The 56,145-nt window shown below is 73.8% G+C and carries 57 protein-coding genes (2 of these 57 cut by a window edge); 31 read left to right on the forward strand and 26 right to left on the reverse strand.

The genetic code is table 11. The features are described 5' to 3' along the window. Positions 1–3,667: the 3' portion of an ATP-dependent RNA helicase HrpA gene (gene hrpA, locus WCD58_RS18485; protein WP_337704519.1), read on the forward strand. 359 nt of this gene lie to the left of the window's left edge; only the last 3,667 of its 4,026 coding nucleotides appear in the window; its start codon lies beyond the left edge, outside the window; it ends in the stop codon at positions 3,665–3,667. 32 nt (positions 3,668–3,699) lie between these two features. Here hrpA and WCD58_RS18490 read toward each other — a convergent pair whose 3' ends face one another. Next, positions 3,700–3,987, reverse strand: coding sequence for a DUF3040 domain-containing protein (locus WCD58_RS18490; RefSeq protein WP_337704520.1), 288 nt, complete (start codon positions 3,985–3,987; stop codon positions 3,700–3,702). Positions 3,988–4,094: 107 nt separating this feature from the next. Here WCD58_RS18490 and glsA (WCD58_RS18495) point away from each other — a divergent pair, with 107 nt between their 5' ends. Genes glsA (WCD58_RS18495) through WCD58_RS18505 form a run of 3 tightly spaced genes read left to right on the forward strand, consistent with a single transcriptional unit; the run spans position 4,095 to position 6,294 of the window. Continuing rightward, on the forward strand, positions 4,095–5,093 hold the full coding sequence (gene glsA, locus WCD58_RS18495; RefSeq protein ID WP_337704521.1) for a glutaminase A: 999 nt from the start codon (positions 4,095–4,097) through the stop codon (positions 5,091–5,093). A gap of 18 nt (positions 5,094–5,111) precedes the next feature. Next, on the forward strand, positions 5,112–6,104 hold the full coding sequence (gene glsA / locus WCD58_RS18500; protein WP_337704522.1) for a glutaminase A: 993 nt from the start codon (positions 5,112–5,114) through the stop codon (positions 6,102–6,104). Positions 6,105–6,111: 7 nt separating this feature from the next. Continuing rightward, positions 6,112–6,294 (forward strand): DUF1707 SHOCT-like domain-containing protein, encoded by a 183-nt coding sequence (locus WCD58_RS18505; protein WP_337704523.1) that lies wholly within the window; start codon positions 6,112–6,114, stop codon positions 6,292–6,294. Here the strand turns inward: WCD58_RS18505 and WCD58_RS18510 are convergent. Together WCD58_RS18510 and WCD58_RS18515 are read right to left on the reverse strand one after the other, a co-directional pair. Further along, positions 6,263–7,174, reverse strand: a complete 912-nt coding sequence (locus tag WCD58_RS18510) for a slipin family protein (RefSeq protein WP_337704524.1) — start codon at positions 7,172–7,174, stop codon at positions 6,263–6,265. The genes WCD58_RS18505 and WCD58_RS18510 overlap by 32 nt on opposite strands. An 82-nt stretch (positions 7,175–7,256) precedes the next feature. Next, entirely contained in the window at positions 7,257–7,436 is a 180-nt protein-coding gene (locus tag WCD58_RS18515) for a PspC domain-containing protein (protein ID WP_337704525.1), read from the reverse strand. Positions 7,437–7,668: 232 nt separating this feature from the next. Here WCD58_RS18515 and WCD58_RS18520 point away from each other — a divergent pair, with 232 nt between their 5' ends. The 7 genes from WCD58_RS18520 to WCD58_RS18550 all read left to right on the forward strand — a co-directional run bounded on the left by WCD58_RS18520 (position 7,669) and on the right by WCD58_RS18550 (position 15,173). After that, positions 7,669–8,853, forward strand: coding sequence for an inositol-3-phosphate synthase (locus tag WCD58_RS18520; RefSeq protein ID WP_337704526.1), 1,185 nt, complete (start codon positions 7,669–7,671; stop codon positions 8,851–8,853). Then, entirely contained in the window at positions 8,850–9,770 is a 921-nt protein-coding gene (locus WCD58_RS18525) for an HD domain-containing protein (RefSeq protein WP_337704527.1), read from the forward strand. The genes WCD58_RS18520 and WCD58_RS18525 overlap by 4 nt, the downstream gene beginning before the upstream one ends. After that, the gene (locus tag WCD58_RS18530) at positions 9,767–10,879 is read left to right on the forward strand and encodes a class I SAM-dependent methyltransferase (protein WP_337704528.1); all 1,113 of its coding nucleotides are present in this window, start codon (positions 9,767–9,769) and stop codon (positions 10,877–10,879) included. Before WCD58_RS18525 ends, WCD58_RS18530 begins: the two co-directional genes overlap by 4 nt. Further along, the gene (locus WCD58_RS18535) at positions 10,876–11,850 is read left to right on the forward strand and encodes a Gfo/Idh/MocA family protein (RefSeq protein WP_337704529.1); all 975 of its coding nucleotides are present in this window, start codon (positions 10,876–10,878) and stop codon (positions 11,848–11,850) included. Before WCD58_RS18530 ends, WCD58_RS18535 begins: the two co-directional genes overlap by 4 nt. After that, positions 11,841–12,671, forward strand: coding sequence for an MBL fold metallo-hydrolase (locus WCD58_RS18540; RefSeq protein ID WP_337704530.1), 831 nt, complete (start codon positions 11,841–11,843; stop codon positions 12,669–12,671). The genes WCD58_RS18535 and WCD58_RS18540 overlap by 10 nt, the downstream gene beginning before the upstream one ends. Next, complete coding sequence (locus WCD58_RS18545; RefSeq protein ID WP_337704531.1) at positions 12,668–14,152, forward strand: YcaO-like family protein; 1,485 nt, start codon at positions 12,668–12,670, stop codon at positions 14,150–14,152. The genes WCD58_RS18540 and WCD58_RS18545 overlap by 4 nt, the downstream gene beginning before the upstream one ends. Before the next feature lie 112 nt (positions 14,153–14,264). After that, complete coding sequence (locus WCD58_RS18550; protein ID WP_337704532.1) at positions 14,265–15,173, forward strand: IclR family transcriptional regulator; 909 nt, start codon at positions 14,265–14,267, stop codon at positions 15,171–15,173. Here WCD58_RS18550 and WCD58_RS18555 read toward each other — a convergent pair. The 14 genes from WCD58_RS18555 to WCD58_RS18620 all read right to left on the reverse strand — a co-directional run bounded on the left by WCD58_RS18555 (position 15,154) and on the right by WCD58_RS18620 (position 29,135). Beyond that, positions 15,154–17,016 carry a sigma-54-dependent Fis family transcriptional regulator gene (locus WCD58_RS18555; protein ID WP_337704533.1) on the reverse strand — a complete coding sequence of 621 codons (1,863 nt, stop codon included), beginning with the start codon at positions 17,014–17,016 and terminating at the stop codon, positions 15,154–15,156. The genes WCD58_RS18550 and WCD58_RS18555 overlap by 20 nt on opposite strands. Before the next feature lie 170 nt (positions 17,017–17,186). Beyond that, positions 17,187–17,723 (reverse strand): bifunctional nuclease family protein, encoded by a 537-nt coding sequence (locus tag WCD58_RS18560; protein ID WP_337704534.1) that lies wholly within the window; start codon positions 17,721–17,723, stop codon positions 17,187–17,189. 11 nt (positions 17,724–17,734) lie between these two features. Further along, positions 17,735–17,989, reverse strand: a complete 255-nt coding sequence (locus tag WCD58_RS18565) for a hypothetical protein (RefSeq protein ID WP_337704535.1) — start codon at positions 17,987–17,989, stop codon at positions 17,735–17,737. Next, positions 17,986–18,591 (reverse strand): hypothetical protein, encoded by a 606-nt coding sequence (locus tag WCD58_RS18570; RefSeq protein ID WP_337704536.1) that lies wholly within the window; start codon positions 18,589–18,591, stop codon positions 17,986–17,988. The genes WCD58_RS18565 and WCD58_RS18570 overlap by 4 nt, the downstream gene beginning before the upstream one ends. Further along, positions 18,588–19,226, reverse strand: coding sequence for a hypothetical protein (locus WCD58_RS18575; protein ID WP_337704537.1), 639 nt, complete (start codon positions 19,224–19,226; stop codon positions 18,588–18,590). Before WCD58_RS18575 ends, WCD58_RS18570 begins: the two co-directional genes overlap by 4 nt. A 30-nt stretch (positions 19,227–19,256) precedes the next feature. Then, complete coding sequence (locus WCD58_RS18580; RefSeq protein ID WP_337704602.1) at positions 19,257–19,934, reverse strand: iron-sulfur cluster assembly protein; 678 nt, start codon at positions 19,932–19,934, stop codon at positions 19,257–19,259. Between the two features lie 65 nt (positions 19,935–19,999). Next, entirely contained in the window at positions 20,000–21,067 is a 1,068-nt protein-coding gene (locus tag WCD58_RS18585) for an amidohydrolase family protein (protein ID WP_337704538.1), read from the reverse strand. Between the two features lie 29 nt (positions 21,068–21,096). After that, on the reverse strand, positions 21,097–22,125 hold the full coding sequence (locus tag WCD58_RS18590; RefSeq protein WP_337704539.1) for an NAD(P)-dependent alcohol dehydrogenase: 1,029 nt from the start codon (positions 22,123–22,125) through the stop codon (positions 21,097–21,099). Positions 22,126–22,162: 37 nt separating this feature from the next. Further along, the gene (gene groL / locus WCD58_RS18595; RefSeq protein WP_337704540.1) at positions 22,163–23,851 is read right to left on the reverse strand and encodes a chaperonin GroEL; all 1,689 of its coding nucleotides are present in this window, start codon (positions 23,849–23,851) and stop codon (positions 22,163–22,165) included. A 123-nt stretch (positions 23,852–23,974) separates the two neighbouring features. Continuing rightward, the gene (gene mimD / locus WCD58_RS18600) at positions 23,975–24,358 is read right to left on the reverse strand and encodes a propane 2-monooxygenase effector subunit MimD (RefSeq protein ID WP_373696243.1); all 384 of its coding nucleotides are present in this window, start codon (positions 24,356–24,358) and stop codon (positions 23,975–23,977) included. Further along, the gene (locus tag WCD58_RS18605) at positions 24,355–25,545 is read right to left on the reverse strand and encodes a ferritin family protein (RefSeq protein ID WP_337704541.1); all 1,191 of its coding nucleotides are present in this window, start codon (positions 25,543–25,545) and stop codon (positions 24,355–24,357) included. The genes mimD and WCD58_RS18605 overlap by 4 nt, the downstream gene beginning before the upstream one ends. A 3-nt stretch (positions 25,546–25,548) precedes the next feature. After that, positions 25,549–26,601 (reverse strand): NADH:ubiquinone reductase (Na(+)-transporting) subunit F, encoded by a 1,053-nt coding sequence (locus WCD58_RS18610; RefSeq protein ID WP_337704542.1) that lies wholly within the window; start codon positions 26,599–26,601, stop codon positions 25,549–25,551. A 151-nt stretch (positions 26,602–26,752) separates the two neighbouring features. Further along, the gene (locus WCD58_RS18615; RefSeq protein ID WP_337704543.1) at positions 26,753–28,405 is read right to left on the reverse strand and encodes a ferritin family protein; all 1,653 of its coding nucleotides are present in this window, start codon (positions 28,403–28,405) and stop codon (positions 26,753–26,755) included. 118 nt (positions 28,406–28,523) lie between these two features. Further along, positions 28,524–29,135, reverse strand: coding sequence for an IclR family transcriptional regulator domain-containing protein (locus WCD58_RS18620; RefSeq protein WP_337704544.1), 612 nt, complete (start codon positions 29,133–29,135; stop codon positions 28,524–28,526). A 315-nt stretch (positions 29,136–29,450) separates the two neighbouring features. Here WCD58_RS18620 and WCD58_RS18625 point away from each other — a divergent pair, with 315 nt between their 5' ends. The 8 genes from WCD58_RS18625 (at position 29,451) to WCD58_RS18660 (ending at position 36,609) form a co-directional block, all read left to right on the forward strand. Further along, complete coding sequence (locus tag WCD58_RS18625; protein ID WP_337704545.1) at positions 29,451–30,317, forward strand: sugar phosphate isomerase/epimerase family protein; 867 nt, start codon at positions 29,451–29,453, stop codon at positions 30,315–30,317. Continuing rightward, on the forward strand, positions 30,314–31,558 hold the full coding sequence (locus WCD58_RS18630; RefSeq protein ID WP_337704546.1) for a glycosyltransferase family 4 protein: 1,245 nt from the start codon (positions 30,314–30,316) through the stop codon (positions 31,556–31,558). The genes WCD58_RS18625 and WCD58_RS18630 overlap by 4 nt, the downstream gene beginning before the upstream one ends. A gap of 67 nt (positions 31,559–31,625) precedes the next feature. Continuing rightward, positions 31,626–32,381, forward strand: coding sequence for a PIG-L deacetylase family protein (locus tag WCD58_RS18635; RefSeq protein ID WP_337704547.1), 756 nt, complete (start codon positions 31,626–31,628; stop codon positions 32,379–32,381). Between the two features lie 271 nt (positions 32,382–32,652). Beyond that, on the forward strand, positions 32,653–33,432 hold the full coding sequence (locus tag WCD58_RS18640) for a spore photoproduct lyase family protein (RefSeq protein WP_337704548.1): 780 nt from the start codon (positions 32,653–32,655) through the stop codon (positions 33,430–33,432). Between the two features lie 33 nt (positions 33,433–33,465). Beyond that, positions 33,466–33,975: a DUF2505 domain-containing protein gene (locus WCD58_RS18645; protein WP_337704549.1), complete on the forward strand. Its 510-nt coding sequence runs from the start codon at positions 33,466–33,468 to the stop codon at positions 33,973–33,975. After that, positions 33,975–34,871, forward strand: a complete 897-nt coding sequence (locus WCD58_RS18650; RefSeq protein WP_337704550.1) for a nuclease-related domain-containing protein — start codon at positions 33,975–33,977, stop codon at positions 34,869–34,871. The genes WCD58_RS18645 and WCD58_RS18650 overlap by 1 nt, the downstream gene beginning before the upstream one ends. After that, a complete protein-coding gene (locus WCD58_RS18655) occupies positions 34,868–36,070 on the forward strand; it encodes an MFS transporter (protein ID WP_337704551.1) in 1,203 nt (400 codons plus the stop codon). Before WCD58_RS18650 ends, WCD58_RS18655 begins: the two co-directional genes overlap by 4 nt. Then, on the forward strand, positions 36,067–36,609 hold the full coding sequence (locus tag WCD58_RS18660; RefSeq protein ID WP_337704552.1) for a hypothetical protein: 543 nt from the start codon (positions 36,067–36,069) through the stop codon (positions 36,607–36,609). The genes WCD58_RS18655 and WCD58_RS18660 overlap by 4 nt, the downstream gene beginning before the upstream one ends. 35 nt (positions 36,610–36,644) lie before the next feature. Here the strand turns inward: WCD58_RS18660 and WCD58_RS18665 are convergent, their stop codons facing one another. Genes WCD58_RS18665 through WCD58_RS18685 form a run of 5 tightly spaced genes read right to left on the reverse strand, consistent with a single transcriptional unit; the run spans position 36,645 to position 41,448 of the window. Continuing rightward, positions 36,645–36,980, reverse strand: coding sequence for a TraR/DksA family transcriptional regulator (locus WCD58_RS18665; RefSeq protein ID WP_337704554.1), 336 nt, complete (start codon positions 36,978–36,980; stop codon positions 36,645–36,647). Then, on the reverse strand, positions 36,977–37,885 hold the full coding sequence (locus WCD58_RS18670) for a diacylglycerol/lipid kinase family protein (RefSeq protein WP_337704555.1): 909 nt from the start codon (positions 37,883–37,885) through the stop codon (positions 36,977–36,979). Before WCD58_RS18670 ends, WCD58_RS18665 begins: the two co-directional genes overlap by 4 nt. A gap of 9 nt (positions 37,886–37,894) precedes the next feature. Further along, entirely contained in the window at positions 37,895–38,575 is a 681-nt protein-coding gene (locus WCD58_RS18675) for an HAD family hydrolase (RefSeq protein WP_337704556.1), read from the reverse strand. Positions 38,576–38,581: 6 nt separating this feature from the next. Beyond that, positions 38,582–39,052, reverse strand: a complete 471-nt coding sequence (locus WCD58_RS18680; protein WP_337704557.1) for a CinA family protein — start codon at positions 39,050–39,052, stop codon at positions 38,582–38,584. 38 nt (positions 39,053–39,090) lie between these two features. Further along, entirely contained in the window at positions 39,091–41,448 is a 2,358-nt protein-coding gene (locus WCD58_RS18685) for a heavy metal translocating P-type ATPase (RefSeq protein WP_337704558.1), read from the reverse strand. 273 nt (positions 41,449–41,721) lie between these two features. On the opposite strand from WCD58_RS18685, the gene WCD58_RS18690 reads away from it, so the two are divergent. The 7 genes from WCD58_RS18690 to WCD58_RS18720 all read left to right on the forward strand — a co-directional run bounded on the left by WCD58_RS18690 (position 41,722) and on the right by WCD58_RS18720 (position 47,200). After that, positions 41,722–41,931 carry a CsbD family protein gene (locus WCD58_RS18690; protein ID WP_337704559.1) on the forward strand — a complete coding sequence of 70 codons (210 nt, stop codon included), beginning with the start codon at positions 41,722–41,724 and terminating at the stop codon, positions 41,929–41,931. 138 nt (positions 41,932–42,069) lie between these two features. Then, a complete protein-coding gene (locus tag WCD58_RS18695; RefSeq protein ID WP_337704560.1) occupies positions 42,070–42,324 on the forward strand; it encodes a hypothetical protein in 255 nt (84 codons plus the stop codon). Between the two features lie 143 nt (positions 42,325–42,467). Then, positions 42,468–42,689: a hypothetical protein gene (locus WCD58_RS18700; RefSeq protein ID WP_337704561.1), complete on the forward strand. Its 222-nt coding sequence runs from the start codon at positions 42,468–42,470 to the stop codon at positions 42,687–42,689. Continuing rightward, the gene (locus WCD58_RS18705) at positions 42,686–42,997 is read left to right on the forward strand and encodes a hypothetical protein (protein WP_337704562.1); all 312 of its coding nucleotides are present in this window, start codon (positions 42,686–42,688) and stop codon (positions 42,995–42,997) included. Before WCD58_RS18700 ends, WCD58_RS18705 begins: the two co-directional genes overlap by 4 nt. Positions 42,998–43,007: 10 nt before the next feature. Beyond that, a complete protein-coding gene (locus WCD58_RS18710; RefSeq protein ID WP_337704563.1) occupies positions 43,008–43,769 on the forward strand; it encodes an ANTAR domain-containing protein in 762 nt (253 codons plus the stop codon). A gap of 155 nt (positions 43,770–43,924) precedes the next feature. Next, complete coding sequence (locus WCD58_RS18715; RefSeq protein WP_337704564.1) at positions 43,925–45,145, forward strand: NAD(P)/FAD-dependent oxidoreductase; 1,221 nt, start codon at positions 43,925–43,927, stop codon at positions 45,143–45,145. Between the two features lie 111 nt (positions 45,146–45,256). Then, a complete protein-coding gene (locus WCD58_RS18720; RefSeq protein WP_337704565.1) occupies positions 45,257–47,200 on the forward strand; it encodes an acetoacetate--CoA ligase in 1,944 nt (647 codons plus the stop codon). Positions 47,201–47,479: 279 nt separating this feature from the next. Here the strand turns inward: WCD58_RS18720 and WCD58_RS18725 are convergent, their stop codons facing one another. Next, positions 47,480–49,099 (reverse strand): hypothetical protein, encoded by a 1,620-nt coding sequence (locus WCD58_RS18725; protein ID WP_337704566.1) that lies wholly within the window; start codon positions 49,097–49,099, stop codon positions 47,480–47,482. A 215-nt stretch (positions 49,100–49,314) separates the two neighbouring features. Here WCD58_RS18725 and WCD58_RS18730 point away from each other — a divergent pair, with 215 nt between their 5' ends. From WCD58_RS18730 to WCD58_RS18745, 4 genes are all read left to right on the forward strand, one after another. Then, positions 49,315–49,722 (forward strand): RidA family protein, encoded by a 408-nt coding sequence (locus tag WCD58_RS18730; protein ID WP_337704568.1) that lies wholly within the window; start codon positions 49,315–49,317, stop codon positions 49,720–49,722. 53 nt (positions 49,723–49,775) lie between these two features. Then, complete coding sequence (locus WCD58_RS18735; protein WP_337704569.1) at positions 49,776–50,309, forward strand: hypothetical protein; 534 nt, start codon at positions 49,776–49,778, stop codon at positions 50,307–50,309. A 33-nt stretch (positions 50,310–50,342) separates the two neighbouring features. Continuing rightward, positions 50,343–51,032, forward strand: coding sequence for a helix-turn-helix domain-containing protein (locus tag WCD58_RS18740; protein WP_337704570.1), 690 nt, complete (start codon positions 50,343–50,345; stop codon positions 51,030–51,032). 68 nt (positions 51,033–51,100) lie between these two features. Beyond that, on the forward strand, positions 51,101–51,643 hold the full coding sequence (locus WCD58_RS18745; protein WP_337704571.1) for a dihydrofolate reductase family protein: 543 nt from the start codon (positions 51,101–51,103) through the stop codon (positions 51,641–51,643). Positions 51,644–52,479: 836 nt separating this feature from the next. Here WCD58_RS18745 and WCD58_RS18750 read toward each other — a convergent pair. The 3 genes from WCD58_RS18750 to WCD58_RS18760 form a co-directional block, all read right to left on the reverse strand. Continuing rightward, entirely contained in the window at positions 52,480–53,079 is a 600-nt protein-coding gene (locus WCD58_RS18750; RefSeq protein WP_337704572.1) for an RNA polymerase sigma factor, read from the reverse strand. A gap of 640 nt (positions 53,080–53,719) precedes the next feature. Next, the gene (locus WCD58_RS18755) at positions 53,720–54,388 is read right to left on the reverse strand and encodes a sortase domain-containing protein (RefSeq protein ID WP_337704573.1); all 669 of its coding nucleotides are present in this window, start codon (positions 54,386–54,388) and stop codon (positions 53,720–53,722) included. Next, positions 54,385–55,287: a hypothetical protein gene (locus WCD58_RS18760; RefSeq protein ID WP_337704574.1), complete on the reverse strand. Its 903-nt coding sequence runs from the start codon at positions 55,285–55,287 to the stop codon at positions 54,385–54,387. Before WCD58_RS18760 ends, WCD58_RS18755 begins: the two co-directional genes overlap by 4 nt. A gap of 686 nt (positions 55,288–55,973) precedes the next feature. On the opposite strand from WCD58_RS18760, the gene WCD58_RS18765 reads away from it, so the two are divergent. Beyond that, on the forward strand, positions 55,974–56,145 hold the 5' end (the start) of the coding sequence (locus tag WCD58_RS18765) for a hypothetical protein (RefSeq protein ID WP_337704575.1). It continues 641 nt past the right edge of the window; the window shows 172 of its 813 coding nt (coding positions 1–172); it begins with the start codon at positions 55,974–55,976; its stop codon lies off the right edge, out of view.

The raw sequence follows: 56,145 nt of genomic DNA on the forward strand, positions 1-56,145 counted from the left end.
GGGCCGCGGCGTCCTCGGCACGATCGGGCACACCCAGCCCCGGCGCATCGCCGCGCGCACGGTCGGCGAGCGCGTCGCCGAGGAGCTGGGCACGACGGGCACCGACACCGTCGGGTACCAGGTGCGGTTCACCAGCCGGGCCAGCGAGGACACGCTGGTCAAGCTGATGACCGACGGCATCCTGCTCGCCGAGATCCAGCAGGACCGGCTCCTGCGCCGCTACGACACCCTGATCATCGACGAGGCGCACGAGCGCAGCCTCAACATCGACTTCCTGCTGGGCTACCTCGCCCAGCTCCTGCCGCGCCGCCCGGACCTCAAGGTCATCATCACCTCGGCGACGATCGACCCGGAGCGCTTCTCGGCCCATTTCGGCGACGCCCCGATCATCGAGGTGTCCGGCCGCACCTACCCCGTCGAGGTCCGCTACCGACCGCTGGTCGACGAGGAAGGTGACCAGCGCGACCAGGTCGACGGCATCCTCGACGCCGTCGACGAGCTGCGCGGCGAAGGCCCCGACGGCGATGTGCTCGTCTTCCTGTCCGGCGAGCGGGAGATCCGTGACGCGGCCGACGCCCTGCGCGACCACGCCGACGACCTCGACGTCCTGCCCCTCTACGCGCGCCTGTCCGCCGCCGAGCAGCACCGCGTCTTCGAGCCGTCGAAGGGTGGCCGGCGCCGAGTGGTGCTCGCGACGAACGTCGCCGAGACCTCGCTGACCGTGCCGGGCATCCGCTACGTCGTCGACCCGGGCCTCGCCCGCATCTCCCGCTACTCGCGGCGCACCAAGGTCCAGCGCCTGCCCATCGAGCCGATCTCGCAGGCCTCGGCCACCCAGCGGGCGGGACGCTGCGGTCGCGTCGCCGACGGCATCTGCATCCGGCTCTACGCCGAGGACGACTTCGACGCGCGCCCCGAGTTCACCGACCCCGAGATCCAGCGCACCAACCTCGCCTCGGTGATCCTGCAGATGGCGGGCGCCAAGCTCGGGCCCGTCGAGGAGTTCCCGTTCGTCGACCCGCCCGACCGGCTCGCCGTGCGCGACGGGGTCCGCCTGCTCACCGAGCTCGGGGCGCTCGTGGACGGCGACGCCACCCGGCTCTCGGACATCGGACGCCGCCTCGCGCGCCTGCCCGTCGACCCCCGCATCGCGCGCATGGTGCTCGCGGCCGACGAGCTGGGCTGCCTGCACGAGGTCACCGTCATCGCCGCGGGCCTGTCCGCGCAGGACCCGCGCGAACGGCCCGCGGACAAGACCGACGAGGCCGACGCCGCGCACGCGCGGTTCACCGACCCGCGCTCGGACTTCCTGTCCTGGGTGCACCTGTGGGAGCACGTCCGCACGGGACGCCGCGAGCTGTCGTCGAACCAGTTCCGCAAGCGCAGCCAGGCCGAGTTCCTCAACTACCTGCGCATCCGCGAGTGGCAGGACCTGGCCGCACAGCTGCGCCAGCTCGGCGACGAGCTGGGGCTCACACGCAACGAGCCGGCCCCGGAGATGACCAAGGAGCACGCCCAGCGCATCCACCAGGCGCTGCTCACCGGGCTGCTCTCCCAGATCGGCCTGGCCCAGGAGCCGCCGAAGGACCCGAAGACGGGCAAGCCGCGCAAGCGCGCGCTGATCGAGTACGAGGGCTCACGGGGCGCCCGCTTCGCGATCTGGCCCGGCTCGACGCTCGCCAGGCGGCCGCCGACGATGGTCATGGCCGCCGAGCTCGTCGAGACCTCGCGGCTGTGGGCCCGGACGGTCGCGGGCGTCGACCCGGCGTGGGTCGAGGAGGCGGCGGGCGACCTCGTCACCCGCACCCACTCCGAGCCGCGCTGGTCCAAGCGGCGCGGCACGGCCGTCGCCACCGAGCGGGTGTCGCTGTTCGGGGTGCCGCTGACGATGGACCGCACCGTCGACTACGCCCGCATCGACCGCGAGACCGCGCGTGACCTCTTCGTCCGGCACGCGCTGGTGCTCGGCGAGTGGAACACCCGCCACGCGTTCGTCACCCGCAACCGCGAGCGGCTCGAGCAGGTCGCCGAGATGGAGCGCCGGGCGCGCCGCGAGCTGGTCGTCGACGAGGAGACGATCGTCGCGTTCTACGACGCGCGCGTGCCCGCCGACGTCGTGTCGGTGCGCGGCTTCGACCGCTGGTGGCAGAAGGCGTCGCGGCGCGACCCGCACCTGCTCGACCTGGACCTCGACGCGCTGCTCGCCGGCGAGGCCCCGACCGCCGAGCAGTACCCCGACACCTGGACCTCGGGCGGGCTGACGCTCCCGCTGTCGTACGCCTTCGAGCCCGGCGCGGAGAGCGACGGTGTGACGGTCAGCGTGCCGCTCGCGGTGCTCGGGCAGGTGCGCGCCGAGGACCTCGCCTGGCAGGTGCCCGGGCTGCGCGAGGAGATGCTCACCGCCCTGGTGCGCTCGCTGCCGAAGAACCTGCGGCGCTCGCTGGTGCCCGCCCCCGACTCGGCGCGGGCGCTGCTCGCGCGCCTGGCCCACGACGGGAAGCCGGCACCCGACCAGCCGCTGCTCCCGGCCCTGTCGGAGGCGGTCCGCCGGCTCTCCGGGCTCGACGTGCCCGTCGACGCCTGGAACGTCGCGGGGCTCCCGTCGCACCTGCGGCTGACCTTCCGGGTGACCGACGACTCGGGCGGCAGCGACGCGGAGCGCAGCGGAGCCGGCGCCGAGCGGGTGGTCGCCGAGGGCCCGGACCTGGGCGCGCTGCGGCGCCGGCACGCCGCGGCGACGCGGGCGGCCGTGGCGGCGGTCGCCGACGGGGCCGAGCGGCGCGGGCTGACGTCGTTCGCCGAGATCGGGGAGCTGCCGCGCACCCGTGAGCAGCAGCGCTCCGGCGGCACGGTGACCGCGCACCTCGGCCTCGTCGACACCGGGCGCGCCGTCGACGTCCGCGTCTTCGACTCCGCCTTCGAGGCGCGCGACGCGATGCGCGCGGGCACGCGGCGGCTGCTGCGGCTCGCGGTCGCCTCCCCCGCGCGGTCGCTGGTGCGCTCGCTCGACAACCGGGCGGTGCTGCGCCTGCGGGGGGCGATGACGGCCGGCGGCTATGCCGACGTCGACGCGCTCGCCGAGGACTGCGTGGACGCCGCGATCGACGCCCTCGTCGCGACCGGCGGCGGTCCGGCGTGGGACCCGGCGGCGTTCGAGAAGCTGCGCGCCCACGTCGCCGCGCGCCTGCCCGCCGCGGCGGCCGAGGTGCTCTCCCGCGCCGAGACGGTGCTGGGCGAGGCCGGGCAGGTGGAGTTGGCGATCCACGATCTCGCGCGGCGTCCCGGCGGCCTGCTCACCGACGCCCTCGACGACGTGCGCGGGCAGCTGCGCACCCTGGTCGGCGACCGCTTCGTCGCCCGCACCCCGGTGGCGCGCCTTCCCGACGTGACGCGCTACCTGCGGGCGGCGCGCAAGCGCCTGGAGAAGCTGCCGACCGCGCCGGCGCGCGACGCCGAGGGAATGGCGGCCGCGCACCAGGTCGAGGCGGCGTACCGCGCGCAGCGCACCCGCGCCGGCGCCGAGCCGCGCCACTTCGACCGCGACGCCTACGACGCGGTGGCGTGGATGCTGCAGGAGCTGCGCGTGAGCCTGTTCGCCCAGGAGATCGGCACCCCGGGCCCCGTGTCCGAGCAGCGCATCACGAAGGCCCTCGCCAAGCTCTCGTGAGTGCTTTCCCGCCCTATAGGGCGGGAAAGCACTCACATATGGGGTGGCGGGCCGCCCTGGCGCATCGCCCAGGCGATGAGGACGATCGGGACGACGAGGAGCACGGCGGTGGCGACCGCCGCCAGCACGAACACGCCGGGCACGACCAGCAGCGCCACCCCGAGGACGGCGAGCACGCCGGCCAGGACCCACGGCGCCTTGCCCGCCTTGCGTTCCGCCTCGCCCCGCAGCCGCCGCGCGAACGCCGGGTCGGCGCCCGCCTCGTGCGCCGCGAGCCGGGCGAGCAGCTCCTGTTCCCGGCCGGTGAGGGGGCGTTCCATGGCAGACCTCGGGGGTGCGCGCCGGCCTCGTCGCCGGACGCCGATCAGCATGCCGCGGATCCCCGCGCGGCGCACCCACCGAGCGGGAGAGAGGATGCGCGCTCGTGGTGAGCGATGCCGAGGAGGCGCTGGTCCAGGAGCAGCTCGAGGCGCTGCACGATCACCATGCCGACGAGCACGAGGAAGACATCGTCTCCATCGCCCTGCCGGCCGCGGAGGGCGAGGAGGACGTCTTCGGGCTGGCCGGGACGTCGGTCGACGGGACCCAGTGGACGGTCGGCGACTGCGAGTTCCGCTTCCCGCTGCAGTCGATCTCCAAGGTCGTCACCTACGCCCTCGCGCTCGAGGACAACGGCCGGGAGACGACGCTGCGCCACGTCGGCGTCGAGCCCTCCGGCGACCCCTTCAACTCGATCACCTTCGACGACGAGCACCAGCGCCCGCACAACCCGATGGTCAACGCGGGCGCCCTCGTCGCCGCCTACCTCGTCCACGGCGAGACCGCCGACGAGAAGATCGAGCGGATCCTGGCGCGGATGCGGACGTTCAGCGGCGTCCCGGACCTCGAGGTCGACCAGGAGCTGCTCGCCGACCAGCTCGCCGCCGCCGACCGGAACCTCGCGATCAGCTACCTCATGCGCTCGCTGGGCATGCTGACCGGCGACATCGAGGAGAACCTGCGCGTCTACCTGTCGATGTGCTCGGTCCGGGTCACCACCTGCGAGCTCTCGGCGCTCGGCGCGACGCTCGCCAACGGCGGCCTGAACCCGCTGACCGGCCAGCAGGCGCTGAGCCAGGGCCACGTCCGCGACGTGGTCAGCGTGATGATGACCTGCGGGATGTACGACGCCGTCGGCGAGTGGGCCACCGACGTCGGCATCCCCGCGAAGAGCGGGGTGTCCGGCGGGATCGTCGCCGCGATGCCCGGCCGTCTCGGGCTCGCGACGTTCTCGCCCGGGCTCGACGAGCACGGCAACTCGGTGCGCGGCCAGGCGGTGTTCCGCGAGCTGTCGCTGCGCTACGGGCTGCACATGTTCGCCTCGCCCGACCAGACCCGCTTCGGGCGGCTGCGCCGGACCGGAGGACCTCGCCTGACCCGCGCCTGAATTGGCAGGATGTCGATCGTGGTCGCCGTCGGAGAAGCCGAGCTCGTCCGCAAGCAACTGGACGAGCTCCACGCGAAGTACACGACGTTCGGTGCCGAGGACGTCGTCAGCTACTACCCCGAGGACGCCCCCGAGGAGCAACGGCACCTCTTCGGGCTCGCGGGCACCAACGTCGACGGGACGCAGTGGCACGCGGGCGACTGCTCGGTGCCCTTCCCGCTGCACTCGGTGTCCAAGGTCTTCACCTACGGCCTCGCCCTCGAGGACAACGGCTCCGAGGCGACGCTCGCGCGCATCGGCGTCGAGCCGTCCGGCGACCCGTTCAACTCGATCACCTTCGACGAGGTCCACCACCGCCCCTACAACCCGATGATCAACACGGGCGCGCTGGTGGCGGCGAGCCTCGTGAAGGGCCGCGACGTCGACGAGAAGGTCGACCGGATCCTCGAGCGCTACCGCGCCTACTCCGGCAACCCCGGGCTCGCCGTCGACCAGCGCATCCTGCGCCAGCAGCTGCGCAGCAACGACCGCAACCTCGGGCTCTGCTACGTCATGCGCTCCCTGGGCATGATCACCGGTGACGTCGACGAGGTCGTCGAGACCTACCTGTCGGCCTGTTCGATCACCGTGACCGCGTCCGACCTCAGCGTCATGGGCGCCACGCTGGCCAAGGGCGGGGTCAACCCGATCACCGGGGAGCGGGCGATCGGGCGCGAGCACGTCCGCGACCTCGTCAGCGTGATGATGACCTGCGGGATGTACGACGCGGCGGGCCAGTGGGCCAACGAGGTCGGCATCCCGGCCAAGAGCGGGGTCTCCGGCGACATCGTCTGCGTCCTGCCCCGCTACTTCGGGTTCGGCGTCTACTCCCCCGGCCTCGACGCGCACGGCAACTCGGTGCGCGGGGTCGGGCTGTGCCGCGAGCTGTCCGAGACGTTCGGCCTGCACGTGTTCGCCGACCCGGCCGACTCGCGGTTCGGGCGCGTGGCACAGCCGACCGTGGAGGGATGATGGTCCCGTGCGTGACGTCCGGGCCTCCGACGCCGAACGCGAGCTCGTGGTCCAGCGGCTCCAGCGCGCCGTGGGCAACGGCCGGCTGACCGTGGAGGAGTTCGAGGAGCGGGCGGCGGCGGCCTACGCCGCCACCACCCGCGGCGAGCTCGCCGAGCTCACGAAGGACCTGCCCGGCCATCTCTGGTGACCGGCTCGTCGACCGGGTCGTCGTCGACCGGCTCGTCGGCTGGGACGTCGGTCCGCTCGTGCTCGCCCGGCGGGAGCAGCGGCGCCGCCGCCGCGTCGACGGCCCGCCGCACGGCCTCGGGATCGGGGCCCGCGTTCTCGAAGAATCGCAGCAGCTCGATCGGCAGCGGCATGACCAGCGTCGAGTTCTTGTCCGAGGCGACGTCGGTGACGGTCTGCAACAGGCGCAGCTGCAGCGCCCCCGGCGCGGCGCTCATGCGCTCCGAGGCCTGCGTGAGCTTCTCGGACGCCTCGAGCTCGGCCTGCGCGGCGATGACGCGGGCGCGGCGGTCACGCTCGGCCTCGGCCTGCCGCGACATCGACCGGCGCATGCCCTCGGGCAGCGCGATGTCCTTGATCTCGACGCGGTCGATGCTCACGCCCCAGTCCTCGGTGGGCGCGTCGATGACCGCCTTGAGCTCGGAGTTGATCGCGTCGCGGTCCGAGAGCAGCGTGTCGAGGTCGGCGCGGCCGATCACCGAGCGCATCGAGGTCTGGGCGACCTGGGAGGTGGCCCGCAGGTAGTCGTCGACGTTGATCACCGCGCGGACCGGGTCGGCGACACGGAAGTAGACGACCGCGTCGACGCCGATGGTGACGTTGTCGCGGGTGATCGCGTTCTGCGACGGCACGTCGAGCACCGTCGTCTGCACCGGGACCTTCCGCATGCGGTCGACGAACGGGACGATCACCCGCAGGCCCGGCTCGCGCACGGCCGGCAGCAGCCGCCCGAAGCGCAGCACGACGCCGCGCTGGTACTGCTGCACGGCCTGCACGGCCGCACCCCCGGTGATCAGGGCAAGCAGGACGACCACGATGAGCACCACCACGAGCGCGTCCATGGCGCGCCTCCTCCCGACGGGGCACGCCAGCGTCCCCGCCTCGGCTGAAGATCGCCTGGCGGGGCGCTGAGCGGCGCCTGAGTCACCGCTTCGGCATGATCACCCACAGCGCGATGTAGATGATGAACTGCGGCCCGGGCAGCAGGCACGAGAGCACGAACAGCAGGCGGACGACGCCGGCGGACAGCCCGAAGCGGTCCGCGAGCCCGGCGCACACCCCCGCGATGACCTTGTTGGACTGCGGCCTGGTCAGCGTGGCCATGGTGATGCCTCCGTCTCGTCGGTGGTTCGCTTCCGACTCTCCGTCAACGTCCACCGCCCGACGTGGGTGCCCGACCCCGGAGTTTTCCGGGGCCGTCACCAGGGCTGCGTGACGCCGCTCACCGAGGTTCCCCGACCGTTCGGCGCGAATCCACGGTTTCGAGCCCGAGAAGCGGGTGGTACGTCCGCCGGGGTCCACACCGGGCCGGGAGTTCCAGGTCGAGGAGGACCACGTGGCGGAGAACGCTCGCACGGGAGTGGCGATCGTCGGGCTCGGTGGGGCGGTCGCCACCACCGCGGTCGCCGGCGTCGAACTGATGAAGCTCGGCGCGGTCGGCACGGACGGGCTCCCGCTCGCCGACACCGCGGGCCTCGTGCCCTACACCTCGCTGGTGTTCGCGGGGTGGGACGTCGACGGCGACGACCTCGCCAAGGCCGCGCACGGGCACCGGGTGCTCGACGACCGGCAGATCGAGGCCGCGGGCCCCGCGCTCGCCGACATCGAGCCGTGGCCCGCCGTCGCGGACCCCGAGTACTGCCGCAACGCCCGCGGCACCAACCTCGTCGCCGTCCCCGCCCTGCGCGACCGGGTCGCGCACATCGCCGGGGACCTGCGGCGCTTCCGCGAGGAGCAGGGTCTCGACGCCCTCGTGGTGGTCAACCTCGCCTCCACCGAGCGCTGGCCCGACCTCACGCTGCCCGCGCTGGCGAGCGCCGACGGCTTCGAGAAGGCGCTCGACGTCGACGACGCGGCCATCACCCCGGGCATGCTCTACGCCTACGCGGCGATCACCGAGGGCTGCCCGTACGTCAACTTCACCCCGAGCGCCGCCGCCGACGTGCCCGGGCTGCTCGAGCTGGCCGAGCACCGCGGCGTGCCCGTCGCCGGCAAGGACGGCAAGACCGGCCAGACGATGATGAAGACGGTGCTGGCGCCCGCGTTCCGCTCGCGCGCCCTGACCGTCGACGGCTGGTACTCGACGAACATCCTCGGCAACCGCGACGGCGAGATCCTCGACGACCCGGACTCGCTGTCGAGCAAGGTGCAGACCAAGGGCTCGGTGCTCGACGACATCCTCGGCTACGAGGTCGGCGACCACGTCGTACGCATCGACTACTACCGCCCGCGCGGCGACGAGAAGGAGGCCTGGGACAACATCGACCTGTCCGGCTTCCTGGGCCAGCGGATGCAGATCAAGGTCGATTTCATGGCCCGCGACTCGGTGCTCGCGGCGCCGCTGGTGCTGGAGCTCGTGCGGCTCGTCGTCGAGGCCCAGCGCCGCGGCGAGGGCGGCGCGCAGGAGCAGCTCGGCTACTTCTTCAAGGCGCCCACCACCCGCGACGGCCGCCGTCCCGAGCACGCCCTGCACGTCCAGGAGCAGGTGCTGCGCGACTGGATCGGCGCGGGCGCCGCGTGACGACGGCCCTCGCCGCCCCGACCGCCCGCTACGCCGCGGTCCCGGGACTGCTGCGGGAGGTCGGCGACCTCAAGCGTGTGCGCACCGCGGACGCCGACGGCTCGATGGCCTCGCGGGCGTTCGTGCGGGCGTGGTCGGCGCTGTTCGCGGGCGCGGACCCGGCGGAGGTCGCGGGCGCGGAGACCGCGGCGGCCGTCGCCGGGGCGCGCCTGGCGGGGATCGACGCCGCGGTGCTCGCCGACGCCGGCCTGACGCCGGAGGACGTCGACACGGTGCGGCGGCGCGCGATCGACGAGATCGCGGACGGCGTGGTGCACCCGGCGACGCTCGCGTGGCTGCGCGCGGCCCCGGCGCCCGCCGAGTTCGCGGTCGCGCTCCCGCCGTTCGTCGGTGCGCTGTGCCGCCAGCCCCGGGCGGGTGCGACGGCCCCGGGGCGGGCGCGGCTGATCGCGGAGCCGCCCGAGGACCACGGCGAGCACTGCTGGGCCGTCGCCGTGTACGGCGCCCTGCTCGCCGAGGACCACGGCGCCGACCGGGGCGACGCCTTCCTGCTCGGGCTCGCCCACCACCTGCACAACGCCGCCCTGCCCGACGCGGGGTTCGCCGGCGAGACGCTGCTGGGCGAGCACCTCGACGGCGTCGTCGACCGGCTCACCCAGCGCGCCCTCGCGACGCTGCCCGACGACCTCGCCGCGCGCGTCCGCGCCCTGCTCGCCGCCCGCGCCGACGCGGACACCCCGCTCGGCGCGACGTTCCACGCCGCCGACGTCCTCGACCGCGTGCTGCAGGTGCACCACCACGCCCGGGCCGCGGCGTTCACCGTGCGCGCGGCGCTCGACGACCTCGAGCTCGTGCACGCCTCGCCGGTGCAGGAGCACCAGAACGCGGTGCTCGCCGCGGCGGGCCTGCTGCCGTGAGGGTCTCGACCGCGTCGGCGCTGGTCAGCCCCGAGAACGGCGCCGACCTGCACGCCGACTCCCCGCACAGCCTCGCCGACGGGGCGACGCGGTGGCCGGTGCTCGAGGGCATCCCGTACCTGCGCGCCGGGCGCGACGAGGTGCGCGAGGCCGCGCTCGCCGCCCTCGACGACGGCCGCCCCGACGACGCCGCGGCCGTGCTGCTCGCCGACAACGACGACTGGTGGGACCAGCCCCCGCCGCCGGCGGAGCAGCTGCGGGCGACGCTGCGGAGCACCACCCTGCGCGAGGCGGTGGCGGGCCTCGGGCTGGGGCGCGTCGGCGACTACTTCCTGCACCGCGACCACGACCCGTCCGGGCTCGCGGTCCTCGCGCTCACCGCGGCCCACCCGCCGGCCGGGCGCCCGGTGCTCGACCTCGCCTGCGGGGCCGGTCACCTGCTGCGCCGGCTCGCGCAGCACGGCGAGCGGGAGCTGGTCGGCGTCGACGTGGTGTTCGCCAAGCTCTGGCTCGCCCGCCGCTTCGTCGTCCCGGCGCACGTCGACCTCGTCTGCGCCGACCTCGCCCACCCCTGGCCGGTGCCGGCCACCGAGGGCACGTACGTCGCCGCGCACGACGTCCTCTACTTCCTCGACGACCCGGCCGCCGTGCTCGCGACCGCCGCCGGGCATGCCGGCCCCGGGGGCGCCGTGGTCGCCGCCCACTGCCACACCCCCGGTCAGCCCGGGCACCCGCGCCCGCCGGAGTCCTGGGCCGCCCTCCTGCCCGGGGCATCCTGCTACGGCGAGGAGGAGCTGACCGCCGCCACCCTCGAGCGCCGCCTGCCCCGCTCCGCGCCCGCCGAGGAGCTCGCCGACACCGAGGCCGTCGCGCTGGCGCGGGACCTCGCCGGCGCCGGGGGCGACAGTGCCCTGCTCGACCCCGCCCCGGGCGCCGAGCTGCGCCCGAACCCCCTCTACGCCGACGGCGTGCGCCGGTGGCCCAACCCGGTGTGGGGCGGGGAGTACGGGCCGCGCGCCGCGACGTACCTCCCGGAGCGCCGGCCCGACCCGCCGCCCGACGACGCCGTCGCCCGCCGCCTGCTCGTCGACCTCCCGGAGCGCTGGTGACGGGCTGGGGCGTGGTCGGCGCCGGCTGGGTGGCGCGCGACTTCGTCCTGCCCGCGATCGACGCCGACCCGGCCGCGCACCTCGTCGGTGTCCACGACCGCGACCCGGCGGCACTCGACGGACTGTCGCCGGGCTACGCCGACCTCGACGACCTCCTCGCCGCGCCCGGCCTCGACGCCGTCTACGTCGCCACCCCCAACCACGCGCACGCGCCGGTCGTCGCCGCGGTAGCGGACGCGGGCGTCCCGGTCCTCTGCGAGAAGCCGCTGGCCCACGACGTGCCGGCGGCGAAGGAGATCGTCGCCGCGACCGGGGGCCTGCTCGCGGGCACCGCCTTCGACCAGCGCTTCCACCCCGCGCACGAGGCGATCGCCGGGATGGTCGCCGCCGGCGACCTCGGTGTCGTCACCACCGTGCGCATCGTCTACGGGTGCTGGTTGCCCGCCGACTGGAGAACACCGGTCGGCGGGAGCGACAACTGGCGCGTGGACCCGGCGCGGGCCGGGGGCGGCGCGATGATCGACCTCGCCCCGCACGGTCTCGACCTCACCGGGCGCCTGCTCGGCGAGGACGTCGTCGACCTCGTGGCCCTCACCGCGACGCGGGTCCACGACTACGCCACCGACGACACCGCCGTCCTCGCCGGACGCACCGCGAGCGGCACGTTGCTGTCACAGCATGTCAGCTTCTCGACCGCCGACCCGCTGCCTCGCCGACGGCTCGAGGTCGTCGGCACCCGGGCGCAGCTCGTCGCCGAGAACACGCTCGGCCAGGACGCCGGCGGCACGCTGACCCGCATCGACGCTTCGACCGGCGCGGCGGAGCCCGTCGTGTTCGACGCGGACGCCGGCCCGTTCGCCCGGCAGCTCGCCGCGTTCGGCGCCGCCGTCCGCGGCGAGGCGACCTGGCCGTACCCGCTGCAGCGCGACCTCGCCCTGCACACCCTGCTGATGGAGGCGGCATGCCCCTGAGCCCCTGGACCTGCACCAACTGCGGGCACTGGCAACGCTGGTTCGCCGTGCCGCCGCAGTGCCCGGTGTGCGTCGACGTCCGCAACGCCCTGCCCGAGGACGGCTGGGAGTTCCGGTCGTTCGCCGACCTCGCCGCGGGCCGCGAGGCCCGCTGGGAGGAGGTCACCCCCGGGGTCACCGCCTTCTGGTGCGAGCCGCAGGTCGGGCTGGGCACGTGCGGTTGGGTGATCGAGACCGATCAGGGCCTCGTCGGCTGGGAGGCCGCCGGCTTCTACCCGGACGCGGCGATCGCCGAGCTGCGCCGCCGCGGCGGGCTCGCGGCGCTGGGCGCGAGCCACGTGCACGGCTACGGCGCGCTGTTCCAGCTCCAGGACGAGCTCGACCCGCCCGTGCTCGGGATCGGGGTCCGCGACCTGGAGTGGACGAAGACCTTCCGCGTCACGTGGCCGCTCGACGACCGGCACGCGTTCGCGCCCGGCCTCGTCGCCCACCGCACCGGCGGGCACTTCGACGGCCACAACGTCCTGCACGACGAGCGCCGCGGCATCCTGTTCTGCGGCGACATGCTCAAGCCGAGCTTCGACGCCGACGGCGCCACGGTCGGGCTGTCCGCGCACAAGGCGTACCACGCCCAGATCCCGCTGTCCCACCAGGAGATCCGGGACGCGTACGCGGTCATCGAGCAGCTCGACTTCGAGGCCGTGGCCACGCCGTTCGAGTACGCGCCGCACATCACCACGAAGACCGTCCTCGCGCTCTACGACCGGCTGCTCGCGGCGCAGCCGGTGGCCGGGCCGATCCCGCTGGACGAGCTGCGGTGACCACCTCTCTCGACGCCGTCACCGCGGCCCTCGACGCCGCGCTGCCCCCGGGCGAGGTGGGCGACACCGAGCTCTCCGCCGCCGACCGCACCGGCGTCGCGGTGGTCTCGGCCGACCACGCCGACCCCGACGGGCGGTGGCCGCGCAGCGGCGCGTTCGGCTACGGCCTCTCCGCGGACCGCGCGCGGGTCGCGGCCCACGCCGAGCTCGCCGAGGAGATGCTGCTGTCGCGGCACCTGCGCGGGCTCACCCCGGTCCGCGACTCGTACACCGCGCTGCGGGCGGTGCGCGGCGAGGCGCGCGTCGTCGACCCGGTGGCGCTCGTCCTGCCCGCGGGCACCGCGTACGACCCCGAGCGGCCCCGCTGGTGGCTGCCGACCACCCGCTGGCGCACCGGTGAGGAGGTGCTCGTGCCCGCGGAGTTCGCGGCGGCCTACCCCGTCGACCTCGACTGGCAGCTCGCCGACGAGCGCCTGGTCACCGTCATCACCAACGGGTGCGGCGCCGGCGACACCGTGGAGCGGGCGGTCGGGCACGCCCTGGGCGAGCTGCTGCAGCGCGACGGGAACGCGACCGCCTTCCGGGCGCTCGACCGCGGCGTCGTCATCGACACCGACGGCGTCACCGACCCGGACACCCGCCGCCTGCTCGACCACCTCGCCGACGTCGGCATCACCGTCGTCCCCAAGCTCGCGTCGACGGCGTTCGGCGTCACCGACCTGCACGTCGTCGGCCACGACACCGACCCCGCCGACGCCCCGCACCCGATCTCGGTCACCGCGTGCGGCGAGGCCGCGCACCCCGACCGCGAGGTCGCGCTGCAGAAGGCGCTGCTCGAGTTCTGCTCCGCCCGCGTGCGCAAGCTCGTCGCCCACGCCGGGTTGGACACGGTGCGCCCGCTGTTCGACGCCCGGTACTGGGAGCGCGAGCTGGCCCACCCGGTGCCCCCGCAGGAGCGGCGGGCGGTGGAGGCGATGGCGGACTGGATCGCGCGCGGGCCGGCCGAGCTGCGCGAGCTGCTGGCACCGACCGTGCTCGCCCGCCGCAGGAGCGTGGCGTTCACCGACCTCCCGCACACCCCCGGGCTCGACACCCCGGGCGCCCTGCTCGACGACCTGCTCGGGCGCCTCGACGGCTTCGACGTCCTGACCGTCGTCGCCGACGCCGGCTCGGCGGTGACCGCCAAGGTCATCGTGCCGGGGCTCGAGGTCGAGACGATGTCCTACGGGCGGATCGGGGCCCGCGGCGTCGAGCGCCTGCTCGCCCGGGGGAGCGACCTGGTCGGGCTCGGCGACCCCCCGCACGCCGGCGCGCAGCCGGTCGCCCTGACGGTCGAGGGCCGTGCCCGCCTCGGCGGGCCGGCCTGGCTCGACCGCGCCGCGGTGGACCGCACGGTGGGCGACCTCTACCCCCTCTACCGCGAGCCCACCCGCCACGCGCTGGCGCGCGCGGAGGCCGGCGAGCGCCTCGACCTGCGATGATGCATCCATCAGGGAGCCCGGCGGCCCCCGAAGATCCTGTCCGGGGGCCCGGTCGTCGCGCCGTCCCACATTGAGACAGGCGTCACGCCGGGATGGTCCTACCGTCGGTGACGTGGACGACGACGTGGTGCCCGTGGGCGGAGGGTCGCGGTCGCTGAAGACCGCGGCGACGGTCCTGCGCGCGTTGCGCCTGCTCGGCGACCACCCCGAGGGCCTGTCCGCGAGCGACCTCGCCGAGGAGCTCGGCAAGAGCGCCGCGACCGCCCGGTACATGATCAACACGCTGTGCGAGGCCGGCTATGCCGAGCGCGCCACCTCGGGCCGCTGCCGGCTCTCCGACGCGCCGCCCTGGGGGCACTGGGGCACGACGGCCGAGCCCTCGAGCCCGGTGCCCGGCGACCCCGACCCGGGCGCGGTGCTGGCCGAGGCCACCACGGAGCTCTACCGGCGCACGCGCCAGCGCTCGTACCTCGTGCGCCGCACCGGCACCGTCGTCGCGACGGTCACCGACTCGCGCGGCCACCAGGGGCTCGCCAAGCACCCCGGGCTCGGCACCCACGTGCCGCCGGCCCACGCGCACGCCCTCGCTCTCACGAAGGTCCTGCTCGCGACCTCGGCGGAGTACCGCGAGGCCGTGGAGGAGGAGGGCGAGCCGCTGGCCGACCTGACCCCCGCGACGCTCACCGACCTGGCCGCGCTGCGGGCCGAGCTCGAGGACGTGCGCCGCGAGGGCGTCGCGCTCGACCGCGAGGAGTTCGCGGGCGGGTTCGCCACCGTCGCCGCCCCGGTGGTCTCGCCGTCGGGCGCCGCCACCGTCGCCCTCGGGCTGTCCTGCTCGGCGCGGCGCCTCGCGCTCGACGAGGAGGAGCTCGTCGAGACCGTCCGCGCCGTGGCCGCCCGGGCGAGCGCGCAGTGGGCCGGGGAGATCGGCGCGCGCCACGTCGGCATGCCGCCCGCGCGTCCGAACGAGACGGTGGAGATCGAGCCGTTCGTCGGCGGGCTCAGCGGCCCACGTCGGTGATGCCGAAGGCCCGCAGGCGCCGGTAGAGCGTCGCGCGACCGATCCCGAGGGCGCTCGCGGCCTGCGAGCGGTTGCCGTTCGCCTCGACCAGCGCGGACACGATGAGGTCGCGCTCGGCGGTCTCGAGCTTGGTGAGACGCCGGCGGGTGCCGCTGACCGCGAACTCGGCGGGCAGGTCGGCGGGCTCGACGTCGCCGGCGGGGCGCGCGGCGAGCGCGCGGCGCAGCACCCCGGCGAGCTGGGTGACGTTGCCGGGCCAGCGGCCGCCCGCGAGCAGCGCCGCGGTCTCCGGGGTACATCGCGCCCGGCGCGAGGGCGCGAGGCGGGCGATCAGGGCCGCGGCGATGAGCGGGATGTCGTCGGGGCGGCGGCGCAGCGGCTCGACCAGCACGGACGTGGCGAAGCCCGCGAGCACCCCGCTGATCGGACCCTCCTCCGGCGTGCGCTCCGCGGTGATCAGGCCGACGACCCACCACGACGGCGGGACCTGCCCGAGCAGGGCGGTGAGCGCCCCGGCCCCGGCCTCGTCGAGCGCCTCGGTGTGCCGGACGACGACGGTGGCCGCACCCACGCCGGCGGTGGTGGCCTCCGCGGCGTAGCCCGCGAGCGTCACGGCCGCCTCCGGGTCGGCGCCGTCGACGGTGACCCAGCGGGCCTCGGGACGCACCTCGCCGTGCGCGGCGCGGACGGCGGCGGCCTTGCCGGTGCCCGGCTCACCGAGCACCACGGTGCTGCGGGCCGCGCCGGCGGCGGCGCGCAGCGCCCCGGCGACCGTGCGCCACGGCCGCGAGTCGCCGGCGAGCCCGGGCAGCGGCCGCTCGACCGACGACGGGGACGGCGGGAACCACGCCGACGACGACCCGGCGCCCTGCGGCGGCGCGGGCAGCTCGCCGGTGCGCGCGGAGGCGCGGCCCGCGTCGTCGCCGCCCGCGAGCCGCAGGCTGCTGCGGCTCGGCACCACCTCCACGACCACGCCGACGGGACGCTCGGCGGGCACCGGCGTGATCATCAGGCGGGCGGGCCCCGCGGTGAGCAGCACACGGTCCTGGTGCGGGCGCCCGCCCACACCCAGCTCCATCGCGCGCATCGTGACCCGCTCCTGGTCGAGCGAGGAGAGCTCGCGGGCCGAGCGGTTGACCATGACGAGGTCGTCGGTGAGGGCGAGCACCGGCCCGCGGGTGCGCGCGCACGTCGCGCGGAACGCCGCCATCACGCGGCGGACACCGACGCCGCCGCGCTCGCGCAGGACGTCCTCGATGTCGGTGGCGGCCTGCTGGGCCAGGAAGCGCATGAGGTCGTTGGCCTCGGAGCGCAGGCAGGTGACGTCGAGGATGCCGGCGAGGGCGCCGTCGGGGCCGCGGACCGGCGCGCCCGCGCACGCGAACGCCTGCAGGCGCTCGCTGAAGTGCTCGGCGCCGACCACCAGCGCCGGGATCGCGCCCTCGAGCGAGGTGCCGACGCCGTTGGTGCCGGCGAACTCCTCGGCGTAGCTGAAGCCGGGCGCGAGGGAGATGGCGTCCAGGCGGCGCTGGAGCTCGCCCTCGCCGACCCGGCGCTCGAGCACGCGGCCGTCGGCGTCGGTGAGCACCACGGCCACCGACATGCCCGAGAGGCGCTCGGCGAGGTCGTCGAGCACGGGACGCGCACAGTTGGTGAGGCTGCCGTCGAAGTCGAGATCGGGCTCGTAGGGGAGATCGAGGTGGGTGGCGTCGACGCCGGCGGCCCGGGACCGCTCCCAGGAGTCGACGATCTCTGGCCGGACGATGCCGGAGGCGCTCACGGAGCCCCGGTCCACGAACCACTCACGCGCGCGACCGAGGGCGCTCTGGGCGCGTCCGTCCATGGGCCACCTCGCCATCCGCCGTCACCACCGAGTGACGGCTAACACGCGATGGTACGGCCCCGACGGGCCCTTGAGGGACCCTCGATTGTCTCGGATCGAGACGTTCGGGACGGCGACTGCGCAGGTCAGGACCGGGTGGACGGATCTGCGGCGGTCCCCGGGAACCGTCCTCAGCCGGGCTCGGCGCCGGGCGTCCGGCCCTCACCGGCGTCCGGCGGGCGGGCGAAGTCCTGCGGCGTCGCCTGCTCGAGGAACGCGCGCATCTCCTCCACCTGCTCGGCGGCCTCGCGCGCGGGCTCCTGCCGGTCACCCCCCAGCTCGCTGTAGGACTGGCCCACCGCGTCCACCACGGAGTCCGCGACCTCGAGGGGCAGGGCCTCACGCACGGTCACCGCGAGCACGTCGCTCGGACGTCCCGGCAGGCGCGTGCCGTCGTCGAGCACCAGCTCCGCGCGGAAGCGGTCGTCGACGAGGTCGACGATCTCGCCGCGCGCCAGGCGGCGCCCGAGCCGCACGGCGAGCTCGCCGATGAGGTCCTGGGTGAGGCGGTCGTCGTCGTCCGGCTCGGCCGCGCGCGGGCCCCGGTCGATGACCTCCGCCTGCGGTCCGCGCACGGAGACGACCACGCACCGGTCGGCGTTCTCCTCGACGAGCAGCGCGAGCGGTTCGCGGGTCATCCGGTGCACCACGAGCCGCGCGAAGCGCATGGCGACCACGGTCAGTCCCGGGAGGAGTCGGTCGAGTCGACCGGGTCGAACGCCGCCCGCAGCGCCGCGAGGTCCTCGCGCACGCGCTCGGCGTCCTGGCCCTCGCCCCACGACGGGTCGCCGGGGGTGATGCCCAGCGAGGTCAGCAGCTCCGCGGCCGCCGCCGAGGGGTCGCCGTTCTCCCCGAGGACCGGGTGCAGGCCCTGGTCCGCGAGGTGCTCGAACACGAGGTTGACGACGGTCCACGGGTTGTACTTCTCGATCACTCGTCTCCCTCCGGGGTGTCGGTGAGCTCGACCTCGTCGAGGGTCTCGAGCTCGGACGGGCTCAGGGCGCGGGCGCCCTCGAGCACCGTCCCCTGGTGCTCCGCGATGCGCTGGTCGACGCGCTGGCTGAGCTGGTAGGCGATCGCGCCGGTCTGGTGCACCGAGACCGTGTCCGGCAGTGCCTGGCGCGTGGACGTGATCGCCACGCCCTGGGGCACGCCGTCCGCGACGGCCACGCCGACCTCGAACGTCTCGCGCGGGTTGGTCCCGGGGTCGGCGTAGTGCTTCTTGAGCTGGCGCAGCATCTTGTGCCAGCCGAGCACCTCGCCCTCGAGCTCGAGGGCCGTGACGTCGTCCTCGGTGAGGTTCATGCCGCGCTCGCCGGGCGCGAAGCAGCGCGAGTACGACAGCAGCGCGGTGGTCCACAGCGACTCGACCACCACCGGGTCGGGCTCCGGGATGTTGAGCGCCGTGACGAGGCGCTCGCAGCACAGCAGCACCGTCTGCAGGTCGTCGAAGATCGCGGCGAGGTCGGCGAGCGCCACCGCGGCCGGCGATCCGATGCGCCGGACGGTGCGCGGGGTCTCGCTGGGGGCGCTCATGCGACGAGCTCCTTCATGACGATGGTGGTGTCGGGGGCGGTCGCCCCCGACGGCGCGGGCACGGCAGGCTCGGCGGGCACGTCGTCGAGCACGCAGTCGAGGACGCTGTCGAGCAGGGCGACGAGCGCGATGTCGCGTTCCGCCGAGCCGGGCGGCCCGGCCACGGCGATCAGCCCGTGGACGGCGGCGACGAGCTCGTCGAGGGCGGCGAGACCGCAGCTCACGAGGGCCCAGCGCGGGAGACGGCGCGCGAGCGGGCCCGGCAGCGCCGTGCTCCACAGCCGCCGGGAGCGGCGGGCCCGGGCGAGCCGCCGGGACGCGCCCCGGTCGTACGGGCGGCTCAGGAGCGTGGCCTCGGCGGTGAGCGCCACGAGCCGCCAGGTCAGCGCCGGGTCGTCGCTGTCGGCGCGCGCGAGCGCCTCGGCGCGGCCCAGCAGCGCCGCCCGCCCCTGCGGCGAGCACCGGTCGTTGACCTGGGTGGCCAGCGCGGCGACGGCGGGGTGCGTGCACCGGGGCCAGGCCCGGAACGGTTCCCCCGCCAGCACCGAGACGTGCTCCATGAGACAGCGGCCGGCCCCGGGGTCGTCGTGGTTGCCGGGGTCGAGCTGCACCGGGTCGCTGTCCGGAAGCGGCATGGCGGGAGCTCTCCTCTCGAGCGGCCCGCTCTACAGCCCGTAACGGGCCGCGAGCTGACCACGGCAGATGCTGGTGTTCGCGTCGACGCCCACCTGGTACGAGCGCGCCTTGCGCAGGTGCAGCGGCAGGGCCTCGAGCCCCACCGTCCGCCCCACGGGGTCGACGACCAGGGGCGCGTCGTCGTCGGCGGGGATGCCGAGCTCGCGGCGGCGGGCCCGCAGGCGACGCAGGTCGTCGGAGTCCGGGGCGTCGGCGAGGGTCATCTCGGCGACCTGCTCCGGCGTCGCACCCGCGCGCATCAGCGGGCGGACGACGAGGTCGGTACCGGCCATCATCGCCCGCTCGGTGAACGAGCGACGCAGGTCGTGCAGCTCCTCCACCGCCTCGCCGACCTCGCTGCCGGCCATCGAGCTGACGAAGCCGGCCCGCGCCGCGACGCCGGCGTTGATGGCGTCGGAGGCGAAGTGGTCGATGAGGGCCACGTCGACGTCGGCGAGCCCCTCCACCTGCGACACCGCGTCCCAGGCGTCGGCGACCATGAGGAACGCGAAGTTGGGGGCGCAGAAGTACGTGGGCAGGCGCAGGCGCACGTGCGCGATCGCGTCCTCGGTGACCGAGCACTCGGCCACGAAGTCCAGGCTGACGACGTCGTTGTCGAGCTCCGGGTCGCGCACCGTGCGCAGCGCCTCCCACACCCCGCCGGCCATGGTGGCCGGCGGGGTGTCGGAGACGTGGGACACGGAGCGCAGCGGAGCTGGACCCGTGTCCAGCGTCATGCCTGGGCCACCGACCGGTCCTCGACCAGCTCGGCGTCGTCCGGCGAGGCCGGCGCGGAGCTGTCCCCGGTGATCTGGCACTCGGCCGGCACCTCGATGCCGTAGAGCTTCGCCGCGTTCAGACCGAGGATCTTCTTCTTGCCGTTCGTGTCCAGGCGCGGGTAGTCCGCGAACTGGTCGTCGTCGGGCATCGTCCAGTCGACGAGGCCCTCGATCTGCCACTTCGGTTCCCAGATGTTGTAGTCCGAGCCGAAGGTCATCTTGTCCTCGCCGACCCAGAACAGCAGCTCGCCCATCACCTTGGCGAAGAACTTCGGGCGGGCGTGCATCAGGCCGCCGATGACCACGGAGAGCCCGGCGTACACGTTGGGCTCCTGCGTCGCCATGAAGCAGAAGTCCTCGATGCGCGGCAGGCCCACGTGCTCGACGATGAAGTTCAGGTTCTGGAAGTCGGTGGCGGCGTGGTCGACGTCGGAGACGTCGAACGCGTCCTTGTCCAGCGGCCAGATCGTCGGGCCCTTGTGGACGTGGATGTTCTTGACCCCGAGCTCCTCGGCCCGCTGCAGGAAGCGGTAGGCCTCCGGGTCGGTGAGCTTGTAGCCGCGGGAGTCACCGTTCCACTCGGCGGTGTAGAGCTTCGCGCCGATGGCGTTGAACTTCCTGGTGTTCTCCTCGAACTCGCGCATGCCGGCGTCGCCGTCGCGCGGGTCGAAGCGGGTGTTCACGATGAACTTGTCCGGGTACTTCTGCGCGAGGTACCCGTTCCGCTCGGTCGTGTTGAAACCGTCCTTGTACCACTCCTTGAGGTACGTCGACTGGAAGATCGCGACGTCGACGTGCCCCTCCTCGAACTCCTCGCGCATCAGCTGCTCTTCGGAGACCTTCTGGAACTCCTCGAGCGGCTGGTGGGTGTCCGCGGGGCCGAGGCCCTGATAGGCGTGGAAGCACTCGATCCACCCCTTGGCGTACTGCTCGGCGCCCTGGACCCAGTTCTCCGGGGAGGCGTCCCAGAAGTGCATGTGGGAGTCGACGATGAAGTACTTCTCGCCGTCCTTCTCGTACATGTGGTGGTGTCCTTCCTGTACTCCGCCGTCTACGGGACGAGGATCGCCCGGCCGCGGACCTTCCCCGCGTCCAGGTCGTGCAGGGCGTCCAGCGCCTGGTCGAGCCGGTACTGCACGGTGTGCAGCGTGACCTTGCCCGCCTGGGCAAGGACCATGAGCTCGGCGAGGTCGTTGTAGGTGCCGACGATGTTCCCGATGACGTTCTTCTCGCCGGCGACGAAATCGAGCGTCGGCGCCTGGAACTGTCCGCCGTATCCGAGGACGAACTGGTAACCGGCCGGGCCGGTCATCTGCCACGCCTCGAGCTCGACGCCCTGCTCGGCGACGAAGTCGAAGACGACGGTGGCGCCGCCCCCGGTCAGGTCCTGCACCGCCGCGACGTGGTTGCCGTCGGCCACGACGGTCTCGTCCGCGCCGATCTGCTTGGCGAGCTCGAGCGCGGCGGGGTTCTTGTCGACCACGATGATCTTCGTGGCGGTCAGGGCGGCGAGGGCCTGGATGCCGATGTGGCCCAGACCGCCCGCGCCGATCACGACCGCGCTCGTCCCCGGGTACAGGTACGGCACGGCCTTGCGCACCGCGTGGTACGCGGTGATGCCGGCGTCGGCGAGCGCCGCGACGTCGGCCGGGTTGGTGGACGGGTCGAGCTTCACGCAGGCCCGGGCGGTGGTCCGCAGGTACTCGGCCATCCCGCCGTCGTTGTTCGACAGCCCGGGGAAGAACGCGTCCCCGGTGCACTGCATGTCCCGGCCCGCCCGGCACGCCAGGCACAGGCCGCAGGACGGCTGCGGGTGCAGGATCACCGTGTCGCCGACGCGGACGTTGGTGACGGCGTCACCGATCTCGTGCACCCAGCCCGCGTTCTCGTGCCCGATGACGTAGGGCAGGTCCGGGTTCTGGATGTCGGCCCAGTCGCCGTCGACGATGTGCAGATCCGTCCGGCAGACGCCCGCGCCACCGATCTTGACGATGACGTCGAGCGGACCCTGGAGCTTGGGCTCCGGGATGTCGTCGATGCTCGGATCCTGCTTGTACCCGTGGACACGGACGGCCTTCACGACGAGCTCCTCACAGTGGTCACAGTGGTCACAGCGGTCACCCCATCGACGGGCCGAGGCCCATCGACTGCGGCGTGCTCGAGTCGGGCGCCGGCTGCGGCAGCCCCTCGTCGAGCTGGCCGAACTCTGTCATGAGGGACTTGTTCCAGGGGGTCTGTTCCTCGGCGACCAGCGAGTTCGTCGTGAGGATCAGGCCGGCCACCGAGGCGCCGTTCTGGAGGGCGGAGCGCACGACCCGCAGCGGGTCGATGATGCCGAGCTCGACCATGTTGCCGAAGCGTCCCTCGAGGGCGTCGAAGCCCTCGTCGACGCCCAGGTCGCGGGTCTGCTTGACGACGTCGCCGCCCTCGTAGCCCGCGTTCGACGCGATGAGGTTGGCCGGCTCCGACAGCGCCGCGCGCACGATCTCGGCGCCGATGCGGCCGTCGCCGGTCAGGCCGTCGAGGTCGGCGAGCGCCGCCTCGGCGTGCAGCAGCGCCGCGCCGCCGCCGGCGACGATGCCCTCGGCCATGGCCGCCCGGGTCGCCTGCAGCGAGTCGTCGACGCGGTGGCGGACCTCCTTGAGCTCCGCGTTGGTCGGCGCGCCGACCTGCAGGATCGCGGCCTTGCCCGACAGCCGCGCGATGCGCTCGGAGAACCAGTCCTCGTCGGTGCCGATCGTGGCCCGGTCGAGCTCGGCGCGCAGCTGCTGGACCCGGGTCTCGCGGGCCGTCGGGTCGCCGAGGCCGCCGATGATCGCGGTCTGCTCGCTGGTGGCGCGGACCTGGGTCGCGCGGCCGAGGTGCTCGGCGCCCATCTGCTCGAGCGCGAACGCCGAGGCCTTCGAGTACACCTTGCCGCCGCACAGGGCGGCCATGTCCTCGAGGAGGTGGACGCGCTTCTCGCCGAAGCCCGGGGCCTGGATCGCGGTGACCTTGAGGTGCCCGTTCACGTGGTTGTGCACGAGCATCTGGAGCGCGGAGCCCTCGACCTTCTCCGCGACGATCACGAGCGGCCGCGGGTCACGCATGATCCGCTCGAGCACCGGCATGAGGGAGCGCACGTCGGTGATCTTCTCGGCGGAGAAGAGGATGTACGGGTCGTCGAGGACGGCCAGCATCGAGCCGGGGTCGGTGACCAGGTACGGCGACACGTAGCCGTTGTCGAACTCGAAGTCCTCGACGAAGTTCACGTGCAGGCCCAGCATCGGGCCGTCGTCGACGGTGATGACGCCGTCGTCGCCGACGGTGTGCAGGGTCTCGGCCACGACGCGGCCGATGGAGTCGTCGTCGTTCGCGGAGATCGCGGCGACGCGGGCGAGCGCCTCGACGTCGTCCACCGGGTGCGCCACCGTCGCGAGGTGGTTGACGATGCGCGCCACCGCGGCGTCGATCCCGCGCTTGACGAGCACCGGGTTGCCGCCCTGGCCGATGGCCTTGAGGCCCTCGCGGACGATCGCCTGGGCGAGCACGGTCGACGTGGTGGTGCCGTCACCGACCACGTCGTTGGTCTTGACGGCGGCCTCCTTGAGGACCTGCGCGCCCATGTTCTCGAACTGGTCGCGCAGGTAGATCTCCCGCGCGATCGTCACGCCGTCGTTCGTGACCTCCGGCGTGCCGGTGATCTTCTCGAGGATGACGTTGCGTCCCTTGGGCCCGAGCGTCGATTTCACCGCTTCGGCGAGCTGGTCGACTCCAGCCTGGAGAGCCCTGCGCGCGTCGGCGCCGAATCGCAGTTCCTTGGCCATGTCCTCACTTCTCCGGTGCTCTGGGGCGCGAACGGGGAGTCAACGGTTCTCTCGTGCAACGGCCTCGGGTCGTCGCACACCCACCCCGCGCGCGGGAGTGCGACGACCCGAGGAACCGGCGTGCTACTTGTTCACCACCGGAGGCAGCATGTCGCCGATGAACTCGGCGGCCTCCTCGAGATTGCCGAACATGATCGTCCGGTCGTCCATGTGGATCATCTTCCCGTAGTGGGTCGACATGTTCTCCTCGAACTCGGCGGCGTTGTAGAAGTCGGGCTCCTCGCCGAGCGCCTCGGAGATGTCCGCGTAGACGAAGTCCATGCGGCCCTGACAGTCCACGCGGATCATCGAGGGGAGGTGCTGGACCGTGACGTTCGGCTGACGGTCCATCACCTCGGCCACCACGACGCCGACCTGGTTGTTCATCAGCGTCACGCCGGCCATGCCGGACTCGGTGTTGTCCTGCTTGAAGGGGCTCTCGGCCGTCTTGAAGGACTTGGTCGTCACTGGTTCAGCTCCTTCGGGGTCTCGAGCCCGAGATCGGTGAGGATCCCGGCGAAACGGCTCTTGGCGCGGTCGAGGCTGTCCTCGAAGCGCGGGGGCTTGGCGTCGGGCTGCGACCACAGCGGCTGCATCGTGCGGGCCGCCTCGAGGCACTGGGGGACCCACTTGGCCAGCCAGCCGTTGAAGAGGTCCTTGTTGTGCTGCGCGAACTCACGGTCCTGGGTGAGCGGGGCGAAGGCCGCCACGGTCCAGCGCAGGTCGCGCTGGGCGTAGTCGTACTCGCCGGCACCCACGACGGTCGGCGTGACGTAGTCGCCGTTGCCGGCCGCCGACTGCATGACCAGGCCCGACCGGAAGAGCTCGCCGAGCAGGGGCTCGAAGACGATGTTGGTGGCGAAGATCATCTCGCCCCAGTCGTCCTCGATCGCCGTGATCGCCTCGGCGACCTTGCGGACGCCCTGCCACTCCGCGTCGTTGTTCCACGCGTCGAGGTGCGCGGCGCCGTCGAAGCCCTCGATCTCCTCGGTGAGGGTGAGGTTGTAGAGCGCCAGGTCCTGCGCGAAGCGAATCTTGTGCTCGCTGTTCACCGCCATCGCGGTGTTGTGCATGTTCGTCGGGCCCGACCGGTTGCAGCCGGCGAAGACGTAGAGCCCGAAGATGTGCTCGATGTGCATCCAGGCGCCGACGTTGCGCTCCACGAAGCGCACCCAGTTCGGGGTCCACTGGTCGAACGCCTTCGCGTTGCGGGCGTTCTCGACGTTCTGGTTGATCTGCCGGACAACGTTGGCGTTGTACCGGTACATCGTGAGTTCCCACTCTTCGTTGGGATCACGGAACTCGTGCCAGCCGTGGGCGGGCCAGTTCTCGACCGGCTTGCCGCCGGAGCCGGGACCGCGCTCGGGCTCGGGGTCGTCGACGCCCCACGCCTTGAGCTTGGTCCAGGTCAGCGGGTAGCCGCGGGAACCGTCGGCGAAGCCGTAGATCCACCCCTGGGAGAGGTAGTGGCGGGGGTCCGGCTGGACCTCGACCGTCACGTCCTCGTAGTGGGTCTGCTTGCGCTTCGCCGGCTTGAAGTAGTTGTAGCGCCGGGCGCCGGGCCCGGAGTCGGGGAACTCCTTGGCGCCCGCCTCCGCGTCGGTGAAGACGGGCTTCGGAACGCTCCGCTCTGGACGTTCTTCGGTGCTTGTCATGTGTTAGCCCTCGTCCTCCGGCTCTCCAGTGGTGGTGAACTTGTCGTAGTAGATGTGCTGCTCGTCCATTCCGCGCTGGGTCAGCAGGGCGATTGCCGCATCCACCATCGGCGGCGGCCCGCACACATACGCATCCATCCCTTCCAGCGCCGGCTCGTTCGCCCGGACGACCTCGGTGATGAGGCCGGTCTCGCCGTCCCAGTCGTCGCCGCCGTGCTCGGAGAGGGCGGGGACGTAGCGGAATCCGGGGATCTTCTCCTCGAGGGCGTGGAGCTCGTCCTCGAAGCACAGGTCCGCCTTCGTGCGGGCGCCGTAGTAGAGGCGTGCCTTGCGCTCGCCGTCCTTCTCCGCGAGTGCGCGCAGGAGGCCGAGCAGCGGGGCCATGCCCGCGCCGCCGCCGATGAAGACGATGTCCGACGTCCGGTTCTCACGCAGGGTGCAGGTGCCGAACGGCGCCTCCACCTCGATGCGGTCACCGACCGCCACCTTGTTCTCCAGGAACTGCGAGAACGCGCCGTCGGGATAGATCTTGATGACGAACTCGAACACGCCCTCGCGGTTCGGGAGGTTCGCCATCGAGAACGACCGGACCTCGCCGGTGTCGGGCACCGTGAGATCCATGTACTGGCCGGGGAAGAACTTGATGTCCTCGCCCGCGATCTGCTTCACCACGAGGTGGCGCATGTCCTTGGTGACGGGCTCGTTGGAGAGCACCTCGACGGTGCCCTTCCGCAGCGGGAGCCCACTCCGGATGATCTCCTCGTCGTAGTTGAGGAGCTCGATCACCAGGTCGTCGTAGGCGTGGGCGCGACAGAGGAGTGTCTGCCCCTCCTCGCGCTCCATGTCGGGAAGGGCGAAGGTCGAGTACCGGTCCAGCTCGATCTCGTCCATGTCGCCCTCGAGGACGAACGACTTGCAGGCGGCGCACTGGCCTTCCTTGCAGCCGTGCATCAGCTGGATGCCCTGCTCCGATGCAGCTCGCAGGATCGTCTGGTCCTCGTCGACCTCGATCTCGATGCCCACCGGTTCGAATCGAACCCGGTGCTTCTCACCCATCGATGGCTTCTCCGTTCGGGAGGAAAGGTGCCGAAATCCGGACGAATCGGTCAGACTCGGCCGGACGAGGGCGTGAGGGATCGAGGGAGGGCCGGGTGACCCCGGCCCTCCCTCTCACCTCACCGTGCTGGCCTCGACCAGCTCTCGGTTGCTAGCTGGTCGCGTCGGCCGGACGGCCGGCGGGGCCCTGCTGGTTGTAGTCCGCCACGAACGCCTCGCGGTCGGCGTCGCTCATCTCGTTGAGGATGACGTTGGGGCTGGCCACGTGCGGCATGCGCCGCAGGTGGTCGAGCGTCCACATCTTCTTCGGGTCGAGATCGAGGTGCGGCTGCGCCGTCATGGTCTTGCCGTCGTCGCGGACGAAGCCCATGTCCGACACCACGTCGGCCCAGTTCCAGCCGTGGTACAGCGTCTCCCACTCGCGGTGACCCACGAGCTTGCCCATGTTCGGGGTCTCGCGACCCTGGTACGTGGGCCGGAAGGCCTCGGCGTCGGTCCAGCGGCAGGCCTCGTGGCAGTACGTCCGCCACTGGCCGTCCACCTTGTCGACGACCATGTCCTCGCGCACCAGGCAGGGGACCATGCAGGTCCAGCAGCGGTGCGGGTACACGTAGTCGACGTCCTCGGCGACGATCGGGTGGTGCCCGTTCGGCTTCGCCAGGCGGTTGTAGTTCTCCCACCACTTGCCGTACTTGTCGTACCAGCCCGGGTACTTGTACTCGAACCACTCGAAGTCATCGTCGGTCATGCCGTCGATGCGCCAGTAGTTCGCGAGCCACCCGGTGGCGAAGAACTGCGCGACCTCGTGGACGTAGCCCTTGTTCCAGATCTGGTTCCAGGACTCCTCGACCAGGTCGTGCGGGATCACGAGGCCGTACTTCTCGAGCGGCAGCAGGTACGCCCGGTAGTAGTCGTCGTAGATCCAGCGGCGCCACATCTCGGCGTAGGACTCGCGGTCCTTGCGCCGGTCCTTGGTGCCGTACTCGATGAACGTGCCGATCGCGGCGTCCACCACGCGGTGGTTGTTCCACCACGCGTAGCGCAGGTCGCGCTCGAGCAGCTGGCGGTTGTCCTCGTCCGACAGCGCCATCAGCAGCGTGGCGTAGCCGTTCGAGATGTGGCGCGACTCGTCCGACTGGACCGAGTGGAACACCGTGGGCAGCAGGTAGTCGCCGTTGGCCGCGGCCTCGGCCGGCATGGCCACGAACAGGGTGTTCGTGAACGCCGTCTCGGCGACGATCGTCAGGTAGATGCTGGCCGCGGTGATCGCGTCACCGGTGATGAACCCCTCGGCGAACTGACGGCCGATGGTGCCGCAGTAGTCCGAGTGGAAGTTCCGGAGGGTGTTGTTGAAGCCCGCCGGGTCGATGTAGTTGTTCATGTACAGCCGCTTGAGGTTCTGCTGGATCGTGCTGTGCCGAACCTCGTCGATCATCTGGATCGCCTGGCCGTTGTGCAGCTCCGGGTTGGGAACGGCCTGGAACAGCATCGGCATCGACCGGGCGGCCGAGATCTCCGGCAGCGGGATGATCGACAGGAAGAGCTTCTGCCACTCCAGCCAACGCTCCTGGACCTGGCGGAACATGTTCCCGCGGATCGCACCGTCGGATGCACCGTAGACGCGGTTGTCCTTCTCCTCCTGCATGGGGAAGTAGGACCGGAGGACCTGCTTGAGCGGGTCCTTCTTGGCCGCCTTACGGAAGGTGTAGTCAGTCCCGTACTTCATGTACGGCTCGTGGTACACCGGCTCCCAGGAAAGTTCCTGGATCTTCTGGTGAGCCTTCGCCAAACTCTGACGGCTCATCTCTTCTCCTTGTGGAGTTCCAGCTCGGCATACGGGGTTCCGCAGCCGTGGTCCGTGGTGGTGGCCGCCGGGGCGCCGGTGAGCGCTGTGGTGGCGGCACGGCCGGTGTCGGCCCGCGTCAGTACCCGGGGGGCACGGGGTCGGCCGGCGGCGGTGGCGGGAGGTCGGCACCGTCGGCGTCGGGTTCACGCCATCCGCGCGTGGTGGTCCGGGCGACGTCGCGGACGTGGCCCGTGTGCTCCTCCGCGTGCGGGGCGTGGCGCCACGCGGGCGGGGAGATCGCGATGCCTGCGGCGACCCGTCCGCCGGCGGCGGAGATCGGCATGTCCAGGCAGCAGATGCCCTCGGCGTGCTCCCCGTGGTCCGCGGCGTGACCCCGCCGGCGGACCCGGGCGAGCGCGAGCTCGATCGCCGGGGCGGGCGGGGCGGCGGCGCCCGAGGGCGTCAGGACGTGGGGGGCCTCGGCATCACCCCAGGCGTCGCCCCAGGGCGGGGTCTCGGTGAGCCGGACGGTGCCGGTCCGGCCGTCGCGGATCGCGAAGCCCTCCTGGCACAGGGTGTTGAGCAGGTAGCGGGCCGTGGCCGTGCTCTTGCCGAGCTCGGCGGCCAGCGCCTCCGCGGTGGCGCCCTCCTCGGCGGCCCCGAGGAAGCGCAGCGCGGCGAGCGCCTCGGCAGCGGTCTTGAGGGAGCGACCCCCGCTGACGCCGCGGCCGTGGCGCGAATCCGTCATGGGTGCTCCTCCTCCCCGCCGTCGGGTGTTCGTCCTGCTCCGATCGGCCCCTCGCTCGCCGTCGTGCGAAGGTCACTGAACGCGTCGGCGGCCCTTGTGGTCAACATCACTGTTTCCGCGTGCAGATACTGCACCAACCGCAGGCCGCAGCATGCCGACCGCTGACCCGGCGCGATCTTGGGAACGTCCGCGACGAGTGGCGGGACGAGCGGTCGGTTGTCCACGCCCGTTTCGTTCGCCGTCGGACTGGCGGTGACCGGGAGCGACGGGCCCCGGACGGGTTCCGGACGCTCCCCGAGTGGTACCTCGGCCGGGATGTCCGCCCCCGCGCACGACCACCGCGACAGCCGGCTGCGCTACGCCTACAACACCAACGGCCTGACCTCGCACCGCCTCGACGACGCGCTCGCGCTGCTCGCCGACAGCGGCTACGACGGCGTGGCCCTGACCCTCGACGTCGCGCACCACGACCCGTTCGCCCCCGAGCTCGGCCGGCGGACCGCGGCCCTGGCCGACCGGTTGCGCGGGCTGGGGCTGGGCAGCGTCGTCGAGACCGGCGCCCGCTTCCTGCTCGACCCGTGCCGCAAGCACCAGCCGACGCTGATCACCCAGGACGCGGGGGGCCGGGCGCGGCGCGTCGACTTCCTGCGCACGTGCGTCGACGTCGCCGCCGACCTCGGCAGCGAGGCCGTGTCGTTCTGGGCGGGCGTGCCCGCGCCCGACCAGGACCGGGACGAGGCGTGGCGGTGGCTCGCCGAGGGCGTGCGCGCGGTCGTCGACCACGCCCGCGAGCGCGACGTCGTGTGCGCGGTGGAGCCCGAGCCGGGGATGCTCGTCGAGGACTGCGACGACTGGATGCGGCTGGCCCTCGAAGTCCCCGAGGTCACCCTCGCCCTCGACACCGGCCACTGCATCGTCTCCGGCCGCTTCGCCCCCGAGCAGGCCGTGCGCGAGTTCGCGCCCCTGCTCGGAGCCGTGGCCGTGGAGGACATGCCCCGCGGGGTGCACGAGCACCGCGCGCCCGGCGAGGGGGACATGGACCTGCCCGCGGTCATCGCCGCGCTGCGCGCGGTGCGCCACCCGGGGCTCGTGTCGTTCGAGCTGTCCCGGGACTCCCACCGCGCGGACACGCTCGTGCCGGCGGCGCTGGAGACGATCCGGAAGATGGAGGCCGACGCGTGAGGATCTGCTTCGTCTCGCGCCGCTACTGGCCCGCGGTGTCGGGCATGAGCGCCTACGCCGAGAACCTGCTGCGCCACCTGGTGCGCGAGGGCCACGACGTCACGCTGATCTCGCAGTACCGCGGCGACCCCGTCGGACGCGGCGTCTACGGCGGCGGCCCGCCCCCGCCCGAGCGCGTCCCCGCGGGCGTGCACGTCGTGGCGCTGGAGGCGCACGGCGAGCAGGAGGTCGTCGACGGCCGTCCCGCGGACTTCGAGGCCGACGTCGCCACCATGCGCGACACGATCGCCGCCGAGCACGCGCGGGAGCCGTTCGACCTGCTCCACGCCCAGTACGCGTACCCCAACGGCCTCGCGGTGCTGCGGGCCGCGCACGACCTCGGGCTGCCCGCCGTGGTCAGCGTGCAGGGCGGCGACGGGCACTGGGTGGGCACCTGCTGCGCAACCCACGAGACGCTCGTGCGCGCGGTGTTCGCGCACGCCCCGGCCCTCGTCATCGGGTCGTCGTCGTTCGCCGCCGAGGTGTCGGCGCGCCACGGCGTCGATCCCGGCCGCTGGACCGTCGTCTCCGGGGCCACCGACACCGAGCGCTTCACCCCGGCCCGCGGGCCCGGCAGCCTGTCCGACCCGCCCGTGCTGCTCTACCACGGTCGCGTCGACGCCCGGAAAGGCGTGCTCGACCTGCTCGACGCCTTCGCCGACCTGCTCGGACGGGGCCGGCGGCTGCACCTCGTCGTCTCCGGGATCGGCCCCGACACGGACACCGTCGCCGACCGCGTCACCGAGCTCGGGCTCGACGAGCACGTCACCCAGCTCGGCTACACGGCCTACGAGGACGCGCACGAGGTCTACCGGCGCGGGGACGTCTTCGTCAGCCCGACCTACGCGGAGGGCTTCTCCAACACGGTGCTCGAGGCGATGGCCAGCGGGCTGCCGGTGGTGTCGACCGACGTCGTCGGCGTGCGCGACTGCGTCCGCGACGGCGACAACGGCCTGCTCGTGCCGCCGAAGGACCCGGCCGCGCTCGCCGACGGCATCGCCCGCGTGCTCGACGACCCCGACCTGCGCACCGGCCTCGCCTGCCGCGCCCTCGACGAGGTCCGCGCCCGCTGGTCGTGGCCGGTGATCGCGCACCGCCTCACCGACGTCTACGACGCCGTCCGCGACGTGCCCGTGCCGGCGATCCCCGACGTCGCCGTCGACCCCGACTGCCGTTTCCGCACGGCCCCCCACCTGCTGTGACCCGTGTCAGCGACGTGGCGTCGCAGACACTGGGCGTCCGTATTCTTCCGTCGATCATGGAGCGCACGTGAGCCGGATCGTCGCCGTCAGCCCGCACCTCGACGACGCCGTGTTCTCCGCCGGCGGGACGCTCGCGCGGCTCGCCGCGGCCGGGCACGACGTGCTCGTGGTCACGGTGTTCACCGGCTCCGTGGCCGCGCCGACCGGGTTCGCGCTCGCCTGTCAGACCGACAAGGGCCTCGCCCCCGACGTCGACTACATGGCGCTGCGCCGCGACGAGGACGCCGCCGCCCTCGCCCGGCTGGGCGTGCGCGGGGAGCATCTCGGACTGCTCGAGGCGCCGCACCGCGGCTACGACTCGCCCGCCGCGCTGTTCGCCGGGCGACGGGCCGGCGACGACGTGGCCGGCGCGGCGGGCGACGCGGTCCGGGAGCACGTCGCCGCCGCCGACCTCGTCCTCGCCCCGCAGGCCGTCGGCGACCACGTGGACCACCAGGTCGTCACCGCCGTCGTCGCGGGCCTCGCCGATCCCGACCGCACCGCGTGGTGGCGCGACACCCCCTACGCCGTCCGCCATCCCGACGCCGCCGGCGCGCCGGGGCCGACCGGCACCGACGTCGCCGTCGACGTCGCCGCCCTGCTCGCGACCAAGGCCGCGGCCGCCGGCGCGTACGCCACCCAGGTCGGCTTCCAGTTCGGCGGCCCGGAGCACGTCGGCCCCGTGCTGGCCGACCTCGCGCGCCGGGAGGGCGCCGGCACGCCCGCCGAGGTGTTCCGGGCCGGCGCGAGCGCCCGCGCGCTGATCGGCACCCTGGCGCCGTGACGCTCCTCGAGGTGGCGACGATCCACGCCGAACCGGCGTCGCTGGCCTCCGCGCGCGGGCAGGAGGTCCTCGCCCGCTTCCCGGACGCCGAGGTCGTCGAGATCGACTCGCACTGGGCGATCCCCCACCTCCACGGCGACGAGGCCAACGTCGCCCGCTGGGTACGGGTGAAGGCCGAGCACCTCGTCCTCGGCGAGAAGAAGTCGCTGACGGTCCGGCCGAACGGGCGCTCGGCGGACTTCATCGCGCCGTCGACGCCAACGGGTGCGCGATGGCCTGCGCCTACTGCTACGTCCCGCGCCGCAAGGGCTACGCGAACCCCATCACCGTGTTCACCAACATCGACGCGATCCAGCGCGCGATCGCCCGGCACCTGGGACGGCAGGGTCCCAAGCCCGAGCCCAACCAGTGCGACCCCGCCGACTGGGTCTACGACCTCGGCGAGAACTCCGACTGCTCGGTCGACGCCCGCGTCAGCGACAACGTCGCCGACCTCGTCGCGCAGTTCGCCCGCCTCGACGGGGCGAAGGCGTCGTTCGCGACGAAGCACGTCAACCGCGACCTGCTCGCGCTCGATCCGCGCGGCGGGACGCGGGTGCGCTTCTCGCTCATGCCGCGCCGCGACGCGAAGCTGCTCGACATCCGCACGAGCACGATCGACGAGCGCATCGAGGCGATCGACGACTTCGTCGCCGCGGGCTACGAGGTGCACCTCAACTTCTCGCCGGTGGTGCTGCGCGAGCGGTGGCAGTCGGAGTGGGCGCTGCTGCTCGACGAGCTCGGCGAGCGCCTCTCCGAGCGCGCCAAGGCCCAGGCGCGGTGCGAGGTGATCCTCCTGACCCACCACGAGGGCCTGCACGAGGTGAACCTCGGCTGGCACCCGCGCGCTGAGGACGTGCTGTGGCGCCCGGAGGCCCAGGAGACCAAGCGCACCGAGCACGGCGGCGCCGTCGTCCGCTACCGCGTCGACGTCAAGCGGCGCGCGGTCGCGCGGTTCCGCGAGCTCGTCGCGCGGCACGCGCCGTGGCTGACGATCCGCTACGCGTTCTGAGCACATCGCCGAGCGCGATTACGCTCGGGCCGCGTGAGCACCCGGCTGGCGTTGAGCCGCGCCTACCCCTACGGCGTCCCCGCCTTCGCCGCCGCGCTCGCCGAGCCGGAGTTCCACCGCGTGAAGCTGGACGTCGACGGCTCCGGCCGGATCGACGTCGTCGCGTTCGAGCGCGCGGGACGGCGGGTGCGGGTGGTCCTGCGCCAACCGGTGCCGCCGGGCCAGGTGCCCGCCGTCGTCGAACGGCTGCTCTCCGGCGTCCTGGTGATCGAGCGCACCGAGGAGTGGACACTCGGACCCGAGCGCTGCGAGGGGCGGGCGCGGGTCTCGGTGCCGAACACCCCGATCAGCGCCGACGGGACGATGTCGGTCGTCGGCGAGGACGCGGGCAGCCGGCTGGCGGTGGACCTCGACATCACCGCCGCGGTCCCGCTGCTGGGCGGCGGGATCGAGCGCTCGGTCGTCACGGGCATCCGCGGGCTGACCGGCCGCGAGCACGACCGGATCTCGCGCTGGCTCGCCGACGAGGAGCGGGCGGGCTGATGCCGGCTCGCCGCAAGCGCCGCCCCGGGTCCGACCGGCTCTACGTGTCCTCCTCGAACGGGCTGCCGCTCGGTCACCTCGACCTCGTCACCCGTGTCGCCCACGACGTCCCCGCGGGCTACCGGGAGCTCTTCACCCAGGAGGCCAACGCCTGGCTGTGGGGCAACCACCTGCCGCCGATGGCGAGCCCGGCCGAGGCCGCCGAGCCGGCCGCGATCGGGGCGGGCGCCGAGCCCCCGGACGGCGGCTGGGTCCCCGGCTGGGAGGACCTCGCCCTGCGCCGCCCCGGCCACGGGCTGACCGAGGAGGCCGCGACCGCCCGCGCCGAGCAGGGCCCCGGCGCCGACCGGCCCCACCGCCTGCGCGCCGACGGGCAGCACGCCGTCGCCGAGACCGTCGCCAAGCTCACCCGCCCGCCGACGCTGCGCCGGGGACGCGGGGCGCGCTGGCGCATCCTGCACAGCGTCCCGATGGCGTTCGTCGAGGGCGACGTGACCCTCGACCACCTCGTCATCGGCCCGCCCGGCCTGTTCGTCATCGAGGTCGTGAACGTCCCCGGCGGGCGGGTCACGATCGAGGACCACTCCCTCGACGTCGGCGGGTCGCCCCTCGACCTCGACCGGCTGCGGCGGATCGGGCTCGAGGTCGGCGACCGCGTGTCGATCGGGCTGGCGCACGCGGCCGGGGCCACCGAGACCCTGGACCCGCCCGCCGTGCACCCCGTCGTCGCGGTGGTGGGCGCGATCCTCTCCGGCACCGGGCGCCCCCGCGGCGTCGCGGTCACCCGGCTCGGCCAGCTGCCGCGCCTGCTGACCGCGTTCGGCACGCCGCTGTCCGACCAGGGCGTCGACCAGACCTTCGAGGTCGCGCGCAGGTCGACGACGTGGCGCCCGTGACCGCACCCGGACCCGCCCTGCGGCGCGCCCGAGTCGCGGTGATCGGGATGTTCGTGGTCAACGGGGCGACCTACAACAGCATCGTCCCGCGGTTCCCGACCCTGCGCGACGAGCTCGGGCTGTCGAACGCCGCGCTCGGCACGGCCATCGCGGCCTTCCCCGCCGCGGCGCTGATCTTCGGGGTGCTCGCGGGCCCGCTGATCGCGCGCGTCGGCAGCGGCAACGCCGGGGCCGGGGTGGGGCTGGCCGGCGCGGTCCTGCTGCCGGCGGTGGCGCTGGCGCCGGGGTGGTGGGCGCTGGCCGCCGCCCTGTTCGTCCTGGGCCTGACCGACGCGTGGGCCGACGCGGCCATGAACGCCCACGGCCTGCGGGTCCAGACCGGGTACGGGCGCTCGATCGTCAACGGGCTGCACGCGGTGTGGAGCATGGCCGCGGTCGGCGCCGGGCTGCTCGGGGCCGCGGCGTCCGGGTTCGGCGTCCCGCTGCTGGTCCACCTCGGGGTCGTCGCGGTCGTCCTCGTCGTGGTCTCCGTGCTCGCGTGGCGCTGGTGCCTGCCGGGGCCGGAGCCGGAGGCCTCGCACGACGACGATGACGACGGCCCGCGTCGTGCCCCCTGGCGGGCGGTCCTCGTCGCCGCCGGGCCGCTGCTGGCGCTGTCGGCGCTGCTGGTGTCGTCGGGCGGGATCGAGGACTCGGCGGCGTCCTGGGGCGCGATCTACGTGCGCGACGACCTCGGCGGCGGGGCGTTCGTCGCCGGCCTGCCGTTCGTGGCGTTCCAGGCGGCGATGACGCTCGGGCGCCTCGTCGGCGACCGCGCGGTCGACCGCTTCGGGGCGGTCGTCGTGGCCCGCTCGGGCGCGGCGCTGGCGACGGTGTCGATGGGCGGCGCGCTGCTCGTCGCGCACCCGGTGGCGGCGGTCGTCGGCTACGCGCTGACCGGCCTCGGGGTGTCGACGATCTTCCCGCTCGGCTTCGCCGCCGCCGGCCGGGTGCGGGGCGTGCGCCCCGGGGACGGGATCGCGGTCGTCGGGTGGCTCGCGCGGCTCGGGTTCCTCGCGTTCCCGCCGATCATCGGGGCGGTCGCCGACGGCGTGTCCGTGGGCGCCGGGCTCGCGCTGGTGCCGCTCGCCGGGATCGCGGCGTTCGTGCTGGCGGGCTCGCTGCGCCCGCCGGGCTCGGCGCGGACACTGCGGGCGTGAACGTCTCCGACGCCGTCGCCGCCCTCGCGGCGCCGCTCCGCCCGCTGGACGAGGCGGTGGCGGCGCTCGGGCGCGACGCGGGCCTCGTGGCCTGGTGGGGGTCGGGGGTGCCGGGCTTGCCGGACAGCGGACCGGCCCACCCCGTCGACGGCGGGTTCGTCCTGCTCGACGTCGGCGACGCGACGATGCTGCGCAACCGCGTGACGCGCCAGGACCTCTACCGCACGGGTGTCTCGCCCCTGCGCCGCGCGCTGGCCGGGCTGCTGCTCGACGAGCTCGCGCTCGCCCCGACCTGGGCCGCCGACGTGGTGCTCACGCGCGCCGACGAGGACACCCTCGGCGCCTGGATGCACGCGCATCTGCGCCTCACGGCCGTCGTCGAGCCGGACCGCAAGCTGCTCCTCGCGCCCGTGCGCGACGCGATGGACCCGGGGCTGCGCGAGGACGGCGAGCGCGCCCGCGCGGCCCGCGAGCGCTTCACCGCCGCCGCCGGCCCCAAGCCCGTCCGCGACCCCTCGGTCCCCTTCCGCCGTCCCTAGTACGTGCGTGATCTTCTGAGCTGCAGCTGAGAAGATCACGCACGTAGGGAGGCGCACCGGACGCAGGTGCGGGCGGCCGGGCGGGCCTCGAGGCGTTCGGGGGCGATCGGGCGGCCGCAGCGCTCGCACACCCCGTAGGTCCCGGCGTCCACGCGCGCCCGCGCGGCGTCGATCTCGGTGAGGTCGTGGCGCGCCGCCGCGAGCAGGGCCGCGACCTGGGCGCGGTCGTAGGCGATCGTCTGGCCCTCGGGGTCGTGCTCGTCGTCGCCGGAGCTCGCCGACGCCGTCTCGACGATCTCCGCGAGCTGGGCCTCGAGGGACGCGACGCGCGCCACGGCGTCCGTGCGGGCGTCCTCCAGCGGCGCGCTCACACGACCGTCGCCAGCGCCTGCGGGGCGATCCGGACGATGACCGAGCGGTGCGGGGGCAGCTCGAGCACCTCGCCGTCGAGCTGCACCGGGATCGGCGAGTTCGTGGTGAACGAGAACCGCGACGTCCGCGGCTGGGGTCCGAGCCCGCGCAGGGCGGCGCGCACCGCGTAGGCGAGGAGCCGCAGCTTCGAGCGGTGCGGCAGCGTGACGACCTCGAACAGCCCGTCGGCGGGATCGCCGTCCGAGAGCGTCACGTACTTCGCCATCTCGGTGGTGTTGGCCAGCACGAGGCTGTCGAAGCGCCGCACGCCCTCGCCGTCGACGTCGATCTCGAACGGGTGGAACGCGGAGAACGCGCGGACCGTGGTGACGATCTCGCGCACCGAGCCCTTGCCGCCGCGCTCCAGCTCGAGCGCGACGGTCGGCGTGATGCCCAGCCCCAGGTAGGAGTGCGCCCACCGCGGCCCGCCCTCCCCGGCGATCTCCACGCGCAGCAGGTCGAGGCGGCTGACCTGCGCCGCGGCGATCGCGTCGACCAGCGGGCGCTCGCGGGTGGCGCGGCGGTGGTCGTTGGCGTTGCCCGCGGGCAGCACGGCGGCGACCGCCCCGGAGCGCGTGCCGTCCCCTGCGGCCATGACGCCCTGCACGACCTCGTTGTAGCCGCCGTCGCCGCTGACGGACACGACGAGCACCCGCCCGGCGCGCGCCTCCTCCTCGGCGATGACGCGGGCGTGCCCGGCGTACTCGGTGGCCCGCGTCGCCACCGCGAACTGCGGGGCCTGCGCGGCGAGCGTGGCGCGCGCCTGCTCGGCGCGCTGCTCGCCGTCGCCGCTGCTCTCGGGGTTGTAGACGAGCACGACCCGGTCGTAGGCGGGCACCGGGGACGGTTCGGACGGCAGGGCCACGGGAGAAGGTTACGACGAGGACGCCGCGGATCGGCGCAACGCGAGCACGTGCTCCACCGCCTCGGGCAGCGTGGGCACCGCCGGGGCGACGGTGCGCAGGTCCTCCTCGTGGTGGGTCGAGTGCTCGGCCACCAGGATGCAGGCGCTGCCCACGGCGGCGGTCGCGGCGGCGTCGTCGAGGGTGTCGCCCACCAGCACGACCCGCGCCGGGTCGAGCCCGAGCACGTCGAGGTGCGCCGCGAGCGCGGCCTCCTTGCTGCGACCGTCGTGGTGGTGGTCGCCGTCGACGCGCACGAACCAGTCGTGGAGCCCGCGCCGGCCCAGCGTCGCGTGCAGCTCGTCGTGGCCCAGCATGCTCACCACCGACTGGCCGAGCCCGGCGCCCGCGAAGCGCTCCAAGGCGTCGAGCGCCCCGTCGGCCAGCGGGAGCCCGGGTTCGAGGCGGCGGTAGTGCTCGCCGAACACCGCGTTCATGCGCGCCCACTCCGCGTCGTCGACCTCGCGCCCCACCAACGCGGCGTAGAAGTCGCGCAGCGGGCGCCGGAAGGTCGAGCGGTAGCGCGCGAGATCGAGGCCGCCGTCGACCCCGGCCGCAGCCAGCCCGGCCGCGGAGGCGTCGACGACGGCGTGCACGTCCGCGAGCAACGTGCCGTTCCAGTCCCAGACGACGTGGTCCACCACGGCGTCCATGGTCCGCTACTCGCCCAGGTGGTTCAGCAGGGCCTGGAGCGAACGGACGCGGGTGTGCCGCAGGACGTCCTGCGGGTCCTCGGAGTCGGTCTGCTCCATCCACGCCTCGGTCTCGCCGCGGTCGGTGATCGCGAACCACACCGTGCCCGGCGGCTGGTCGTCCTGCGGCTCCGGGCCTCCGGCGCCGCTGACCGCGAGCGTGAGGTCGGCGCCGAGCAGCTCCGCGGCCTTCCCGGCCATCGTCCGCACCGCCGGCTCCGACACGACCGGCCCGTCCGGCACGCCGAGGGCGCCGTGCTTGGTCGTGCGGTCGTAGGCGACGACGCCGCCGCGGAACCACTCGCTCGACCCCGGCGACGCGGCCAGGTCGCTGCACACGAGCCCGCCGGTCAGCGACTCGACGATCGCCAGCCGCCGCCCGTCACGCGACGCCGCGTGCGACACCGACTTCGCCAGTTCCTCAGGGTCCTCCGACACGTCCCGGGGCCTTGCCGATCCCCGGCGCCCGGAAACGCTCAGGGGCGGAAGCGGCGCAGGCGCAGGCTGTTGCCGACGACGAAGACGCTCGACAGGGCCATGGTCACGCCCGCGATCATCGGGTTGAGCAGCCCGGCGACGGCGAGCGGGAGCGCGGCGACGTTGTAGGCGAACGCCCAGAACAGGTTGCCGCGGATCGTGCCCAGCGTGCGGCGGGCCAGGCGCAGGGCGTCGGGCACCGCGCGCAGGTCGTCGCGGACGAGCGTGACGTCGCCGGCCTCGATGGCCATCGCGGTGCCGGTGCCCATGGCGACGCCGAGGTCGGCCTGGGCGAGCGCGGCCGCGTCGTTGACGCCGTCGCCGACCATGGCGACGACCCGGCCCTGCTCCTGCAGGCGGCGGACCTCGTCGGCCTTCTCGGTGGGCAGCACCTCGGCGACGACGTCGTCGGGGTCGATGCCCACCTCGGCGGCGACGGCCCGCGCGGCGGCGGGGTTGTCGCCGGTCAGCAGCACCGGGCGCAGCCCGCGGTTCTTCATCTCCGCGACGGCCTCGGCGGAGCCCTCGCGGACCCCGTCGGCCACCTCGAGCACCGCCCGGGCGGCGAGCTCGCCGCTGCCGTCGTCCCAGGCCGCCAGCACGGTCGTGGCGCCGTGCGCGGCCGCCTGCTCGAGCGCGTGCGCCAGCGCGTCGGGGACCGCCACGCCCCGGTCGTCGAACAGCCGCCGGCGCCCGGCGAGCACGCGGACACCGTCGACGGTGCCCTCCACGCCGAGGCCGTCGAGGGGACGCACCCCCTCGGCCTGGCCGAGCTTTCCCGGGAGCTCCTCGCGGGCCGTGGCGGCGATCGCCCGCGCGACCGGGTGCTCGAGCTTCGCCTCGAGGGCGCCGACCCGCGCGAGCACCTCGTCGCGCCCGGTGCCCGGCGTGGTGTGCACCGCGCGCAGGGTCATGCGGCCCGTGGTCACGGTGCCGGTCTTGTCGAGGACGATCGTGTCGACCCGGCGGCTCGACTCCAGCACCTCGGGCCCGCGCAGCAGGATGCCCAGCTGAGCGCCGCGCCCCGTGGCGACCGCGAGTGCCGTGGGCGTCGCGAGCCCCAGCGCGCACGGGCAGGCGACGACGAGCACGGCCATGCCCGCGGCGATCGCGAAGCCCCAGCCGGCGCCCGAGACGCCCCAGAACAGCAGGGTGTTGACGGCCACGAGGATCACGACCGGCACGAACCACGCCGAGATGCGGTCGGCGAGGCGCTGGATCGCGGTCTTGCCGGCCTGCGCCTCCTGCACGCGCCGCGCCATCCGGGCCCACTGCGTGTCCCCGGCGGCCCGGGTGGTCTCGACGACGACGCGGGCCGTCTCGTTGCGCGTGCCGGCCAGCACCTCGGTGCCTTGCTCGACGTCGACGGGCGCGGACTCGCCGGTCATCGCGCCGGCGTCGACCGTGGAGCGTCCCTCGACGATCCGGCCGTCGAGCGGGAACGGCTCGCCCGCGGCGACGGCGACGCGGTCGCCGGGCTGCACGCCCCCCACCGGCACCGGCAGCTCGCGGTCCCCGACGACGACCCGGGCCTCCGCGGCCGGGGGCTCCATCAGCGACGCCGAGACGCCGAGCGCGCGGTGCCGTCCGCGCCGCTCGATCCAGCGGCCGAGCAGGGCTGCCGTGGTGATCGCGGCCGCGGCCTCGAGGTAGATCGTGCGGGAGCCGTCGAACTGGTCGGGGCGCGGCAGGAGGTACAGCGCGTGGCGCATGCCGCCGAGCCCGGCGCCGCCCTGGAACAGCGCCCACAGCGACCAGCCGAACGCGGCGAGCGTGCCGACCGAGACCAGCGTGTCCATCGTCGCGGCGCCGTGACGCAGGTTCTTCGCCGCCGCCCGGTGGAACCGCCAGCCACCCCAGACGATCACCGGCGCGGTGAGCACCAGCGAGAACCACTGCCAGTACCGGAACTGCCAGTCGGGGTTCATCGCGACGGCGATCACCGGCAGGCTCAGCGCGAGGCAGACGAGCGCGCGGTGGCGCAGCTCGGCGAGCTCGGGGTCCGGCGCGCCCTCGGCGGGGGCGGCCGGGGTCGCGGCGCGGTGCTGGGACTGCTCCGGGGCCGACCGCGGCGAGGGCACGGGGATCCGCGGCGCCACGGGCTCGGCGCCGAACCCGAGACCGGTGACGGCCGCGACGAGCTCGGCCGGGTCCTGGTCCGCGGGGTGGGTGACCCGGGCGCGGGCGCTGGCGTAGTTCACGCTCGCCTCGACCCCGGGCAGGCGCCCCAGCTTGCGCTGGATGCGTGCCGCGCACGTCCCGCACGTCATCCCGGTGACGGCCAGCTCGGTGGTGACCCGGGTGTCGGCCGCTGTCGTCCCCGCCGGTCCGGCACTCTCCGCGACGTCGGTCGCCACTCCGGCACCTCCGCTCGTTGTCGCGCTGGTTGTCGATCGACGGCGCGACGCTAGGGGCCGCCCCCGCGCGCACCCCCGGAGCTGAGAACCCCGGGCCGCCCGTCCGACGACTGTCCGGTTCGGGCAGGACGAGCGGTCGGCCTGTGTCCCCGAACGGGTGACTCGCGCCCTCCGAGCGGACCAATCCCGGTCTCAGGTGCGCGTGTGCGAGAACCTCAAGATCGGGTACGCCCGCCGCCGACCGAGGACACCGCTCGACGACGGGAGACGACGATGAGCGAGGACACCTCCGCCGAGGACCTGAAGGGCCGCGCCAAGGAGGCCGTCGGCGCCCTCACCGGCCAGGACGACTGGGCCCGCGAGGGCAAGGAGCAGCAGAAGAAGGCCGACGCCGAGGACACCGCCCGCCAGAAGGAGGCGGAGGCCCAGAAGGCCCGCGCCGAGGCGGACAAGAAGGAAGCCGACCAGAAGAAGCAGCAGTAGCCGGCTCCCCGCCCGATTCACCGGCGACGGCCCCGGACCGCCCCACGGCGATCCGGGGCCTTCGTCTGGTGACCAGCGGTAACGATCCCCGTCACGGCAGCGATGCAGCGTGCGTCACAAGATCGTGGAGGGGCAGCGATGATGGTGCTCGTCGTTCTGGCCGCGGTGGTCGCGGGACTCGCCGTGGCGTGGGAGCTGCGCTTCGTCGCGCTCTGGCTGCTCGTGCGGGTCGTCGACGCGTCCGAGGACGCCGACGCCTCCGGTCGCCGCAGCTACGCGGACTTCCGGGCGGTCGTCGCCGACCGCGGTCTCGCCGGGCTCGACATCGCGTGGCTCTCCGACGACGTCCCCGACGTCACCGACCGCGCCGACTGGCAGCTGCGCGGCGCCTGACTCTCACTCAACGTACGCAGTTCCCGCCGAAGCGCGGGTTGTTCGTCCCCTTCACTGGGCCTGTTGGGGAGATCCTGTCACCCTCAGCGATGTCCCGACGGACCAGGGGGGCCGGCCGCACCGCGGCCGGGAGGGTGGCGACGATGACGATCGAGACGGCCGACGAGGCGCTCGGACACACCGACCGGGCGACCTACCTCGCCGCGGCCGAGCGGGCGCGGAGCGCCTACCCCGGGGCGCTCGGGGAGCTGGTGCACCGCGAGCTGCGCGCCTTCGCCGACTTCGGCTACCGGCTGGCCGGGCACGGCCTCGTCGACCGGCTCGCCGCGGAGGTGCTGGCCGAGGCCGGCGGGGACGACCGATGACCCCGGTGTGGGCCACGGCCCTCGTGCACGGCTGCCGGCCGCGGGACGCCGGACCCGAGCCCGCCGACGTCCGCGGGAACGCCACGGTGCTGCCGGGTCCCGTGCGGTCCCGCTACCGCGCGGCGGCGCTGCACGCGCGTCGCGTCCTGCCGACCGCACTCGGCGAGCTCGTCGCCCGCGAGCTGCGGGACTCGGCCGAGTTCGGGTACGGCGACCACGGGCTGGCCGACCGCGTCGCCACGCAGGTGCTGACGATGCCCGCGCCTCCGCGGTGCTCGCCGGTGTCGACTCGTTCGCTTCGTGGGTAGCCGGGTGCGCATGGTGTCCACGACGGAGCACGACGAGAGCGAGCACGGCGAGCGCGTCGGCGCGGCCCTCGCCCACGCCCTCGACGAGGCCGCTCGCGGGCTGATCGACCGCACGGACGACGAGGGGGTCGACCACACGCTCGGGCTGATCGTGCAGGGCGCGATCCGGACCATCCCGCACGTGGAGCAGGCCGGCGTCTCGCTGGTCGAGCGGGGCGGGACGGTCGACGCGTACGCGCCCAGCAGCCCCGCCGTCCGCGAGCTCGACGAGCTGCAGAACGAGTTCCGCGAGGGCCCGTGCCGCGACTCCATCTGGACCGAGTCGCGGACCCTCGTCGAGGACATGGCCGGGGCCCAGGAGCGCTGGCCGCGCTACGCCTCCGCCGCCCTGACGCGCGGCTTCCGGTCGTTGCTGTCGTTCCAGCTGTTCGCCGCCCACGGCAGCGCCGGCGCCCTGAACCTCTACTCCTCGTCGCCCGGCGCCTTCGACGAGTCGTCCGTGGACGCCGGCGCGCTCTTCGCCGCCCAGGCCGCGCTGGCGTTGCACGGCGCCAAGCGCATCCAGGGGCTGACGGCCGCCCTCGACAGCCGCGACACGATCGGCCAGGCCAAGGGCGTCCTCGTCGAGCGCTTCGGCGTCGGGCCGGAGCAGGCGTTCTCGATGCTCGTCGACTCGTCCCAGAAGACGAACATCAAGCTCGCCGAGGTCGCCACCCGGGTCGTCGACGAGGCGCGCCGGAAGAACGGCCGCGGGGATCCGGGCGGGCGTTAGGCCCGGCGGTCCGGGTGGGTAGAGCACGGCCAGGTCGACAGGGTGCCCGCGGGCCGATCGTCGACTCAGGTCTCGCCGGTTCGACCACGTGAGCCGGCGGGACCGCCCCACACCCGGGATTGTCGCGGGGACGCGCGAGGTCGACCATCGTCGCCATGGCGGACGAGGGAACCCACGTGATCGTTGGCGCGGGTCTGGCGGGGGCGAAGGCGGCGGAGACCCTGCGGGAGGACGGCTTCACGGGCCGGGTCGTGCTGGTCGGCGACGAGCAGGAGCGGCCCTACGACCGCCCGCCGCTGTCCAAGGAGTACCTGCAGGGCAACGCGGACCGCGACAGCGTCTACCTGCACCCGGCCGACTGGTACGCCGAGCACGGCGTCGAGCTGCGGTCCGGGGTGCGGGCGACGGCGCTCGACCGCGACGCGCACGAGGTCGTCCTCGCCGACGGCGACCGGGTCGGGTACCGCAAGCTGCTCCTGGCCACCGGATCGTCCCCGCGGCGGCTCCCCGTCGCCGGCGCCGACCTCGACGGCGTCCACTACCTGCGCCGCCTCGGTGACAGCGACGCCATCGCGGCCGCGATCCGTTCGTCGTCGCGGATCGTCGTGATCGGGGGCGGGTGGATCGGCCTCGAGGTCACCGCCGCGGCGCGGATCGCCGACGTCGCGGTCACCGTGATCGAGTCCGCGCCGCTGCCGCTGCTGCGCGTCCTCGGCCCCGAGATCGCCGAGGTCTTCGCGACGCTGCACCGCGAGCACGGCGTCGACCTGCGCGTCGACACCGACGTCGCGGGGATCCGCGGGGAGGGCGGGCGGGTCACCGGTGTCCGGCTCGCCGACGGCACCGAGATCGACGCCGACGCGGTGGTGGTCGGCGTCGGGATCACCCCGAACACCGACCTGGCCGAGGCGGCGGGGCTCGAGGTCGCCGACGGGGTCGTCGTCGACGCGCGCCACCGCACGTCCGACCCCGACGTCCACGCGGCCGGCGACGTCGCGAACCTCTGGTACCCGGCGTTCGAGCGGCACCTGCGCGTCGAGCACTGGGACAACGCGCTGAACGGCGGGCCCGCCGCCGCCCGCGCGATGCTCGGCGACGACACCGAGTACGACCACCTGCCGTACTTCTTCACCGACCAGTACGACCTCGGCATGGAGTACACCGGCTACGTCGCGCCGGGCGAGTACGACGAGGTCGTCGTGCGCGGCGACCTCGGGTCGCGCGAGTTCGTGGCGTTCTGGCTCGCCGGCGGGCGCGTGCTGGCGGGCATGAACGTCAACATCTGGGACGTCACCGACCCGATCGCCCGGCTGGTGCGCCTCGAGGAGTCGTTCGACCGCGGGCGACACGCCGACCCGGCGGTGCCGCTGGCCTGAGCACACCGTCACCGACGCCGCACCGGCTCGAGGGCCGGGCGGTCCATTCCCGCCCGAAGCCATCAGGGCGACGGGTAGGCCGGTGCGGCCCGACGCGGCACCATGCCGACCATGGACGCTCCCGACGGACCGACGCTGCTCCGTTCCCCCGGCTCGCTGGCCGGCACGGGGCTCGGCGCCTACCTCGACCACCTCTCGTCGACCCGCGGGCTGGAGTTCGACGACTACTGGGGCCTGTGGCGCTGGTCGGTGGCCGAGCCCGAGGCGTTCTGGGCGTCGATCTGGGAGCACTACGGGGTGCCGGGGACCTACGAGCGGGTGCTCGGCTCGTCGGCGATGCCCGGGGCCCGGTGGTTCCCGGGCGCGCGCGTGAACTACGCCGCGCACATGCTCGGCACCGACGAGGACACCGACCGCACGGCGATCATCGCCCGCTCCCAGACCCGCGGGCCGCAGGAGCTGACGTTCGGCGAGCTGCGCGACCAGGTGGGGCGCGCCCGCGCCGGGCTGCAGCGCCTCGGCGTGCAGGAGGGCGACCGGGTCGTCGGGTACCTGCCGCACGTCCCGGAGACGATCGTCGTGTTCCTGGCCGCGGCGAGTCTCGGGGCGATCTGGGCGTCGTGCGCGCCGGAGTTCGGGGCGCGCAGCGTCGTCGACCGGCTCGGCCAGCTCGAGCCGACGGTGCTGCTGGCCGTGGCGTCGTACCGCTACGGGGACAAGGAGATCGACCAGCGCGAGGAGCTCGCGCGCATCCGCGCGGGCCTGCCGACCGTGCGCCACGTCGTCGGCCTGGACTACGGGCCGCACCCGGTGCCGGACGCGATGACGTGGGACGAGCTGCTCGCCGAGCCGGGACCGCTCGAGTTCGCCGACCTCCCGTTCGACCACCCGCTCTACGTGCTCTTCTCCTCGGGCACCACGGGGCTGCCGAAGGCGATCGTGCACGGCCACGGCGGGGTCCTTCTCGAGCACCTGCGGCTGTTCGGCCTGCACTTCGACATCCACCCCGGCGACCGGACGCTGTGGTTCACCACCACCGGCTGGGCGATGTGGAACATCACGATCTCGGTGCTGCTGCACCGCGGGGCGATCGTGCTGCTGGACGGCAACCCGCTGTGGCCCGACCTCGAGGCGCAGTGGCAGCTCGCGGCCGAGACCGGGGTCGCGCTGCTGGGCGCCAGCCCCGGGTACCTCACGGCCTGCCGCAAGGAGGGCGTCGTGCCGCCGCGGTGGTCGGAGCTCAAGCAGCTCGGCACCACCGGGGCCCCGCTGCCGCCGGAGGCCTTCGACTACGTCTATGAGCACCTCGGGCCCGACGTCATCCTCAACCCGTTCAGCGGCGGCACGGACGTGTGCAGCGGCTTCGTCGGCGGCGGTCCCTGGCTGCCGGTGTACCGCGGGGAGATGTCCGGGCCCGGGCTCGGCCACGACGTCGCCGCGTTCGACGAGGACGGCCACTCCGTCGTCGAGCAGCTCGGGGAGCTCGTCGTGCGGGCGCCGATGCCCTCGATGCCGGTGAGCTTCTGGAACGACCCGGACGGCGAGCGCTACCGCGAGGCCTACTTCGACGTCTTCCCGGGCGTGTGGCGCCACGGCGACTGGGTGCGGTTCACCGACCGCGGCAGCTGCGTGATCACCGGGCGCTCGGACGCGACGCTGAACCGGGGCGGGGTGCGGCTGGGCACCGCCGAGTTCTACGACGTCGTCGAGGACATGCCCGAGGTGGCCGACTCGCTGGTCGTGCACCTCGAGGACGACGAGGGCGGGTCGGGCGAGCTGCTGCTGTTCGTCGAGCTCACCGACGGCGCCGAGCTGGACGACGACCTGCGCAGGCGCATCGCCACCGGGCTGCGCCGCAACCTGTCCCCGCGGCACGTGCCGGACCTCGTCGCCGCCGTGCCGGCCGTGCCGCGCACGTTGACCGGCAAGAAGCTCGAGCGCCCGGTCAAGCAGGTGCTGCGCGGCCGCGCGATCGAGGAGGTGATCAGCCCCGACGCCGTGCGCGGAGCGGACGCCGTCCCGGCGTTCGTCGACGCCTACGGCGCGACGCGGTAGGCGCCGGCTGTCCTTGTCCACGCCGCCACCGACCCGTGGACCGTGGCGGCGCCGGCTCGGGGACCGGCGACTCGAGGGACGCCGATGGGCTCGAGGGGGAGCGTGCCCGGCGGCGTCCACAACGGTCGAACAGATCGATGGCGGCGTGGACGGCGACCCGGTTCCTCTCCGGGCACGGGCTCAAACCGGGATGTTCGACGACTTTCTCGAGCGCCGCCAGGACGACGGGACTCGTCGCCGAGCGGCGGACCCACGTGGCCGGGCTCCGCGGAGACGCGCTCAGTCGTCCGTGCCGGCGTCCGTTCCGTCCGTGCCGCCGTCGTTGTCGGACGAGGCACCCGACCGCTCGAACGGCACGTCGTCGAAGTCACGCGAGTACTCGTGCCGGTCGCCGACCAGGGAGAGATCGTCGGGAAGGTGTCCCCCTCGGTCGCCGGCGTCCGACGTGCCGTTGCCCGCGGACGGACCGTTGCCGACATCTGTGCGGTCGGCGAGGTCGGGCGGAGCGCCCGAGTCGAAGGGGTCGTCTTCGCGACCGGTGGTGGCGAATCCGACGTCGCCGTCGCGGGTGGGGTTGATCTGCCCGGGACTCGGGCCGAGGAACCCGCCGCCGGTGTGCGGTCCGGTACCGACGCCGACGACGCCGCTCTCCGGCGAGCCGGGGTTGCCGAACAGGTCGAACCGGTCAGGTCCGCGGGCCTCGACGTGGGTCTCGAAGGGGCCGTCCGTGGCGTCGTCGGCGGGGTCGACCTGGCCCGGTCGGGGTCGGTGACCCGCGAACACCAGCGACTCCAGGGGCGGGAGGACCGGGGCATCGGGGTCGGGCGTGAACCCGACCCCGCCGGCGGGGTCCTCCTCACCCGACGCGCCGTCCCCCGAGGCCGAGTCGACACCCTCCTCGTTCTCGTCGTCGTTCCCGCCGTCGTCCTCGGCGGTGCCGTCCAGGGGCTCGCCCTCTTCCTCCTCGGGCTCGTCGTCGCTGCCGCTCCGGACCTCGCCGTCGTCGGGCGTCGTCCCCGGCTGCGCTCCGCCCACCTCCTCGTGGGTGTAGCCGGAGGTCGTCAGGGTGCCGGAGTGGTCGGTACCGCCCTTCTGACGATGTTCCTGATAACCGCCCTCGAGCATCGTGATCGAGTCCGGGTCCGTGACGTGGTGGCCGTACTCGTCGAACCACTCGCCGTCGTCGGTGCGGTAGTAGACGGTGTCGCCCGTCGTCATCTGGAAGACGGTGTCGACCTCCTCGCCGCCGTGCCGCTCGGCCTCGTCGGCGCCTCCGACGACCGTCTCGTCGGAGGCCGCGGGCGCTCCTGCGGCCGGGGACCCGGACGGCACGCCCTCCCGCGGGAACGGGTCCTCGCCGAACGGTGATCCGGTGCGTCCACCGCCGCTCGCCCCCGTGCCCGCGCCGGCCCCGGTGGTCCCGGTGCCCGTACCGCCCCCGGCAGCCACGGCGCCCTGCCCCGCTCCGGGACCCGTGGCGGGCGCCTGGAAGAAGGAGCGGCCCCCACCGCGAGCGACCTCGCCGAGCAGGGCGTCGAAGACCGAGCTCGAGGTGCCGGTCGAGTCGCGGAGCTCGGCGTCGACGACCATCTTCCCGAGAGGCGTCAGGCCGCCGGGGTCGATCCCGAGGGTGTCCTGCACGACCCGGTGGTCCACTGCGCCGTGGACGGCGGCCACGTCGGCCTCGGTCACGTCTCGGACATCCTTGCCGAGCTCCTCGGCGACGACGGTGCGATCGGCGAACTCGTCCATCAGGTCCGCGAGCTCGGCGTCGGTGTACTGGTCGGGTGTCCGCCCTCCGACGACCCTGGTCGAGAACAGGCCTGCGTCGCGGAGCTGATCGATGACCTCTTCCCGGGTGATGCCCGGCGTCTCCTCGTCGTCCTCGGAACCCGCCATGCCCCACCCCCGGGCCGTTCGTGCCGCTCCGTCACAGCACGTCCCCTTCAGCACGGTTCCAGATTCACCTGTTCAGCGGCACCTCCGAACGGTGCGTGCTCGACCGGCGCGCAATCGCTCCGCCCGTGAACCGAACTCCTCTTGACCCTGCCGCGGCGTCACAGGTTCTGATCCGTGCTCCTGCCTGCCGGCCGGCCCCGAAGAGGAGCGAGACCATGACCGTTCAGTTGGTGCATCCCGAACAGGTCCACCGCGTGGACGTCCATAACCAGGTCGCCGTCGCGCAGGGCTCGCGCACGGTGTACCTGGCCGGGCAGGTGTCCTGGGACCTCGAGGGCAACCTGGTGGGCCCCGACGACGTCGCCGCGCAGGCCGAGCGGTGCTACCTCAACATCGCCGCCGCGCTCGACGCGGTCGGGGCGACGCCGGCCGACCTCGCCAAGGTCACCGTGTACGTCGTCGACCTCGACGAGGCGAAGGCCGGGCAGTTCGTCGCCGGGCGCGATCGGGCGGGCGCGGCGCTGGGCGTCGCGTTCCAGCAGCCGAGCACCTGGATCGGCGTCACGGCGCTGGCCGCGCCGGGCTACCTCGTGGAGGTCGAGGCCGTGGCCGTCCTGCCCTGAGCCGTCGGCGGAAGGCTTCCGGCGCCGGGGATCCGCTGTCAGGATCACCATCGATGCCATCGACACCCGATCTCGAGCGCCTCCGTCCGCTGCTCCACGCCCTGTCCTCGGACGACCGCGACGAACGCCGACCCTGGGGCGACACGCTGGGCGACTGGTGGCGTGACGGCACCCTGGACCCGGAGACCGCGACGACGCTCGCCACCGTCGTGACCTGGTGCGCCATGGTCGACGACGACGCCGGCGGCATCCGCGCCCAGGTCCTCGGCTCCCTCGCGGCACTCGCCGAGGACGGGCACGTGCCCGGGCCCTCCCTCGACCGGCTCCTGCGGGGCGTCGACGCGCAGTGGGTCCCGGACAACGAGCAGGCCGCCGTCAAGACCCTGCGCGCCTCCCTCGACCGCGCACCCGGCGGCCGCAAGGACCCGAAGGGCTACCTCTGGAGCCTGGTCGACCACGTCCACGCGCTCACGACGCCCGACCCGGCCCAGCGCCGGGCCGCCGTGGAACCCGCGGCCGCCGAACCCGGCGTCAACCCGGCGGACCGCGAGGCGCTCACCGCCGTGGCCGGCTGGGCGACCGCCTGACAGACGGGCTCCGACGCTCCTAGACTCCCGCCCGTGGCGGTCGTGTTCGACGCCGTGGCCGGCGACGTCCCGCTGGTGACCCGGGTCTGGACGGCGCGCTCCGACAGCGCGAGCGTCTTCACCTCGGCGGTCAAGGGCTACTCCATGATCGCGTTCGCGCGGACCGCCGCCGGGACGACGGTGCACCTGCGCGGCCCGGAGACCCGCGCCACCGAGATGGCCTGCCCCGAGGGCTGCGAGTTCTTCGGGGTCGACCTGCAGTGCGGCGCGTTCGTGCCCCTGTTCCCGCCGTCCGGGCTGACCGACATGAATGACGCCCTGGTGCCGACGGTGTCGGGCGATCGGCTCGTCCTGGACAACCGCGACTGGGAGATGCCGACCGCGCAGAACGTCGACGTCTTCGTCGGCAGGCTGGTCCGGGCCGGTCTGCTGTTCCGCGACCCGCTCGTCGACGACGTCCGGCACGGCGAGCGGCCACGATCCGTGTCGGAACGGACCGCGCAGATGCGGTTCCGCCGGGCCGTCGGGGTCTCGCGGCGCAAGCTCGTCAGCATCGAGCAGGCACGGCAGGCGGCGCAGCTCCTCGCGGCGGGCGGGTCGATCGCCGACGCGGTCACCGCCGGCGGCTACTACGACCAGCCGCAGCTCGCGCGGGCCATGCGCTGGGCGACCGGTCACACGCCGGGCGAGCTGCGGGCCGGGGTCGCTTTCCTCGCGTTCTGAGCGCCCTGACCTCGGTGGTTTCGGTTCGATACAAGACGGTCCGACGTCGGGATGGTCGACTCCCCGGCATGCGCACCCTCATCGAGTACGACCACCTCTCGCTCGACGGCCGGTTCACCGGGGACGACTTCTGGGCCGCTCAGATGAAGATCGTTCCCAACGACCGCCAGTTCGACTACCAGCTCCGGCTACTGGAGGACGCCGTCGGCCTGGTGCTCGGGCGGGAGACCTACGAAGGCTTCGCCGCGACGTGGCCGAGCATGACCGGCGATCTCGCCGACAGGATCAACGCGCTGCCGAAGTACGTCGCCTCCACCACGCTGAGCGAGACCACCTGGAACGCCGAGGTGCTCGACGGCGACGCCGTCGAGGCCGTCGCCCGCCTCAAGGAGGCGGGCGACGGGACGCTGGTGAAGTACGGCAACGGCTCGTTCAGCCGCGCGCTCGCCGAGGCGGGCCTGCTGGACGAGCTGCACGTGAGCGTCTCCCCATTCGTCGCGGGGTCCGGGGAGTCGCTGGTGTGGGGCACCGGCCCGGCGGCCATGGACCTGACGGGCGTGACCGACATCGGCAACGGCACGGTCGTCCTGGCCTACCGACCGGCCGCGTAGCGGCTCGCGCTCCGCGATGACGACGCCGCCGCTGGCTGTTCAACGAACGGCGACGCCGACTGGTCGGGTGGCTCGTGGACCCGCGGACGCCGACTCAGTCGAACATCAGGGCCCGGACCGACCCGGTCCGCCGCCTCCGCTCCCGGATGGCGAATCGGACGGGGCGGTAGTCGCCGAGGTGCACTCGCGGCACCCCGGGTCGCCCGGGAGTGTCTCAGGTGGAGCAACGCGAGACGGGTCGACTGGCGCGGGCGCCACTGGTGTGCGCCGGAAGGGCCCGAGGGGCGCTGTCGGGACCGGTACCGCGGGCTGGCCGGGTGGGGCACCTGGGCGGGCTCCTCCGGGGGGCGCTCCCGGCGCACCAGGGGCCAGCCGCGACGTCGGGACCGGCCCCGCCGACGGGCTCGGCGTCGGGGACGAGGTCGCGGCGCTGGGCGGCGCGCCATGGTTCGGAGGTACCTCGCTCGTCGAGGGCACGAGCGCCCCCGGCGCGACGTCGGAGCTCAAGGTGGTGCCCCCGCCCGTCAGCATCGCGACCGCAACGGCCGGGACCGCGACGACAGCCGCGACGATCGGTGCCAGCACCGCGGAAGTGGTGTGTGTGCCGCCGGCGAGGCCCGCAGGCCACCACGAACTCCCGGCCGTGGCGGTTCCGCTCGTGCTGTGCAGCATCGGTGTCGCTTGGCGGGCGACGCTGTCCCCGAGCCAGCCGGGCGCCTGGACCATGATGGGCGCCGAGGCCAGCAGCGTCGCCGGCGACACGAGACGGCGACGAGCCTCAGCGCACCTCGAGCACCGCTCGATGTGGCGGTTGATGCGCTTGCGCAGAAGCACCGTCATGGTGCCGTCCCAGTCTCCGAGCAGATCGCCGAGCTCCGCACACGCTTCCCGCTCGTGGCGGGCGACCAGCAGGGCGCCGAGGCAGCGCTCGACCGTGATGCGCAGCCGCGAGACAAGGGTGTTGGCGTTGGTGGCGCTGATGCCGAGCGCGTCGGCGAGCTCGGGCCGTCCAGGCCGTGGCGGTAGTGCAGCTCGAGCAGCGTGCGGTCCCGATCGGCGAGACCGCCGGCGGCGCGAGCGACGAGGTCGGCGAGCTCCCGCCGGGCGGCCAGGGTGTCGGGGCTGTGCTCGGGGCTTGGGCGGTCGGGCAGCTCATCGGCCACCTGTTCGCGGCGGCGTCCGCGCAGCAGCGCGAGGGCCTCATGGCGCGCGATGGCGTAGAGCCACGGCCGCAGTTTGTCGTGCTCGCGTAGCTGCCCGAGCCGGGTGGCGGCGGTGCAGAAGACGTCCTGGACGCAGTCGGCCGCAGCATCTGGATCCCGCAACATCCCGAGACAGAAGTCGTGCAGCGCGTCGCCGTAGCGGCGGTAGATCGCCGCGAACGCGGTTGGGCTGGTTGGCGCAGCGGCGGCGAGCGCGGCGTCACTGACCCGCATCGGCCCGGTCGCATGCTCCCCGCCCCGCCGTGGCCGCGGCAGACGGGCCACTGAGGGGTGGATCAGCCGCGGCCCGGTGCTAGCCGCCGGCGGGTCCTGCAGAGCGATGGGCCCGGTCCACGCGTCGGGCCCCGCCCAAAGAGCGGGCCTCGCCCAACTCTCGGGCGTGGACCGAGCGCCTGGATCGTCGCGGACCAGCTCCGCGCTGTGCCGCCCGGCCGCCTGGGCGTCCCCCGCCGTCACGACGGGATCACCGGACCTCGAGCAACGAACGTCATCGCGCACCCCCTCCACTCCCGCGAGCAGCGAGCCGTGCCGGAACACAGCTCACTACCCGCCTCCCCCCCGGACTGGCGTTGATCACCGCATCGCTCCGTTCAGGCCAGCTGTTTCACCTGCCCGCCGAACGGCCGCCCTTGAGCGCCGGATAGCGGTGGCGCGCCGAGCTGAACATCGCCGGAATCCCGCCCAAGTCGCGGCGGATCGGCCGCCCTCCCCTGGCGTCTCCGTCACGCTCCCGAGGAGTCCCGACAGACAGGACTGAACGGGCACCCAGGGTCCACCCGGAGTCTCGCGTGACACCGGGGTGCGCGGCGCGATGGTGAGCGCCGTCTGTGCCGCTGGGAGGCGCGCATCGGGTTCACGTTCGGTAGGCCTCGAGAGCGGTGCCGTACACGACGACGTTGTCTTCGAAGCTGTCGGCGCCGGTGTCGAACGTGCCCCCGCATGTGATCAGCCGCAGCTCGGGCCCGGTGGTGGGGCCGTACACGGCGAGGGTGGGGAACGCGTCTTTGTCGACGAGGTCGACCCTGTCGACGCGGTAGACCACCGTGAGCCCGTCAGCCCGCTCGGCGAGCACCTGGTCGCCGGCGGTGACCTCGGCGAGGTGGGCGAAGCCGCCCCCTTCGCCGCGGTAGGCCACATGCGAGGCGTAGATCGCCGGTCCCCGTCCGCCCGCGGACGCGCCGCCCGAGTAGTGACCCACCGTCGCCGCGTCCGAAGGGACCTCCAGGCGACGATCCGCGTCCTGCCCGAGCTCGGAGAGCCGGCGGGTGTCCAACCCGATCGACGGGACGCGCAACGCCGTCGTCCGAGCCGACGCAAGAGGCATCTCGACCGCAGTGCGCCCTGCGGGCAGCCCGACCGATGCCGGACCGACCCGACCACCGCCCATCCCGACATAGAACGCAACTACGAAGGCCGCCAGAGCGACGAGCACGAGAACGACCGGAAGGCCCACGCCCGGCCGCCTCGTCGCTCGTGCCTCGGGCGATGACGCGGCCGGCTGAGCGGCCCGGCGGCTGGTCACGGCGCGCTGCGGCGACGGTGCCAGACGACACCGGTGGCGCCCAGCGCGGTCAGACCCAACGCGCTGGCCGCGATCGGCACCACCGGACTGATCGCGCCGGAGCCGTCGCCGGCAGCCACCCCACCCTCCGGGTAGGCGGCGTCGGCCACGTCCTCGGTCGACGGCGCGCCCTGCTCGACACCGGTGTCGACGACCTCGACGCGCTCCACATCCTGTCCGCCTGAGCCGCAGCGCACGGCAGTGCCGTCGCTGTAGACCACCCAACGCCCCCCGTTCCACAGGTACACCGACGTCGGGTAGACGTTGGTCTGCTGGTGAACCGTCACGGGCTGTACCACCGGCGGAGTGTCCGGACCCCCCGACGAGCCACCGTCCGTCCCGCCATCGGTCCCGTCATCGGTCCCGTCATCGGTCCCGCCATCGGTCCCGTCATCGGTCCCGTCATCGGTCCCGCCATCGGTCCCGCCATCGGTCCCGTCATCGGTCCCGCCGCCGGTGCAGTCGACGCCCTCGGCGCGCTCGCGAGCGTCGGATCGCTCGCGGACGGCCTCCTGCAGGGCGCGGCCCGCGGCCTGCTGCGCGGCGAAGAGCTCGGTGTTGCGCTCCGCGGCTCGCTGCGCGGTGACGCGGGCGTCCTCGATGTCGGCAGCGGTGGCGGTCTCGTCGGCCTGCAGCCGCTGGAAAGTGGCGAGGGCGGTGGCCATCACGGTCTTCTGCCGGTTGTAGGCGGCCAGGGCCTTGTCCAGGGCGTCCTGGCGTTCCTCGACCAGCGCCTCGGCCTCGACCACCGCGGCGCACACTGGCTGCGGCGAGGTCGCGACGGCGACACCGGCGCCGAGGGGGAACAGCAGACCCGCAGTCAGGGCTCCGCCGAGCAGGACACGGAAGCCGGACGACATGGCACAATGCTGGGGTATCAGGGGCTCCTCGCAGCTCTTCCGCAGCCGGGTTCGGCGGCGGTCACGCGGGTAAGAGCAGCGGGCCCCAGCGACTCGCACACTTTTCTGAAGAACTTCTCGCGAGCATCCCCAGGGCGTGGCCTCGTCCACCGTCCGGGAGCTTCGGCGCCAAGGGTGACGGTCACCGGGGAGGCGAGCTCACGCCATCCCACGACGCCTGGCGCTAGGCACCCGACGCACTCGAAGAGCCCAGCGAATCGCGTCAGGGCCGCCACCCACGGGCTCGCCCTCCTCGGCACAACCTCGACGACGCCATGCACTGCGCAGCTCGGTCGGCTGGCCTGGGTCCCGCGGCTCTGCGTAACGCCATCGGCCGAAGCGACGACGAGCGGATCATCCAGCGGCGACTCGATCGCTGGGTGCCCACGCCGCCACCGACCTCGCGCGGAGCGGGAGACGCCACCGTCGTCAGCGCATCGCCGTGGTGCGCCGGTCGGCGGACGGCGGCGCCGGGCGCGTCTGTACCGGGGGGATCGTTGAGACAGCTGCAGCAACACGACGCCGCGGGGCGCGCAAGCGATGCGCCCACGAAGCCATTGGCACTGCCCGCCAGGGACGCGCGCCTCGGCTCCCGTACTGCGCGTCCGCCCCTCCGCAGCGGCCACTGGGGGCGAACTGGCCTCGCCGTGGCACTGACCGTGGCGCTGCTGACCTTCGGCGTTGTCGGAGTGTGGTGGTTCTCAGCGTCATCGACCACCTCACCGACCCCGGTCGCGTCCTCGGAGGCGACGTCCGCGCAACCGGCCGCCTCGGGACCGCAGATCGGTCCCGCGGTCGTCGACACCGATGGTCGCCCTC

The organism is Actinomycetospora flava (assembly GCF_037400335.1).
In the GTDB taxonomy this organism is placed as follows: domain Bacteria; phylum Actinomycetota; class Actinomycetes; order Mycobacteriales; family Pseudonocardiaceae; genus Actinomycetospora; species Actinomycetospora flava.

Bases quoted from the DNA above. Each gene is read 5' to 3' on its own strand.
- WCD58_RS18610 (WP_337704542.1), bottom strand. From the start codon at position 26,601: ATGGGTGAGAAGCACCGGGTTCGATTCGAACCGGTGGGCATCGAGATC.
- WCD58_RS18620 (WP_337704544.1), bottom strand. From the start codon at position 29,135: ATGACGGATTCGCGCCACGGCCGCGGCGTCAGCGGGGGTCGCTCCCTC.
- WCD58_RS18640 (WP_337704548.1), top strand. From the start codon at position 32,653: ATGGCCTGCGCCTACTGCTACGTCCCGCGCCGCAAGGGCTACGCGAAC.
- groL (WP_337704540.1), bottom strand. From the start codon at position 23,851: ATGGCCAAGGAACTGCGATTCGGCGCCGACGCGCGCAGGGCTCTCCAG.
- WCD58_RS18735 (WP_337704569.1), top strand. From the start codon at position 49,776: ATGCCATCGACACCCGATCTCGAGCGCCTCCGTCCGCTGCTCCACGCC.
- WCD58_RS18615 (WP_337704543.1), bottom strand. From the start codon at position 28,405: ATGAGCCGTCAGAGTTTGGCGAAGGCTCACCAGAAGATCCAGGAACTT.
- WCD58_RS18720 (WP_337704565.1), top strand. From the start codon at position 45,257: ATGGACGCTCCCGACGGACCGACGCTGCTCCGTTCCCCCGGCTCGCTG.
- WCD58_RS18570 (WP_337704536.1), bottom strand. From the start codon at position 18,591: ATGAGCGCCCCCAGCGAGACCCCGCGCACCGTCCGGCGCATCGGATCG.
- WCD58_RS18750 (WP_337704572.1), bottom strand. From the start codon at position 53,079: ATGCGGGTCAGTGACGCCGCGCTCGCCGCCGCTGCGCCAACCAGCCCA.
- WCD58_RS18515 (WP_337704525.1), bottom strand. From the start codon at position 7,436: ATGGCCACGCTGACCAGGCCGCAGTCCAACAAGGTCATCGCGGGGGTG.
- WCD58_RS18745 (WP_337704571.1), top strand. From the start codon at position 51,101: ATGCGCACCCTCATCGAGTACGACCACCTCTCGCTCGACGGCCGGTTC.
- WCD58_RS18715 (WP_337704564.1), top strand. From the start codon at position 43,925: ATGGCGGACGAGGGAACCCACGTGATCGTTGGCGCGGGTCTGGCGGGG.
- WCD58_RS18695 (WP_337704560.1), top strand. From the start codon at position 42,070: ATGATGGTGCTCGTCGTTCTGGCCGCGGTGGTCGCGGGACTCGCCGTG.
- WCD58_RS18650 (WP_337704550.1), top strand. From the start codon at position 33,975: ATGCCGGCTCGCCGCAAGCGCCGCCCCGGGTCCGACCGGCTCTACGTG.
- WCD58_RS18510 (WP_337704524.1), bottom strand. From the start codon at position 7,174: ATGGACGCGCTCGTGGTGGTGCTCATCGTGGTCGTCCTGCTTGCCCTG.
- WCD58_RS18725 (WP_337704566.1), bottom strand. From the start codon at position 49,099: ATGGCGGGTTCCGAGGACGACGAGGAGACGCCGGGCATCACCCGGGAA.
- WCD58_RS18710 (WP_337704563.1), top strand. From the start codon at position 43,008: ATGGTGTCCACGACGGAGCACGACGAGAGCGAGCACGGCGAGCGCGTC.
- WCD58_RS18690 (WP_337704559.1), top strand. From the start codon at position 41,722: ATGAGCGAGGACACCTCCGCCGAGGACCTGAAGGGCCGCGCCAAGGAG.
- WCD58_RS18575 (WP_337704537.1), bottom strand. From the start codon at position 19,226: ATGCCGCTTCCGGACAGCGACCCGGTGCAGCTCGACCCCGGCAACCAC.
- WCD58_RS18675 (WP_337704556.1), bottom strand. From the start codon at position 38,575: ATGGACGCCGTGGTGGACCACGTCGTCTGGGACTGGAACGGCACGTTG.
- WCD58_RS18540 (WP_337704530.1), top strand. From the start codon at position 11,841: ATGCCCCTGAGCCCCTGGACCTGCACCAACTGCGGGCACTGGCAACGC.
- WCD58_RS18700 (WP_337704561.1), top strand. From the start codon at position 42,468: ATGACGATCGAGACGGCCGACGAGGCGCTCGGACACACCGACCGGGCG.
- WCD58_RS18760 (WP_337704574.1), bottom strand. From the start codon at position 55,287: ATGTCGTCCGGCTTCCGTGTCCTGCTCGGCGGAGCCCTGACTGCGGGT.
- WCD58_RS18705 (WP_337704562.1), top strand. From the start codon at position 42,686: ATGACCCCGGTGTGGGCCACGGCCCTCGTGCACGGCTGCCGGCCGCGG.
- WCD58_RS18490 (WP_337704520.1), bottom strand. From the start codon at position 3,987: ATGGAACGCCCCCTCACCGGCCGGGAACAGGAGCTGCTCGCCCGGCTC.
- WCD58_RS18605 (WP_337704541.1), bottom strand. From the start codon at position 25,545: ATGACAAGCACCGAAGAACGTCCAGAGCGGAGCGTTCCGAAGCCCGTC.
- WCD58_RS18555 (WP_337704533.1), bottom strand. From the start codon at position 17,016: ATGGACGGACGCGCCCAGAGCGCCCTCGGTCGCGCGCGTGAGTGGTTC.
- WCD58_RS18560 (WP_337704534.1), bottom strand. From the start codon at position 17,723: ATGCGCTTCGCGCGGCTCGTGGTGCACCGGATGACCCGCGAACCGCTC.
- WCD58_RS18585 (WP_337704538.1), bottom strand. From the start codon at position 21,067: ATGTACGAGAAGGACGGCGAGAAGTACTTCATCGTCGACTCCCACATG.
- WCD58_RS18625 (WP_337704545.1), top strand. From the start codon at position 29,451: ATGTCCGCCCCCGCGCACGACCACCGCGACAGCCGGCTGCGCTACGCC.
- WCD58_RS18580 (WP_337704602.1), bottom strand. From the start codon at position 19,934: ATGGCCGGCGGGGTGTGGGAGGCGCTGCGCACGGTGCGCGACCCGGAG.
- WCD58_RS18730 (WP_337704568.1), top strand. From the start codon at position 49,315: ATGACCGTTCAGTTGGTGCATCCCGAACAGGTCCACCGCGTGGACGTC.